Below are 56,643 nucleotides of genomic sequence, written 5' to 3'. Positions count from 1 at the left end.
GGCGACCACCCGGTTCGGTCGCAGGAGCAGGTATCCGAGCGCTGCGCGCTGCTTGGTTCCTCCCAGTGGCACCGCCCTACCCTCGTGCACTACCTCCAGCGGCCCAAGGACACCAAATCGCATACTTCCCCCGAAGAATGATGTTTATCAATCTATCGAGCCCTATGTCTATACCGTTATGCCAAGTCGATACATCCTTTTGTGAGCTGCGCCACACGGCGGCCTTTAGGGCAGGATAATGATCTGCATCGACGGGATTTAGTTTGCTGTCGAGATCATTTCACGAACGTTAAATTTTGCTTCCCACGGCCAGGGTTCCGGCACTGGATCGCCGATCGCGCCACCGCCGTCGCCGGTCCGCACCGCCTCTTCCCGTCCGAGCCCCACCCTCTTACGCACGTGTGCCCAACTGGGACTCTAGTGGGCCCACCCACCCCAAAGTAAGTACGGACTTAAAGGTAAGTACCCACCCGACTCTCCTCCGGAGACCACCGGTGAGTAACCGACCAGGCACCCACCGTCGCATCTGGACGGTTACCGCAGCATGACCGTCCGTCACGGTGTTCGTGGAACGCTTCGGAGGCGGACCCCCTGCCATCCCTGGCGCCGAGCAGACAGGAGCACCGACATGACCATGATCAACGAATCGACCATTCCCGACGACCCAGACCTGCAGAACGAACTGTTCGTACGGATTTTCAATTCCGGCGACGGCGCGTTGTACGACTCGATGTATACGCCGGACGCCATATCGAACATCTCCGGCGCACCGTTGACCGGAGCAGAACGCACGCAGTTCTTCAAGGACTTTCTGGCCACCGGTCCGAAGATCGCGTCGAAAGTATCCCAGACCTACACCACCGGGGACACGTCCCTGCTGATCGTCGACTACCAGTTGGAGCTCCCGCAGCCGGACGGCAGCACCGCGACCGTGCAGGGCACCTGCACCGACGTGCTGATCCGCAACGCCGAGGGCCAGTGGCGACTGGCCATCGACCGCCCCGTCCCCGACGGCGCGCACGCCTGAGCACGCGACGTCCCGGTCCCCGTCCCACGCCGGGGACCGGTCCGGCCGACCCGCTCCCGCGCCAACCTCGCACAAGGAGAATCCATGACGAGCGCCAGGCTCGACACGCGTGCGGACGAGATCCGTACCCTCCCGGACGCCCTGCAGCTGCGTCGCGAGCGCCAGTCGGACGACGTGGCCTACGTGTCCCTACGCGACGGTGAGGTGCCCGACGAGACTCTCACCTACGGCGAACTGGCCGATGCCGCGCACGAGCGCGCCGTCCGCTTCGCCGCCCTCGGACTGGCCGGGCACACCGCGGTGCTGCTCTACCCCTCCGGCCTGGAGTTCGTGCGCACCCTGCTGGGCTGCATGACCGCCCGCACGATCGGCGCGCCCGTGCAGGTGCCGCGCCGCCGCGACGGCCTGGCCCGGATCCGGCGCATCGCGGACGACGCCGGGACCACCGCGATCCTCACCACGGCGGCCGTCAAACGCGACCTGCAGGATCGCTTCGGCGATGCCCCCGAACTGGCCGGGCTGACCCTGCACGCCACCGACGAGCCGGCCATCACTGGGCTCGCCGAGCTGTCTGAGGGGCCACGGCCGGACGACATCGCGCTGTTGCAATACACCTCCGGCTCCACCGGCGAGCCCAAGGGCGTCATGGTGACGCACCGCAACTTCCTGCACAACGCCCGCGAGACCGCCGAGCTGTGGCCGCTCGAACCGGACGCCACCGTGGTCAACTGGCTGCCGCTCTTTCACGACATGGGCATGCTCTTCGGCGTCGTCATGCCACTCTGGGGCGGAATCCCGTCGTACCTGATGGCCCCGGACTCCTTCATCCGGCGCCCGGCCCGCTGGCTGGAGGCGATCGCCCGCTTCGGCGGCACCCACTCCGCCGCGCCGAGCTTCGCCTACGAACTGTGCGTGCGCGCCGCCGCCGACGGGCAGACCGGCGACGTCGGCGACCTGTCCCGCTGGCGCGTCGCGGCCAACGGCGCCGAACCGGTACGCCGCCACGTGATCACCGCCTTCCTCGAAGCGTTTGCTCCGCACGGCTTCACGCCGCGGGCCATGTGCCCCGGCTACGGGCTCGCCGAGAACACCCTGAAGGTCACCGGCACCGAGGAGCACCGGCCACCCCGGATGGCGTGGTTGGCCGCCGGCCCGCTCGGCGACGGCATCGCCGAGTTCGCGGCCGAGCCCGGCCCCGACACCCTGCCCGCGGTCGGCAGCGGCAGCACGGTGCCCGGCACCACCGTACGCATCGTCGACCCGTCCACCCGCCGCGAGTGCCCGCCCGGACACGTCGGCGAGATCTGGGTCAGCGGCCCCTGCGTCGCCGCCGGGTACTGGAATCGGCCGGAGCTGTCCGAGGAGATCTTCCGCGCCCGGATCGAGGGCGGCGACGCCACCGGCTACCTGCGCACCGGTGACCTCGGCTTCGTGCACGACGGCGACCTGTTCGTCACCGGCCGCCAGAAGGACGTGATCATCCGCAAGGGTCGTAACTTCTACCCACAGGACATCGAGGAGTCCGCCCAGCACGCCGTCGACGGACTGCATCCCAACTGCGCGGCCGCGTTCTCGGTCGACGACGGCAGCTCCGAGCGACTGATCGTGCTTGTCGAGGTCGACGGCCGGGTCGCCCGCGTCCCCGGCATCGCCGCCGCCCACGACGCCATCCGCGCGGCGATCTGGGACCGGCACCGGCTGGAGGCCGACGAGATCCTGCTCGTACGCCGGGGCACGCTGTCCAGGACCTCCAGCGGCAAGGTGCAGCGGCGCGCCTGCCGGCAGCGCTACGAGTCCGGCGCGCTGATGCCGTTGACCGCGGAGGCGCAACGATGAGCTCGCACCGGGGCTCGACGATCCTCGGCGTGGGCGCCTACCGCCCCGCCCGGATCGTCGGCAATGACGAGGTCAGTGGACCGATCGACTCCTCCGACGAGTGGATCCGGCGGCGCTCGGGCATCGTCACCCGCCGCTTCGCCGGCCCGGACGAGACCGTCGTCAGCATGGCGGCCGAGGCCGCGCGCAAGGCCGCCGCCCAGGCCGGCACCGATCCCCGCGACCTCGACGTGATCCTGCTGGCCACCATGTCGCTGCTGCACCAGTCGCCGCCGGCCGCGCCGCAGGTCGCCGAGCTGATCGGCGCCCGGGCGGCGGCCGGCATGGATCTCAACGCCGCCTGCTCCGGCTTCAGCTACGCGCTCGCGCTCGCCGACGGCTTGATCCGATCCGGCGCCCGCCGCGTCGTGGTGGTCGGCTCGGAACGGATGAGCGACCTGATCGACCGCACCGACCGCAGCACCGCCTTCCTGTTCGGCGACGGCGCCGGCGCGGTCGTGGTGGGCGCCGCCGACACCCCGGGCATCGGCCCGGTCGTCTGGGGCAGTGACGGCAGCCGGCACCACCTCATCGCGCACGACGCCGCCTGGGGCGAACCCGGTACCCGCCCCTACCTACGGATGATCGGGCCCGAGGTGTTCCGCTGGGCGATCGAGATGGTCCCCGACATCTCCCGACGCGCTCTGGCCGCCGCCGGGACGGACCCGAGCGAACTCGCCGCGTTCATCCCCCACCAGGCGAACCTGCGCATCGTCGAGGCCGCCGCCCGCGTCCTCGCGCTGCCGGCGCACACCGCGGTGGCCCGCGATGTCGTCCACGCCGGCAACACCTCGGCCGCCTCGGTCCCGCTCGCCATGGAGGCTCTGCTGGCCCGCGGCGAGGCCGGCTCCGGCGGCCGGGCACTGCTGGCCGGATTCGGCGCCGGGCTCACCTACGCCGCCCAGGTGGTGACGTTGCCGTGAACATGACCACCGCCGAACAACTGGCCGAGCTGCGGCGCCGCCGCGAGCGGGCCCGGCAGCCGTACGACCCGCGTGCCGTCCAGCGGCAGCGGGAGAAGGGCAAGCTCACCGCCCGGGAACGGGTCGAAGCCCTGCTCGACGCCGACTCGTTCGTGGAGTTGGACGCGCTGGCCCGGCACCGCTGCCACACCTTCGGGATGGAGCAGGAGCGTCCGTACGGCGATGGCGTGATCACCGGTTACGGCACCGTCGACGGCCGGCCGGTCTGCGTCTTCGCCCAGGACTTCACCGTCTTTGGCGGCAGCCTCGGCGAGGTGTACGGCGAGAAGATCATCAAGGTGATGGACCTGGCCCTGCGCACCGGCACCCCGATCATCGGCATCAACGACTCCGGCGGCGCCCGCATCCAGGAGGGCGTGGTCTCCCTGGCCTACTACGCGGAGATCGTCAAACGGCACGTCGAGGCATCCGGCGTCATCCCCCAAATCTCGATCATGGTGGGTCCGTGCGCGGGCGGCGCCGTCTACGCCCCGGCGATCACCGACCTCGTCGTCATGGTCGATCAGATCTCGCACATGTTCGTCACCGGGCCTGAGGTGCTGCGCGCGGTCACCGGCCGGGATGTCGACCACGCGGAGCTCGGCGGCGCGACCAGCCACAACAGCGTCTCCGGCAACGCGCACTACCTGGCCGCCGACGAGAAGGACGCCTTCGACTACGTCCGCGCGGTACTGGCCCACCTGCCCTCGAACAACATGGCCGAACCGCCGGTGCTGACCGTCCTCGGGCCGGAGACCGCTCGCGACCTGACCCTGGACGAGATCATTCCGGATGACCGGAACCGACCGTACGACATGGTCACGGTGATCGAGTCCGTTCTGGACGACGGCGCACTGCTCGAGGTGCAGCCGCTGTTCGCCCGCAACATGATCTGCGGCTTCGGCCGGATCGAGGGCCACAGCGTCGGCGTCGTCGCCAACCAACCCATGCGGCTGGCCGGCGCGCTGGACATCGACGCGGCCGAGAAAGCCGCCCGGTTCATCCGGCTGTGCGATGCTTTCCACCTGCCGGTGCTGACCTTCGTCGACGTGCCCGGCTTCCTGCCCAGCCCGGAACAGGAGCGCGGCGGCATCATCCGGCGCGGGGCCAAGCTCATCTACGCGTACGCCGAGGCCACCGTCCCGATGGTCACCGTGGTCACCCGCAAAGCCTACGGTGGCGGTTACGGGGTGATGGGCTCCAAGCACCTGGGCACCGACGTCACCCTCGCCTGGCCCACCGCGGAGATCGCGGTGATGGGCGGCGACGGTGCGGTCAGCGTGCTGCACCGGCGCGCACTCAAGGACGCCGCAGACCCGGGCGCGGAGCGCGCACGCCTACGCGAGGAGTACGAGCGCACCCTGTGCAACCCGTACCTCGCGGCCGAACGCGGCTACGTGGACGAGGTCATCCTGCCCAGCGAGACCCGCTCCCGGATCGCCGGAGCACTGCGGGCCCTTCGGGACAAGCGGGTGACCCGCGCGCCCCGCAAGCACGGGAACATCCCGCTGTGAATGCCACGTCACCCGATCCTGACGAGGTCGCGGCGGTGCTCGCCGTTCTCTGCCTGCTAACCCCCGCCGCGCCGGCCGCCGCGCCGCCCGCCCGGCGGCGCCGGATCGTCACGTCGCACCGCCCGGCCGTGCTGTCCCGCGGTCCCGGCGTCTGGCGGCACAGTGCCTGGACATGACCAGCACGGGGAGATCGAGATGCGCAAAGTACTGATCGCCAACCGGGGCGAAATCGCCGTCCGCATCGCTCGCGCCTGCCGGGATACGGGCCTGACCAGCGTCGCCGTTTATGCCGAGCCGGACCGGGACGCACCCCACGTGCTGCTCGCCGACGAGGCCCACGCGCTGGGCGGCCAGACCCCGACCGAAAGCTACCTGGACGCCGGCAAGCTGCTCGCCGCGGCGGACGCGACCGGCGCCGACGCGGTGCACCCCGGTTACGGCTTCCTGTCGGAGAACGCGGACTTCGCCCAGGCGGTGATCGACTCCGGGCGGGTCTGGATCGGACCGCCGCCGGCCGCGATCCGGGCGCTCGGCGACAAGGTGCGCGCTCGCGCCATCGCCCGGCGCGTCGGCGCACCCCTGGCGGTCGGCACCGAAGAGCCGGTCACCGGCGCCGATCAGGTGATCGACTTCGCCCGTGACCACGGCCTGCCGCTCGCTATCAAGGCCGTACACGGAGGGGGTGGTCGCGGCCTCAAGGTGGCGCGGACGCTCGGCGACATCCCAGACCTCTACGCCTCCGCCGTACGCGAGGCGAGCGTGGCCTTCGGCCGCGGCGAATGCTTCGTCGAGCGCTACCTGGAACGTCCCCGGCACGTCGAGACGCAGTGTCTGGCCGACGCGCACGGTTCGGTTGCGGTGATCTCCACCCGCGACTGCACGCTACAGCGCCGCCACCAGAAGCTGATTGAGGAGGCACCCGCGCCGTTCCTGACCGCCGAGCAGGACGTCGAACTGCGCCGGGCCTCCAAGGCGATCCTGGCCGAGGCCGGCTACGTCGGCGCCGGCACCTGCGAGTTCCTGATCGCCGCCGACGGCACGATCGCATTCCTGGAGGTCAACACCCGGCTCCAGGTGGAGCATCCCGTCACCGAGGAGGTCACCGGCATCGACCTGGTGCGGGAGATGTTCCGGCTGGCCGCTGGCGAGGCTCTCGGCTACGACGACCCGCCGGTGCGCGGTCACGCCATCGAGTTCCGCGTCAACGCGGAAGACCCCGGACGCCAGTTCCTGCCCGCGCCCGGGACGCTGACCCGCTTCGACCCGCCGTCCGGCCCCGGCGTGCGCCTCGACGCCGGCGTCCGCTCGGGCACGGTGATCGGTCCGGCCTGGGACTCGCTGCTGGCCAAGCTGATCGTGGTAGGTGCGACCCGCCGGGAGGCCCTGCACCGCGCCCGGCGGGCGCTGCGCGAGTTCACGATCGACGGCACGGCGACCGTGCTGCCCTTCCATCGTTTGATCGTCGAGGATCCCGCCTTCACCGCCGAGCCGTTCGCGGTTCACACGTCCTGGGTGGAACAGGAGTTCGCCGGCCAGTTAGCCCCGCAGGAACCGGCGACCGGCGCGGAAGCGCCGCAGCTGCCGCGCCACACCGTGGTGGTCGAGGTCAACGGCCGTCGCATGGAGGTCTCCGTGCCGGCCGGGCTGGCCGCACCGGCGTCCCCGGCGACGCCGCTGCCGGCGGCCCGCACCCGCCGCCCGCACCGCGCCGCCCCCGCCGGCACCAGCCTCACCAACCCCATGCAGGGCACCGTGGTGAAGGTCGCCGTCAGCGAGGGCGAGCACGTCGAGCAGGGTCAGCTGGTCGCGGTCATCGAGGCGATGAAAATGGAACAGCCGCTGACCGCGCACCGCGCCGGCATCATCAAGGACCTGCGGATCATCGCCGGCGACGCCATCCCGGCCGACGCGGTCATCTGTGAGATCAAGGACTGACCGGCCGGCGGTTCGAGGCGCAGGTGGGCGGCGCGTCAGGCGGTGAGGCGGCGGACGAGTTTGCGCATGCCGGCCTGCCAGCCGTCCGGGTCCTCGGCGCGGCGGCGGGCGAAGTCGGCGACCTCCGGGTGCGGCAGGATCAGGAAGCGTTCCTCGGCCAGCCCGGCGATGGCCGCCTCGGCGACCTGGTCGGGCGTGAGCACCGCGCCGGACGCGGCGACCACCCGGGCACCGAGATGCCCGTCGAGGAGCCCGTCGGCGAGCATCGGGGTGTCCACCCCCTGCGGGCACAGTGCGCTGACCCGGATGCCCCGGTCCCGGTAGGTGATCGCGAGCCACTCGGCGAAGCCCACCGAGGCGTGCTTCGTCGCGGTGTACGCGGCGTCGCCCACCGCGGTCAGCAGGCCCGCCGCCGAGCAGGTGTGCAGCAGGTGCCCGCCGCCCCGGGCGAGCATGCCGGGCAGCACCGCGCGGGCCGAGTAGACGTGGGCGAGCACGTTGACCCGCCACGCCCGATCCCAGCCGGCGTCGTCGACCTCCACACCCCCGCCGGTGGTCACTCCCGCGTTGGCGCAGAACAGGTCGATGCGCCCGTACCGTTCCTCGGTGTCGGCGACCAGGTCGCGGACCTGTTCCTCGTCGGTGACGTCAAGGGCGATGGGGTGCGCGACCGGGCCGATCTGCTCGGCCACCGCGTCCGCCGCGGCGGCGTCCAGGTCGGCGACCACGATCGCGGCGGCCCCCTCGGCGGCGAAGCGGCGGCACAGCGCCGCACCGATGCCGCCGGCCCCGCCGGTGACCACCACGATCCGGTCGGTGAGGTTCACGCGGACGCTCCTTGGGGCTCGGCGCCCAACTGGGCGATGAGGCTGAGCAGCGCGGTCGCGCCGCCGGCGGTGACCTCGGGGGTGGGCAGCAGCGCCAGGACCGGCACGTCGACACCGGCGTCGGCGTAGCGGCGTACCTCGGCGCGGCACCGCTGCGGTGAGCCGTGCAGCACCAACGCGTCGATCACGTCGTCCGGCACCGCCGCGCCGGCGCCACGCCGGTCACCGGCGGCCCAGGCCGCCCACATGGGCGCGAGCGCCTCGCCGCGGCCGAGCCAGCGGTGGAACTCGGCGTACGCGCCGACCGTGAGGTAGCTGGTGATGAGCCGCCGGCCCAGCGCCCGGGCGTACCCGGCGTCCTCGGTGGGGCAGACGAAGATCCGGGCGGCGACCTCGAAGCCGGCACGCCGCTCGCCCAACTCGGCGAGGGCACGCGGCACGTCGTCGGCGCTGAGCCAGTTGAGGATGACACCGTCGGCCTCGGCGCCGGCCAGCCGGAGCATCCCCGGGCGCAGCGCGGCGAGCAGGATCGGTGGCGGCACCGCCGGTGGGCGTTCCAGCGTGAACCGGCGTACGGCGAACGTGTCGTAGGCCTCGTCGACGGTCTCGCCGCGCAGCGCGGCGCGCAGGAACCGCAGCATGTCACGGGTGCGGCGGAACGGCTCGTCGAACGGCACCGCGTTCCAGTCCCGTACGAGCACCGGTGAGGACGCGCCGATGCCGAGCGTGAACCGCCCCGGCGCGGCCTCGGCCAACGCCGCCGCGCTCATCGCCAGCAGCCCGGGCCCCCGGGTGAAGACCGGTGTGATCGCGGTGCCCAACCGCAGCTCCGGCTGCCAGGCCGCGGCGAGCGCCAACGGGGTGAACGCGTCGGTCCCGGCGACCTCGGACGACCAGACGTCGGTGAACCCGGCCCGGTCGAGGGCCGCGTAGGCCGCGTCGTGGTGCGCCAGGGCGATCCCGCCCAGCGGCACCGTCATACCCCATCGATTCGTCACCGACCGATCGTGCCCGTTGACGGGGCATCCGAGCAAGATCCCCGGGTTGGGCAGAATCGCCGGTTTCCGGCCGCCCGGGCCGGTGCGGATGCTACGACTTCGGCGTGGACCGGACCAACGGCGCAGGCCGCTGACCATGGCTTTCAGGGCGCCAGGGCACCTGGAGCCGGCCAAGCGCGACCCGGGCCGGGCGACCTTCCTCGAACTCTTCTTCGATCTGGTGTTCGTCTTCGCGCTCACCCGGATCTCGGCGCGCGCGTTCGAGGACCTGACCGAAGGGCCGGCTCGGGAGCACGCCGCGGCGGCGATCACCGGGAGCGGCAAGACGCTGTTGCTGCTGCTCGCGCTCTGGTCGGTCTGGCAGGGCACCGCGTGGACGACCAGCCGCTACGACCCGTACCGGGTGCCGTTGCAGACCGTGGTGCTCACCGCGTTGGTGTGCAGCATGCTGCTCGGGGTGGCGATCCCCCGGGCGTTCAGCGAGACCGGGCTGATGTTCGCGGTGGCGTACGTGGTCGCGCAGCTGACCCGACCGGTGATCCTGTCGATCGCGCTGGGACCCCACCCGTACCGCCGGTTGAAGATCCGCATGGCGGTGGTGTTCGCCGTCAGCGGGGTGTTCTGGATCATCGGGGCGCTGCTGAGCACCAACATGCAGGTCATGCTCTGGACGGGTGCGCTGGCCTTCGAGTACGTGGCCGCCCGCTGTGGCTGGCCGGTGCCGTGGCTGGGCCGCTCGACGGTCTCCAAGTGGGAGATCGCCGGGGAGCACCTGGCGGAGCGGTACCAGCAGTTCTTCCTCGTCGCGCTGGGCGAGACGATCCTGGTGGCGGGTTTCGCGTACAGCGAGGGACCGTACGAGTCGGGGCACGTGTGGGCGTTCGCGCTCGCGCTGGCCACCTCGATCATGTTGTGGCGGATCTACGTGCAGCGGGCCGGGCGGATCCTGGGCGAGGCGGTGGTGAAGGCCCGGCACCCCGCCACCATCGGGCGGTCGGCGGCCGACACCCACCTGGTGATGGTGGTCGGTCTCGCCGCCACCGCGATCGGCTACGAGCTGATCATCCAGCATCCGCTGGAACAGATCCCCGGGCCGTGGCTGACCATGACGCTCGGTGGCCCGGCCCTGTTCCTGGCCGGGCGGGCCCGCCTGGAGTACGAGGTGTTCGCGCGGGTGTCCCCGTCCCGGTGGATCGCCCTGCTGGTGTTGGCGGCGTCGGCGGTGCCGCTGCTGTTCCTGCCCGGTGTGGCCGCGACCGCCGTCGGGGTGCTGGTGTTGGCCGCCGTCGCGGTCATCGACGCCCGGCGGGCGCACGGTGCCCCGCCGGAGTCCGCCGCGCCACCCTTCTGAGCCGACCCGGTACGACGATGTCAGGCGCTAATCTCGGCGCGTGACCTTCTCGCTCGTCGCCCGCTCCGCCGACGGTCGCCGGCACGGCGTCGCCGTCGCCAGCAAGTTCCTCGCCGCCGGGGCGTTGGTGCCGGCCGCCGCCGCCGAGGTCGGCGCACTGGCCACCCAGGCGCACGTCAACCTCGCCTACCGCCCGCAGGGCCTGACCCTGTTGCGCACCGGCGTGGCCGCGGCCGACGTGGTGGCCGGGCTGATCGCCGCCGACCGCGAGCGGGAGCACCGCCAGCTCGGCGTGGTGGGTGTCCAGGGTTCGGGTGCCACCTGGACCGGGCCGGCCTGCCACCCGTGGGCGGGCGGGCGCGCCGGCGACGGGTGGGCCGCGCAGGGCAACGTGCTCACCGGCCCGGAGGTCGTCGACGCGCTTGCCGACGCCTGGCTGGCCGGGTCGGCGCTGCCGTTCGCCGAGCGGCTGGTCGCCGCGTTGCGGGCGGGCGACGGGGCCGGCGGCGACCGGCGGGGCCGGCAGAGCGCCGGCCTGCTGGTGGTCGAGCGCGGCGGGGGGTACGGCGGCACCAGCGACGTGCTCGTCGACCTTCGGGTGGACGATCACCCGGACCCGGTCGCCGAGCTGGGCCGGCTGCTCGCCGTGCACACCATGCTGTTCGGCCGGCCCGACCCGGCCACCCTGCTCGACCTGAGCGGCGCGGTGGCCGACGAGGTGGCGGCGTTGCTCGTCGCGCTGGGTCATCCGGTGGCCGGCGGGGGCACCGAGGCGGCGTTGATCTCCTGGGCCGGGTTGGAGAACCTGGAGGAGCGGCTGGTGCCGGGGCGGATCGACCCGGTGGTGCTGACGCACCTGCGCGGCGTCGCCCCACACGTCCCCGCACCCCGCTCCGCGAGCTGACCTGCACCGACCGAAGCCGACGCGCGAAACGACAAGCAGCGCCCGAAGCCGGCGCGCGGCAACCAGCAGCGGCCCGGGGGACGGCGACGCGCGAACGGCGACCGGAAGCGGCAGCGAGCGGGTCAGCGTCGCGAACGGCGACCGGAGGCGGCAGCGAGCGGGGTCAGCGGCCGAAGGCGAGCCAGCGGAAGCCGGCGGCGTCGATCGCGGCCCGTTCCGGGGCGGTCAGCGCCGCCCGGCCGGTGGTCTTGCGGATCAGGGTGCGTCGGTCCCAGCGCAGCTCGGCCGGGATCGGTCGACCTCCGGTGAGCAGGTCGGCGATCACCTCGGCCGCCGGTGGGGTGAGCCAGGGCCGCCGGTCCAGGGCGGCGGCCAGGTCCAGACCGTGCACGCCCACCTCGACGACCCGGGTCCGCAGGAACTCGGTGAGGCTCATCGCGTCGCCGTGCCGGGTCCGTACGACGCGATCGGGCGGTGTGGCGGCCACCGCGGCGTCGGTGGCCCGCCAGGCCCGGTCCCACTCGGTCGCCAGCGCCGCCCGGTCCACCCGCGACGCGTCGCGCCGGCCCGCGGCGATCCGGTCGGCGTCGACAGTCGGGGTGAACTTCGCCCGGCCGAAGTAACCGGCGGCGTCGACCTCGGCGCGTGGCGGGGCCGGCGCGGCGAGCATGTCGGTGAGTCGGCCGACCCCGGTGCGCACGTGCGCGACCAACTCCCGGACGGTCCACGGCGGGCAGTCGGTGGGCCGGTCGAGGTCGGCGTCGACCAGCCCGGCCAGGATCACGGTGAGCTGCCCACACTCGGCGGAGAACGCCGCGCGGACCGGGTCCATCGGCCGGCTCAGCCCTTGACCCGGGGCACCAGCCGGTGCACGACGGTGAGCACCAACGCCATCACCACCGCCATCGTGCCGGCGATCCCGGCGGCGCTGCCCGCGTACGCGACGAACAGGGGCCGGCGGGCCAACTCGTCCGGGCCGATGTCGCGCAGGTCGACAAGCCAGCCGAGGGCCAGGCCGCAGGCGACCAGGGCGAGCACCCCGCCCACACCGAGCACCAGCGCGGCCGTCCGGTGCGCGTCGCCGGGTGCGACCTCGGCCTGCTCCCGCTGGGTGATCAGCAGGACCAGCCCGGCGACCGCCGCCCAGACGCCCACCACCAGGTACGCGGCGATCGCGTCGCTGGGCCGGTGCCAGCCGGCGGAGAGGGTGGCGACTCCGGCGATGGCGGCATAGGCGGCGGCGAGGAAGGCACCGGCCGCCCGCACCTTGGCCGGCAACACCAGCACCAGCGCGACCGCCACCGCACCGGCCACCGTGGTGTGACCGCTGGGCAGGCTGTTGCCCACCGCGACGCGCTCCGGGTCGACGCCGTAGTCGGGGCGGTTGAGCCCGTACTTCAACAGTTGGGTCGAGACGTTCGCGCCGGCGATCAGGAGGGTCGCGGTGATCGCCAGGGCGATCCGTCCCCGGATCACCGCGATGAATCCGATCATCGCGGTGGCGGCCAGCAGGGACACCACCGACATCGCGTTGAGGATCCGGTCGACCGGGCCCTCGATGGTGTCCTGCCCGATCCGGTTGCCCGTGAGGGCGACGGTGTCCACCCACTGGCCGATCTCGCTGTGCAGGGCCACCCGCCACACGGCGAGGAACGCGGCCGCCTGGACGAGGACCAGAACGACCAACCAGACCGCGGTCCAACCCCGTGCCGTCGCGCGCATCCGCACACCGTAGCGGCAGGTGCCGGCCGGTCGATCGGTGGCCCGCCGCGCGCCGCCGGTTAGGTTGGGTCAGAGGCGAGGAGGCGGCGGTGGGCGGAACACCCGAGCACGACAGTGGCCAGGCCGCACCCGATCCGACCCAGCGGGTGGGCGCCGACCCGGGCCCGGGAGGGCGGGCGCGGGCCGAGTCGCTGGCGGACCTGTTGGGCGGACGGGGCGGTGCCGTCGACGCCACCCTGCCGCCGCTCGCGTTCGCGGCGGGCTGGCTGCTGGGCGGCGAGTCGCTGTGGGGTGGGATCGGCGCGGCGCTGGCCGTGGGCGCGGTGGTGGCCGGCGTACGGCTGCGTCGGGGCGACCGGCCGCGTTCGGTGCTGATCGGTCTGCTGGCCGTGTGCGTCGCGGCGTTGATCGCGGTGCGCACCGGCCGGGCCGAGGACTTCTTCCTCATCCAGGTGCTGTCCAACGCCGCCAGCGCACTCGCCTGGGCGGTCAGCATCGTGGTGCGGTGGCCGCTGCTGGGTGTGTTGGTCGGCGGGGTGCTGGGCCAGCGCACCCGGTGGCGGCGCGACCGGGCGCTGTTGCGCGCCTACGGCCGGGCCAGTTGGGTGTGGACGGCGACCTACCTGGTGCGGCTGGCGGTGTTCGTGCCGCTCTACCTCGGTGGGCAGGTGCTCGCACTCGTGGTGGCCCGGGTGGCGCTGACCTGGCCGCTGGTCGCCGCGGCGCTGGCGCTGAGTTGGGTGGTGCTGCGGCGGTCGTTGCCGGCCGGGCACCCCGGTCTGCGTCATCCGGTGACCGGAGAGCCGGGGGCGAACCGGGGCTGATCCGGGCGGGCGTAGGGCAAAAAGGTGGAGAGGCCGCCACGGGGGGAGCGGCCTCTCCGGTGACGTACGTTACTCCGTTGCGGACCTCGGCGTGATCCCGTGACGGCCCGAATTTCTGGGCTTTTTCGCGGTTGGCTCCAGTCCGGGCGGTGGGGTGGGCCAGCCGATCCGCTGCGTCGGCCAGATGGCCGGCCCACCCCGGCCTGACCGTGGGTGTCAGGCCGTCCCGCTGGCCGGAGTCCGTCGTTCCCCGGACCCCGGCCGGATCCCGGGGTGGGCGGTCCACGCCGCCCACCCCGGGTCGTCGTCAGCCGTTCGGGAACAGGCTGCCGAAGTCGGCGTACGCCATGGCGATGTCCGCCTGTGCCCAGAACCGGTGGTAGTTGAAGCTCGGCTCCGGGCCACCGTCCAGGTACGCCTGCACCTTGGGCCAGTCCGGGTCGTTCTTGTAGAAGGACCGGATGTCGAGGAAGCTCTTGCCGGCGGCGATGGTGTCGCCGTTCGGCATCTTCCCGGTCCAGCCCGGCGGGACGTAGAGGCCCTGACCGGTGGACGCGTTGTAGGTGTCGTCGAAGCGCCGGTAGTCGCCACGCTTCTCGGTGGTGGAGACACCCTTGGCGTCGGCCGCGGCGGAGAGCGCGTCGAGCAGCCCCTTCGCCGTGTTCTTGGCCGCCACGTTGCCCGACTTGGCCGCGTACGCGATCAGGGTCCGGGCGTAGGCGCCGGCGACGCCGACGTCCTGGCCCTTGACCGTGACCTCGACGTGCAGGCCGGTGTTGGGCTGCGGGTTGCTCGGGTTCCAGGTGGTCGGCTGGCCGGTCCACGTCAGGTCCGACGGGATCGACCAGTTGGTGCCGAGGGTGGTGTTGGCGATCGCCCACGGCACCCACTTGTCCAGCAGCGCCTTGGCCTTCGCGTTACCGGTCTGCAGGTACAGCTCGGCGATGCGCTGCATCGACCAGGCCTGCATACCGAACCACTGGTTCGACGGCGGGTCGTTGTAGACCGGGTCGACGTCGTAGAACATGCCGTAGAAGGTGCTGGTGCCGGCCGGCGGCTGGGCGTAGCTGCCGTCCCAGCTGTTGGTGGCGCCACCGGCGATGCCGCCCTCGGCGGACTGGAGCCAGGTGTAGAACTCCAGCTGCCGTTCGAGGCTCTTGGTCCAGTCCGCGGTCGCGGTCGGCGACTGCGGCTTGAGCTCCGGGGTGTTGGTCAGCGCCCAGGCCGCGAACGGGTTCTGGTAGCCGAAGTGGTTGTGGCTGGAACCGATCCGCCAGGACCAGTTCTGGCTGGCGTCGTACGCACCGCCCCAGGCGTAGTACCAGGAGAGCAGGTAGTGCGCCGAGTCCCTGCCGCTGCCGGCGGGGCAGGTGCTGGCCCCGACGCAGTTGCCGATCTTCTTGAAGTACTTGTCGAACATCGCGTACCGCAGGTAGTCACCCATCTTGGCGGCCTTCGCGATGGTGGCCGCCACGTCGGCCTGCTTGTTCTGGGCCTTGGCCCAGGTCAGCGCCCAGTACGCGGCCTGCACGGCGCGGGCGTCGGCGTCCGGGGCGTTCGTGTACTTCCACTGCTTGGCGGGGGCGCCGGTGTCCTTGACGAACAGGTCGAGGTAGCCGTACTGACCGCCGTGCTTGAAGGTGTCGCAGGAGGGCTGCGGGATGGTCTCCCACACCGACTCCTGGGTGCCCCGCTGGAAGGTGTTGATGTAGGCCGGCTTGGTGGTGCCGTCACCGCAGCGGCCGAAGCCGTAGGTGTTGTCGACGTCCATCAGCCAGTGCATGCCGTAGATGTCGCCGGTGCCGTAGGTGGACTGCAACTCCGAGCGGAGCGGGTCCTGCCCGACCGAGACGTTCGGGTTCAGCGCCGAGGGGTACTGGCTGGGCAGGTTGTACTCCGCCGCGTACTGCGGCGTCCCAGCGGACCCTGCGGTGGGCTGGTCGGCGTGGGTCGGGATGATGTACTTCTCCATGACCGTCCAGGCGTTGTTGAACGGGGCCCAGTTCTGGGTGACCCGCCCGTAGTTCGCCTCCAGCCACAGCCAGAAGCTGAACGCCTCCGACGTGGTCTCGTGACCGTGGTCGGGCGCCTCGACGATCAGCGTCTCCACCGAGTGGTACGGCACGCCCTCGGGGCTGAAGTAACCCGAGTTTTTGATCTTGCCGTACTGCTCGAGGAACTTCGCGATGTAGGTGTTGTCGCCGCCGGGGGTGTCGTTGTCGATCTCGGTGGCGGAGACCGCCAGCGAGGCGAGACCGGTGGCGGAGGCGGTGATGGTGGCGGCGCCGCCGACGGTGTCGGCGTCCTCCGCCGCGGCGACCGTGACGGTGACCCCGGTGTTCCAGTTGCTCGGGGTCAGCGTGGCGGTGGTCGGCGTGACCGTGACGTCGGCGTCGCCGCTGGGGGTGAGGGTGACCGGCACGTTGGCCGTCGGCGCGGAGCTGAGCTTGAGGTTGAAGGTGGAGGTGCCACCTTCACTGACGCTCACCGCGGACGGGGTGGCGACAAGCGTCGGGCCGCTGGGGACGCCGACGGTGAACGCCTTCTCGTCGACCCCGATGCCGTTGCCGTTGTCGTACGCCTTCGCCTGCACGGTGTAGTTACCGGCCGGCAGGTCCTCCTGCGTGTAGGCGTACGGCGCCGAGGTGTCGGTGTTGATCAGCAGGCCGTTGCGGTAGAACTCGACCTTGCTGATCGTCCCGTCCGGGTCGCTGGCCGTGGCGGTCAGCGGCACGTCGGCCGGTGCGGTGAACGGCCCGCTCGGCAGGCCGAGGGAGACCGTCGGCGGCAGGTTGGCCGGGGTGCCGTTGCACGGGGTGCCGTTGAGGGTGAACGAGGTGGGCTTCGGGTTGCTGCCCGTGTGGGCGCCGTTGAAGCCGATCGTGGTGGAGGCCCCGGCGGCGAGGTTGCCGTTGTACGACTCGTTGGTCACGGTGACGTCGCTGCCGGTCTGGCTGTATCTGGCCGACCAGCCCTGGACGACCCGCTGGCCGCTGTTCGGGAAGGTCCACTTGAGCGTCCAGTTGCTGATCGGATCGCCCAGGTTCTTGATCGTCACGTTGGCGGTGAAGCCGTTGTTCCAGTCGTTGGTCGCGTAGACCACGTCGCAGGCGGGCGCGGCCTGTGCGGCGCCGGCGGGCAGGGTCACCCCGCCCGCGGCGAGCGCGGCGGCGGCGAAGATCGCCACTCGACGGCGTCGTGCCAGTTGTCTCATGTGCGCGGTGTCTCCTCGGACCAGGCCGGGACGGTCCCCGGCGAGGCGCCTGCCCGCGATGGTGGTGGTCCGCGGGGATGTCGAGGCGCCGGGAAGGTGGTCTCCCCCGGGCCCGGCCGGGGTAGGGCGGTGCGGCCGCACGGGAGGGGTCCCGCCGGCCGCGATGGGGTGACCGTGACCGGAAACGTGCTGCCGGCTGCCCTCGGTGAACCCGCGCTGACGCGATGTGGCTCCTGTCGCGTTGAATCGACAGTGTGCCATGGAAGCGCTCCCACAACAAGCGCAGACGTCGCTCGTTCAGCCCGTTGTTTCGATCTCGTTTTGGGTCTTTCACAAAGCGGTGACGGGCGTTACAGTCGCAACATCGGTCGATGGGAGCGCTTCCATCGACAAGGTTCCAAAAAGAAGATCGCTGGGGTCGTCCTGACGAGCCCGGCGAACCATCCCGAGGGCCGACGACGGGCCAGCCCGGACGCCGTCGTCAGCCATCATCCCGCCTTACGGAGGGAGGTGGAACCAGAGCCACTCGCGTGGCCCGGCTCCCGCGCGACACGCACGGCAGGACCCAAATTCCGCCCGTGTGTGTGCAGTTACGGTGGGGACGGGGGTTGCCCTCCCCCGTCCCCACACTAAACCCCCGTACACGATGGGAAAAGAGGCCGACGGGACAGGCGCGCCGCGCCGCCCGGCGGCCTTGTTCGCTGTCTGGGGCCCCCAACCGCCTCGACCCGCCATCGCCGGCCGCCATGACGGCCAGCTGACCCGGGTTGGCCGCCCCTGGCCTATCCTGGGAGCGCTCCCGAATCCCCGGCGGTGGCCCCGTATCCACGAGGAGAATCCATGTCGATACCTACCGGGCCCGCCGGCCCGCTGCGCTTCCCCGCCAACTTCGGCTGGGGCGCGGCCACCTCGGCGTACCAGATCGAGGGCGCCGCCAAGGAGGACGGGCGTGGTGAGTCCGTCTGGGACACCTTCAGCCGTGTCCCGGGCAGCACCCGCAACGGCGACACCGGCGACGTGGCCGCCGACCACTACCACCGCTACACCGAGGACCTCGACCTCATGCGCGACCTCGGATTGCGCAGCTACCGCTTCTCCATCTCCTGGCCCCGCATCCAGCCCGACGGCACCGGTGCCCCCAACCAGCGCGGGCTCGACTTCTACCGCCGACTCATCGACGGCCTGCACGACCGTGGGATCACCCCGATGGCCACCCTGTTCCACTGGGACCTCCCCCAGGCCCTACAGGACTCCGGCGGCTGGGAGTCGCGCGACACCGCCCACCGCTTCGCCGACTACGCCGACGTGGTCTTCCGCGCCCTCGGTGACCGGGTGCCGGCGTGGCTCACCATCAACGAACCCAAGACCGTGGTGCAGAACGGCTACCTCACCGGCCACCACGCCCCCGGCCGGCAGGATCCGGACGCCGCCTACCTGGTCGCCCACCACCTGCAACTCGCGCACGGGCTCGCCGTCGGCGCGCTGCGGGCCACCGGCAGCGGCAGCCGGATCGGCCCCGCGCTCAACCTGCACCCCTGCTACCCCGCCGACGACTCCCCGCAGGCCGCCGCTGCCGCCCGCCTCTACGACGGCTACGAGAACCGCCTCTACCTCGACTCCCTGCTCCGGGGCGACTACCCGGAGGACCTGCTGGCCGACCTGGGCCCGCAGAGCCGGATGGTCCAGGGCATCCGCGACGGCGACCTGGCGACCATCTCGGCGCCGATCGACCTGTTGGCCGTTCAGTACTACACACCCATCTACGTCACCGCCGACGGCGGCACCGTGCGACGCTGGGCGACCACCGAGGCCGAGTGGCAGCAGATCTACCCCGAGGGGATGTACGACCTGCTGACCCGGGTCACCCGCGACTACGGCCCGATCCCCCTGACCATCACCGAGAACGGCCTGCCCACGGCGGACACGCTGGCCCCGGACGACACCGTCCACGACACCGGTCGGATCAACTTCCTGCGCGACCACCTCACCGCCGTGCACCGGGCCATCGCCGACGGGGTGCCGCTGGAGAGCTTCCACGTCTGGTCGCTGCTGGACAACTTCGAGTGGGACGCGGGTTACGACCAGCGCTGGGGCCTCGTCTACGTGGACTACCCCACCCAGCGGCGGGTGCTCAAGAGCAGCGCCACCTGGTACCGCTCCGTCATCACCGACGGCGGCTTCTGAGCGGGCCGCCACCCGGGGATTGCCGGGCCCGGACGGCTCGGCTCGGGTGAGCCGGTGACCGTCCGGGTCCCGGCCGGGGCCGGTCAGCGGGGCAGGGCCTGCTGCAACTCCGCTCGCAGCGCCGGAGTGAGCATCTCCCCCGCCTGCTTGGCCAGCCGGGCCATCTCGTATCCCACCACGCCGATGTCGGCGTCTCCGGCGGCCAGCGTGGCCAGGATCGAACCGTCGCGGATCTGCATCACCAGGAAGTAGCCGCGACCCATCTCGACCACCGTCTGCTTGACGATATCGCCGTCGAACATCGAGGCCGCGCCCGCCGTGATGCTCATCAGGCCGGAGGTGACCGCCGCGAGTTTGTCCGCGTTGTCGCGGGGCAGGTGATCGGAGATCGCCACCAGCAGCCCGTCCGAGGAGACCACCACCGCGTGCGCCACGCCCGGCACCCGCTCCGCGAACGCGCTCACCAGCCAGCTCAGGTCACGCGCCTCCTGGCTCAACGTCGTCACTGTCGTCGTCCTCCTTCGTCGTACCCCCCGGACGGTGGCACGGGTATCTCGGTGGTGTCCTCGGCCTCGGCACGCCGCACCCCGCTGTAGAGCCGAGAGAGCATGCCGCCGACCGCTTCCGGGTCCGGGTCGACGCGTTTCGGCGCCGAGGTGGGTTGTGCCGTACGGGTGACCGCGCTCAACTGCGCCATCGGCACCCGCACCGGCAGCCCGCGTTCGTTCGTGCCGCCGGTCACCGGGACGGCCGGCGGCACCGCCACCGTGGGTACCGCCGGCGCGGACGGACCCTGCCGCGACCACCAGCCCCCACCGTCGCCGGAGGTGGCGGCCGGGGCCAGCACATCCTCCGCGCGCACCGGCACCGGACGGGCCTGACGCGGCACGGCGACCCCCGGCGGACGACCGGCCACCGGCAGGTCCCTGGTGTCGAAGCCCGCCGCCGGGGCACCGGTCTCCCAGGCACCCGCGGGCTGCGCGGCCCCGCCCCGAGCGGCGTTCGCCGCCAGCATCCGGGCCGACGCGGGTGGATCCAACTCCACCGCGCCCGCCGGAGCCAGCAGCCCCGCGGGCAGCACCAGCCGGGCGACCAGACCGTCCTGACCACCGTCGAGGCGCACGGTCACGCCCAGCCGGGCGGCCAGGTGGCTGACCACGAACAGGCCCATCCGCTCCACCGCCGCGACATCCGCGGCCGGAGGGCTGGAAAGCACCGCGTTCGCCTCGGCCAGCGCGGTCGGGCTCATGCCCAGACCGTGGTCGACTATCTCGATCAGCGCGGTCGTGGCCTCGACCCGGGCGGTCACCACCACGGGGGTGTCCGGGCGGGAGAAGGCCGTCGCGTTCTCCAGCAGCTCGGCCGCCAGGTGCACCAGCTCGCCGACGGCGTGCCCGACCACGTACACGTCGGCCACCGACTCGATGCGGACCCGCTGGTACTGCTCGATCTCCGCGGCGGCGGCCAGCAGCATCGCACCGAGGCCGACCGGCCGGTTCCACCGCCGGGTGGAATCGGTGCCGGCGAGCACCAGCAGACTCTCGTCGTTACGGCGCATCCGGGCGGCCAGGTGATCGAGCTTGAACAGGTTCTCCAACTGGTCCGGGTCGCCCTCCTCACGCTCCAGGTCGTCCAGCAGCTCCAGTTGGCGCTCCACGAGCACCTGGCTGCGGCGGGCCAGGTTGACGAACATCGCGTTGACGTTGCGGCGCATGAGCGCCTGCTCGACGGCGACGGTGACCGCGCTGCGGTGCACCGCCACGAACGCCTCGGCCAGCTCACCGATCTCGTCGAGCGAGCGGACCACCGCCGGCGCGACCTCGATGGTGGGCACCCCCCCGCCGACGGTCTTCAGGCGGCCCAGGGCGTCCGGCAGCTCGACCTGCGCGATCCGCAGCGCCTGACTGCGCAGCAACCGCATCGAACGCGCCACCGACCGCCCGACGAGCAGCGAGATCAGCAGGGCTGCCAGCAGGACCGCGACGACTCCACCGACGACCAGCAGGGTGGTCCGGAGCTGACCGTTACTGGCGTCGTCGGCCTGCCGCACGGCGTCGTCCAGCACCCCCGCCTCAAGCTGGCGCAGCAGGTCCTGGCGCTGCTGGCTGGCCGACCACCACTGCTCCGACGGCAGCACCTCGGGCGCCGCGTCGCCGGCTGGCAGACTGCGTTCCTCCAGCTGCGTGGCGACCAGGAACCCCGGGGTCACCGTGGTCTCGTCGTAGCGGCGGATCTGGTCGTTGGTCGCGGCCACCCGGAACGCGCTGAGCGCGGTGAGCTGTTGGGCGCGCAGGTCCGCGAGGAGCACCCGGTCCTCGGTGCCGTACCCACCGGTGCGGCCGGCGGCGTAGAGCCGGGCCCGGACCTGGGAGGAGAGCTCCTTGACCCGGGCGAGCTGCACGTAGCGCAGGACCGCGTCGTTCAGCTCGGGCTGGCCCTGGCCGGGGGTCGGCTCGGCGAGCAGGTCGAGCATCGCGCCGATCGCCCGGAAGTAGTTGCTCAGGATCGTGTCGCTGCTGAGCACCGCGGGCGGGATCGCCGGCCGGATGTCGTCGACCTGGTCGTACGCCTCCAACGCCTCGGAGTAGGCGACCCGCCAGGACGCGTCGGCGTCCGCGAGGGGCGCGGCGGCCCGCCGCAGGTTGTCGATGGCCCGGTCGGCCGCCGCCTGCAACGGCCGCAGGTTGTTCACCGCGGTTTCCCGGTCGCCGCCCCGGCGCAGCTCACCCAGCTCCCCCGCCGAGCGGTCGCGCTCCTGCTGAAGCTGGTGCACCACGGCGGTGATCTGCCGGCCGATGCCGACCTGGCGGGAGAAGTCGTTCAACGCCGTCGTCCGCCCGACCAACGCGCTGGTCTGCACACCGGCGAGCACCAGGAACGCCAGCGACGGCACGATCAGCACCGTCGCGAGCTTCGTGCTCATCCGCCAGTCCCGCAGCCGGAACGGTGACCGGCGTCGATGCGGGACAACTCGGACGTCGAAGCGACGCCGGCGATGGCTCGACACCGCGCCGTTCGCCGGGTCGGGACCTGCCGCCACCCTGCCTCCTCGGTCCTACCGCGTCCACCGCGGTCCGGGGAGCGCGGTCCATCCAACCAGGCTCGCGACCAGTGTCAACGGCCCGGGCGACGCGAGGTTCAGGAAGGATACTGCGGGTGCGAACCTCCTGCCGTGGTCGGTAAGACCAGCTCGTCCGTCCGGCCGATGTCGGCGAGCTCGATCGCGTCACCGAACCGACCCAACGCCACGAGTGCCGCGCCGGTGGCACCGATCTCCGGGTTGCGTTGGTGCGACACCGGTCGCGGTGCCAGCGCGGTCGCGAACGCCTGCCGCCACCACACCGAGGCCGCCACCGCACCCCCGCCCAGCACCACACCCACCGGTTTGTCGACTGTGGACTCCAGCACCGCGAGATCCTCGGCGACCAGCTCACAGAGCCCCTGCATCAGCCCGGCCAGGATGTCCACCGAGGTGGTGCTGAAGCTGAGGCCGCGGAGCTGCCCGCTGCCGGCGGGCGCCAGGCCGGGCGGCCGGTCGCCACCGAAGCGGGGGTCGGTGGGTCGGCCACCACCCGCCGGCACCAGCGCCAGTGCCGCGTCCAGCTCGGCGCCCTGGGGCAACCGCAGCTCCCGGTTCGCCCAGGCGAACAGGTTGCCCCCACTGGAGTACGCCGCGCCGGTGACCACATGGTCGTGGTCGACCCGGTAACGCCAGAGTCGTTCGGGGAGCCGGGGCATCGGTTCGCCGGCCGGGATCCGCTGCATCAGCCGTACGGCCGCCGAGGTGCCCACGGTGACCGCGGCCCGGCTCGGGTCGACGCAGCCCGAGCCGACGTTCGAGGCCCCACCGTCGCCCACCGGCGGCGCCCACCGCGCCTGCGCCAACTGCGGCCACCGGTGGGCCAGCTCGGCCCGGAGCCGGCCGTGCCAGTCCAGCTCGCCGAGGGCCGGCAGGTCGGCTGGTCGCGCCCCGGCCAGCGTCAACGCCTCCTCGTCCCAGCGCAGGGTACGCAGGTCGAGCAGACCGGTCCCGGAGGCCTGGGACACCGACATGGGCGCGTCGCCGAGCAGCTCGCCCAGCACGTACTCGGGTAGGCCGACGAACCGGGCGATCGTCGTGCCGGACTGCTCGCGCAGCCAGGGCAACCGCATCGACCAGTACGAGCGGTGCCACCAGCAGCCGGTGCGCTGGTGGAAGCCGTCCGGGTCGGACGGTCCGGCCGTACCGCCGACCGGCGCGGGCCGGGTGTCCAGCCAGGTGACCACCGGGCCGATCGGGGTGCCGTCGCGGTCGAGCGGGAGCACCGAGTGCCACTGGGCGGACACCGCCACCAGGTCGACGTCGTGCAGGTGCCCCGCGTCGGCCAACTCGTCGAGGCATTCGATCAGGCAGGCGAGGTAGCCGGGACCGGACAGCGTGCCGGTGCCGTCGTCGCCGATGGCGAGGTCGACCTTGCGCCGGGCCAGGGCGCCGGGCAGCGGACGGCTGTCGCCGTCCAGCACCAGCCCGCGTACCGAGGAGGTGCCCAGATCGAGCGCGAGAATGTTCATCGACGGTCAAGTTACCCGGTGTCAGCCGGGCGTCGGGCGCGTAGGGTGGATCACATGCTCGCGCATCTGACCTGCTGGTGGCCCGCCAACCCGGCGGCCACCTTCCGCGCGTAGCTTCATCCACGCGGCCGCCATCGAGGCGGCCGCCGGTTCTCCCGGCCCGGATGGCCGCCCCGAACGGCGGCGCCCGGCCCCACGGAGACTCTGATGACCCACCTGACCGACCTGATCGCCGCCGTGACCAGCGGCGCCGACCCGGGCCCCTTCGCGCTGGCGCGCCGCGACGACGCCGACGAGCTGGAGTTGTTCACCGGCACCGTCGGCACCGTCGACCGTCTCGCCGACATCCCGCTGCCGCCGGGCATGCCGGGAGTGCGGACGTTGGCCCTGGTGCCGTACCGCCAGATCACCGAGCGCGGCTTCGCCTGCGTCGACGACGGTGCCCCGCTGGAGTGCCTCCAGATCCGCGAGCATCGGCGGATCGCGCTGGCCGACGCCCTCGCCGCGCTGCCCGACGAGCCGGTCCGCACCACCGACGCCGCCTTCGACGTCACCGACGAGGAGTACGCCGAGACCGTGCGGCGGGTGCTCGCCGAGGAGATCGGCCGCGGTGCGGGCGCGAACTTCGTCATCCACCGCACCCTGCACGCCACCGTGCAGGGCCGACCGCTGGTGGCCGCGCTGGCCGCGCTGCGCCGGCTGCTGGTCGCCGAGCGCGGCGCGTACTGGACGTTCGTCGTGCACACCGGCACCCGGACGCTCGTCGGTGCCAGCCCGGAGCGGCACGTGAGCGTCGACGACGGGCTGGTCATGATGAACCCGATCAGCGGCACCTTCCGACGCTCCGGTGACACCCCGGACCGGGCGGCGCTGCTGCGCTTCCTCGCCGATCCGAAAGAGGTCGAGGAGTTGTACATGGTGCTCGACGAGGAACTGAAGATGATGGCCACCGTCGCCGAGCACGGCGGCCAGGTGATCGGCCCGCACCTGAAGGAGATGTCGCACCTGGCGCACACCGAGTACCTGCTCGCCGGGCGGGGCACCCGCGACGTGCGGGAGGTGCTGCGCGAGACGATGTTCGCCCCGACCGTGACCGGCAGCCCGATGGAGAACGCCTGCCGGGTGATCGCCCGACACGAGGGCCGCGGCCGCAGCTACTACGCCGGTGTGCTCGCCCTGCTCGGCCACGACGAGGCCGGGCGGCAGACGCTGGACGCGCCGATCCTGATCCGTACCGCCGAGATCTCCCCCACCGGCCACCTGCGGGTGCCGGTGGGCGCCACCCTGGTCCGGCACTCCACGGCGGACGGCGAGGTGGCGGAGACCCACGCCAAGGCCGCCGGTGTGCTGGCCGCGCTGGGCCTCGGGCCGGCGGCGCCCGCCGGCGACGGCGGCCCGGTCGCGCGGCTGGCCGACGACCCGGAGGTACGCGACGCGCTGGCCGCGCGCAACGCGCCGCTGGCGCGGTTCTGGCTGGACCAGCGGGCACCGGACGCACCCGGGTTGCCCGGTCTGGTCGGCCGCCGCGTGTTGATCGTGGACGCCGAGGACACCTTCACCGGGATGCTGGCCCACCAACTGGGCGCGCTGGGCCTCGCGGTGAACCTGCGGCCGTGGCACGCGAGCGGCCCCGTCGACGGGTACGACCTGGTGGTGGTCGGCCCTGGGCCGGGCGACCCGGGCAGCCCGGCCGAGCCGAAGATGGCGGCGCTGCGGGGGTTGCTGGCCGAGCTGCTGGCGACCGGCCGTCCCACCCTCGCGGTCTGCCTGGGCCATCAGGTGCTGGCCGGGATGCTGGGGCTGGCGCTGCATCGTCGGGAGGCGCCCTACCAGGGGTTGCAGCGGGAGGTGTCGCTGTTCGGGCGGACCCGCCGGGTCGGGTTCTACTCCACCTTCACCGCCCGTGCGGAGGCCGACCGGCTGGTCACCGCGTACGGGCCGGTGGAGCTGGCCCGGGACCCGGGCGACGGCGCCGTGCACGCCCTGCGCGGGCGGGGCTTCGCCGGGGTGCAGTTCCACCCGGAGTCGGTGCTCAGCCCGGACGGGCTCGCGGTGCTCACCGAATTGCTGGGTGACCTGCTGCCGGCACCGCGCGCTGACGAGCTGTCCACCACGGGCGGGCGCGCATAGGGTCTGTGTCAAAGTCCTCGGTCGAGCTGGGCCCGCCGCAGGCCGGCCAGGGGCTTTGACACAGACCCTGGCCGTCCCGCCGCTGGGTAGGGCTGAATGGCGACCGGTGGCGTGGACGGGCCGAGAGCCCCCGCCCGTGCCACCGGTCGCTTCCGCCGTCAGCCGGCCATGCCCGCCTTCAGCGCGGCTCCCAGCAGCACGGCGCGTCGTGCGGTGAGCGCGCAGGCCCCCAGCGCCACGGCGTCCGGGGCGATCTCCCCGTTGTTGCTCGTGTGCGAGGCGCCGTACGGGTTGCCGGCGATGAACTGGCTGGTGTCGGTGTAACCGGGAGCGACCACCACCCCGCCCCAGTGGTAGAAGACGTTGAACAGCGAGGTCAGGGTGGTCTCCTGCCCGCCGTGCGCGGTCGCCGTCGAGGTGAAGGCGGCGTAGACCTTGTTGGCCAGCGCGCCCTGCGCCCAGAGCGGGCCGGTGGTGTCGATGAACTGCTTCAGCTGGGCCGCGATCATGCCGTACCGGGTCGGCGCACCCATGATCACCACGTCGGCCCAGGCCAGGTCGTCGACCATCGCCTCGGGCACGTCCTGGGTCTCCAGGTGGTGCGCCTGCCAGCCGGAGTTGGAGCGGATCGCCTCGTCCGGCGCCAGCTCGCGCACCTTGCGCAGCCGCACGTCCGCGCCGGCATCTCCGGCGGCCTCGCAGACGGCCTGCGCCATCTGGTACGTGATGCTGGTGGCGCTGTAGTAGATCACCGCTACCTTGGTCTGGGCAGCCATCAGATGTTCCCCTTCTCGTCTCGGGTCAGCTCCCGCGACTACCCGGTGGGGACGACCTCTAACGGCAGGGCGCACGGGCCCGTTTCGGTCCGTCCGGCTCAAGTTTTCCGCAACTTCCCGACTGTTTCGGTCCCCCGACGCGTACGGACCGCGATCCTGATGTCACCGGTGCCGGTGGTAACCAGCCGCCGCCCCGCACCGAGCACCTGAACGGGGGATCGCGCTCCGCCACCAACGGCGCTGGCGTAGCGCGATCAGGGGACCGGCCCGGCTGAGCACCGCCGCCGGCCGGCTCCGCTCAGCGAACCAGGGCCGCCATCAACCGGTCCAGCTCGGCCGCCGGATCGGCGGTGAGCCCGGTGTGCACCGGACCGGTCTGGATCATCGTGCTGCGCGGAGCGGCCAGCCAGTGGAACCGCTCACCGAGCCGCATCCGGGTCGCCGGCCCGTCGCCGGAGCAGGTCCGGTCCCAGGAGGAGAGCACCGCGGCCACCGCCGGCAGATCGACGTCGGGCGCCAGGGCGCGGACCCGGTCGGCGTCCAGATGTGTACGCGCGGCCAGGAAGTCACGCTGTTGGCAGTAGAGCAACACCCCGACGTTGATCTGTTCGCCGCGCTCGATGCGGGGCACCAGCCGGATCAGCGCGTACTCGAAGGGTTGCCTCATGCCGCGCTCCCCTGCGGCAGCCAGTCGGCGGTGCGGGCGACCCGGCGGGACAGGTGTTCCAGGTACGCGGCGCGGGCGGCGTCGGCCGTCTCGAAGTCGGCGGCGGTCAGCCACTCCGCCGGCACCAGGGCCAACACCTCGGTGAGCAACTCCGGGGTGACCCGGGGCGCCAGCTCGGCGTCGGCGTCGGCCAGCCGGGAGGCGAACGGCGCCAGCACGTGGTCCTCGGCTCGGTAGGCGCGGTGCACGGCCCTCTCGGCGCGCGGCCAGTTGTGGTGGAAGTACAGCGACGCGCCGTGGTCGATCAGCCACAACTCCCGGTGCCAGACCAGCAGGTTGGGGTTGCGCCAACTCCGGTCGACGTTCTCCACGTACGCGTCGAACCACAGCACCCGGGACGCCAGCACCGGGTCGACGGGGTGCGCCAACGGGTCGAAGCCCAGCGCCCCGGGCAGGAAGTCCATCCCCAGGTTGGCGCCGCCGCTGTTGCGCAGCAGCTCCTGCACCTCCTGGTCGGGCTCGGCCCGCCCGATGACCGGGTCGATGTCGAGCACGACCAGCGGGGGCACCCGCAGCTCCAACCGGCGGGCCAACTCGCCGCAGATCACCTCGGCGATCAGCGCCTTGGGCCCCTGGCCGGCGCCCCGGAACTTCGCCACGTACGTGCCCAGGTCGTCGGCCTCCACCACGCCCGGCAGCGACCCACCCTCGCGCAGCGGGGTGACGTAACGGATCGCGGTGACCTGGCGGAGCACGCCGCCCACCCTACTGGGGTCCGGGGCCGGGGCTGGCAGGTGTGCCGCCGACTCCCCGCCCGCGTCAGTCGAGCTTGTCGCGCAGCTTGTCGACCTGGGTCTGGAGCCGGTCCACCGCGTTCTCGTTGTTGACGAACGTGGAGATGCCCGCGGCCAGTCCGAGGCCGATCAGCACGGCCAGGATGCTCAGCACCAGGCCGCCGATCGACACGCCACGCCCGGTGACCCCGGGTCGGCGTGCCATCTTGAGGCCGACGATGCCGAGGATGATCCCGATGATGCCGAGCACCAGCCCCAACCAGGCGAGGATCGCCGTCAACACGCTGAAGAACCCGGCCACTCCGAACACCAGGGCGAAGGTGGCGGCGGCGCTCGTCTTGGCGCGGACGTCCCCTCGATGGCTCCGGGATCCGGCTGGTGCGCCGGCGCCCCGCACCGGCTCGCTTGCGGCAGTCATGAGAGTCCCTTCCGTACGCGCGGTGCGCGCACTTGCGCGAGCCGCTTTCCCCCGACGACAGCCCTTACGCCTCCCGTCGCGGACGTGTCGGTGGTCGGTTCTAGGCTGGCTGTCCAGCCAGGGGCTCTAGGCTGTCCGTCCAGCCTGGGAAGGGACCCCCCCGATGCCTGCCGACCTCAGCGCGGCCGACGCGCTGGCCCTGCGGATGACAAGCCTCCTGCTGCGCCCGCACCCGAGCACCCGACCCGCCGGCGTCGCCGAGGTGGTCGAGTGGTTCGGCGCGATGCAGGCACAGGACCTGGCCAGCGGCCTGTGGTCACTGGGCGCGCGGCTGCCCGGGCGGACCATCGGAGACGTGCAGGCGGCGTTGGAACGGCGCGAGGCCCTGCGCACCTGGCCGATGCGGGGCACCGTGCACCTCGTCCCACCCGCCGACGCCCGCTGGATGCTGGAGCTGACCGGCGTTCGCTCACTTGCCGGCGCGGCGACGCGTCGGGTGCAGCTCGGGCTGACGGACGCCGACGCCGACCGGGCGGTCGACGTCCTCGGCGCCGCGTTGGCCGGTGGCGGCCGGCTCACCCGGGCCCAGTGCCTGGCGACGCTGCGCGCGGCCGGGCTGGCCACCGACGGGCAACGCGGTTACCACCTGCTCTGGTATGCGAGTGTGCGCGGGGTGACCTGTGTGGCACCGAACGTCGGCACCGACCAGACCTTCGCCCTGCTCGACGAGTGGGCGCCCGACGCCCGCAAGCTGGAGCGGGACGAGGCGCTGACCCTGCTCGCCCACCGCTACGTACGCGGGCACGGGCCGGTCACCGCCCGCGAGTTCGCCGGCTGGAGCGGCCTCACCCTGACCGACGCCCGACGCGGGCTGGCCGCCGCCGACGACGTGCTGAGCACGGTCCGGGTCGACGGCGAGCCGATGCACATCGACGCGGCGCTGGCCGACGCACCGCGCACCTCGCTGGACGACGTGGTGGCGCTGCCCGGCTTCGACGAGTATCTGCTGGGCTACCGCGACCGCGCACTCATGCTCGACCCGGCGCACCAGGCGGCCGTGGTGCCGGGCAACAACGGCATCTTCCAGGCCACCGTGGTCCGTGCCGGCCGGGTGGTGGGCGTGTGGAAGCGCAAGGTTGGCCGGGCCGCGGTCACCATCACGATCCAACCGCTGACACCGACGGCGACCGTCGAGCGGGCCCGTGTCGAGCAGGCGCTTGAGCGCTACGCCGACTTTCTCGGGCTGCCTCCTCGCTTCGACTGGCTGACCTGAGCGCGCTCGTCAGTGATGGGCTGGCCTTGGTCCGGCCCGGGCTGGCCTGGTCGAGCGTCAGTCCTCGGGTGGGCGCGCCGCTTGTGCGTCACCCGATGGTGGGCGCGCCGGTCGCCCGTCACCCGATCGGGGGCGTGCCGTGGTGAGCAGGTCGACGACCCGGGCCACCCGCGGGTCGGTGCGGATCTGCGCCACGGTGGCCGGCAACGGCAACCGCCAGTTCGGGTATTCGTCGACAGTGCCCGGCAGGTTGGGCTGGCGCACCTCGCCCAGCACGTCGTAGAGGGAGACGCCGAGCAGCCGGGCCGGGCTTGCCCCGAGCGCGGCGTGCATCGCCACCACCACCTCGCCGTCGTCCGCCGTCGCGGCCAGCTTGCTCCGCGCCGGATCGGAGGGCGCGGCCGGCGCGGCCCGGTTGGTTGGCGCGGACAGCGTGGCGGGGTCGGGCGCCGCGGCCGGGTCGGTTGACGCAGCCAGGTCGAGCGGCGCGGCCGGGTCGGGCGGCGCGGACAACGCCGGTGCGGCCGGGCTGGTCGGCGCGGCCGGGTCGGGCAGCAGGCGCTCGGCCCGCAACATCGTGAGTAGGCGCTCCCGGTCCGCGACGGCGCGGGCCCGCTCCACCGCCGCGTCGGTGTCGAGCAGCTTCAAGTCGTCGCGGACCCGCACGTGCTCGCCGATCAGGAAGCCCGGTGCGGTCGGCAGGTCGTGGGTGGAGATCGTGGCGAGGGCGTTGCGCGGCCACCGGGCCGGCGGGACGAAGTCACCCTCGCCGTCGCGCGCGAACCACAGCACCGTCGAGCCGAGCATGTTGCGCCCGCGCAGCCCCCGGGTCACCGCCGGTTGGACCGTACCCAGATCCTCGCCGACCACCACGGCGCCGGCACGGTGCGCCTCCAGGGCGAGGATGCCGAGCATCGCCTCGGCGTCGTAGCGGACGTAGGTGCCCTCGGCGGCCCCGGCGCCCGGCGGCACCCACCACAGCCGCCACAGGCCGGCGACGTGGTCGACCCGTAGGCCGCCCGCGTGCCGCAGGGTTCGGCGCAACATGTCCCGGTACGCCGCGTACCCGGTGGCGGCGAGCCGATCCGGGCGCCACGTGGCGAGCCCCCAGTCCTGGCCGAGCTGGTTGAAGTCGTCGGGTGGGGCACCGACCCGCACGCCCTGGGCCAGCACGTCGGCGAGCTGCCACCCGTCCGCGCCGCCCGGGTCGATGCCGACGGCCAGGTCGTGCACGACGCCGACCGGCATCCCGGCCGCGCGGGCCGCCGCCGTGACGGCGTCGAGTTGTTCGTCGCACAGGTGTTGCAGCCAGGCGTGGAAGGCCACCCGGTCGGCGAGCTGGCGGCGTTGGTCGGCGACCGCCGGGGCGTCGGGGTGGTGCAGCTCCGCCGGCCAGGCCCGCCAGTCGTTGCCGTACCGCTCGGCCAGGGCGCACCAGGTGGCGAAGCTCGCCAGCGCCGGGTCCGCGGCGAGGTCGACCGGCTGGGCGTACGGGTGCAGCAACTCCAGGGCGTGCCGTTTGGTGGTCCACACCTCGTCGTAGTCGATCAGGTCACCACGGTCGGGGCGCAGGGCGTCGACCACTGTGCGGGTCGCCGGATCCGCCGCCCGGTACGCCGCGGTGTCGCTGACCCGCAGGTAGAGCGGGTTGACGAAGCGTCGGCTGGCGGGCGAATACGGTGATGCGGCCACCGGGTGCGCGGGCCCGACCGCGTGCAGCGGGTTGAGCAGCACCAGCCCGGCACCGGTGGCACCGGCCCACTCGGTGAACTCGGCGAGGTCGCCAAGGTCGCCCATGCCCCAGGAGCGGTCCGAGGTGAGCGCGTAGAGCTGGAGCATCCAGCCCCAGGTGCGCGGCGGCACGGGCAGCCGGCGGGGCACCACCACCACTGTCACGTCTCGGCCGGCACAGGCCAGCCGGTGCCAGCCCAGCGGCAGGTCCACCGGCAGCTCGCCGTCGACCGCGCGGCGGCCACCGTCTTCCAGGGTCACCACCCCGGGGCCGGGCAGTGCCCGGGTTGCGCCGTGGGTGAGCACGACAGTCTCCGGCAGCGTGCCGCGGTCGACCGCACGGGCGGCGGCGAGCGCGTCGGCGATGGCCGCCGGGCTGGTGGCGTCCACGCCGAGCAGGCCGAGCACGCCCACCACGGTCTCCGGTGCGACCTCGACGCGGCGGTGCCGCCAGTCCTCATACCAGGTGGACACCCCGTGCGCCTTGGCCAGCGCAGTCAGTCGTCGGTCCATCCCGCCCCCCGCCTCACGATGCGACCTCCGACCACCTTGCCACGACCGGCGGCGCGGCGCAGGACACGGACGGGGCCGGCGGGTCAACCCGGGACAGGGAGTGCCCGATCGGGGAGCGGGTTGGGCCCGGCTTGGCGATCATGGAGTTGTGGTGCCGACTTTGGGGGTTTTACGGGCGTTCTGTTACCCACCACAACTCCATGATCGGCGAGGCAAGTGCTGGTTGGCGAACAGCCGTTCCGCCTAACGCAACGGCGTTGTCCTTTTTGTAGCGGCATCCCGCGCGACCGACACCACTACCACAACGATCGAGCACGATCTTCACGCCGGATGCGGTCGCACGCGGGGACGCGCTGACGCGCCGGGCGCGTCAAGGCCACTGTCAGTCGGCCAGCGCGCCGGCCGCCCGCCCCTCGCGCAGGGTCAGGTTGCGGCCGGTGGCCGGGTCGAACAGGTGGATCTTCTCCAGGTTGAACCAGACCCGGCGCGACTGCCCCTCGGCGACCGGCGACTCCGCGGACAGGCGGGTCACCAGGTTGCCGCCGCCACCGGCGAAGTCGGCGGCACCGGCGTCGGCGGCCAACTCCTCCAGCTCGGCGGCGGTGGCCTTCTCGCCCTCCACGGTGAAGTAGACGTACTTGTCCGAGCCCATCGACTCGACGATGTCGACAGGCGCCTCGAACTCCATGCCCCGGCGGCGGGTGTCGTCGTCGACAAGTTCGGCGTCCTCGAAGTGCTCGGGGCGGATGCCGAGGATCAGCTCGCGGGGCGCGTCGGCCGCCTCCAACTCGCGGCGGATCCGGTCGCCGAGCGGCACGTCACCCAACGCGGTGTGCAGCCCGCCCTCCTGCACGGCGGCGTGCAGGAAGTTCATCGACGGCGAGCCGATGAAGCCGGCCACGAAGAGGTTGCGCGGGTGGTCGTACAGCTCCTGCGGAGGACCGACCTGCTGCACCGCACCCCCGCGCATGATCACCACCCGGTCGCCGAGGGTCATCGCCTCGGTCTGGTCGTGGGTGACGTAGACGGTGGTCGTGCCGAGCTGCTTCTGCAACCGCGACACCACCGTCCGCATCTGCACCCGCAGCTTGGCGTCGAGGTTGGACAGCGGCTCGTCCATCAGGAACGCCTTGGGCTGGCGGACGATCGCCCGGCCCATCGCCACCCGCTGGCGCTGCCCGCCGGACAGGTTGGCCGGCTTACGGTCCAGCAGTGCGGTCAACTCCAGCACCTTGGCCGCCTCGTCGACCTTCTGGTTGATGGTCTCCTTGTCCAGCTTCGCCAGGCGCAGCGGGAACGCCATGTTCTCCCGCACGGTCATGTTCGGGTAGAGGGCGTACGACTGGAACACCATCGCGATGTCCCGGTCCCGGGGGGCCTTGTCGTTGACCCGCTGGCCACCGATGCGCAGCTCGCCGGAGCTGATGTCCTCCAGGCCGGCGATCATGTTGAGGGTGGTGGACTTGCCGCAGCCCGAGGGGCCGACCAGGATCACGAACTCGCCGTCGGCGATCTCCAGGTCGACGTCCTGCACGGCGACGGTCCCGTCCGGGAAACTCTTGCTCACCTTGTCGAGCACGATGTCAGCCATGACTACCCACCTATCCCTTGACTGCGCCGGAGGTCAGGCCGGACACGATGCGGCGCTGGAAGAAGAGGACGAACAGGATGATCGGTACGGTGATCACCACGGCGGCTGCGCAGATCGCCCCGGTGGGGTCCTCGAACTGCGACGCGCCGGTGAAGAACGACAGCGCGGCCGGCACCGTGCGGGACCGCTCGGTGGAGGTCAGCGAGATGGCGAACAGGAAGTCGTTCCAGCAGAAGATGAACACCAGGATCGCCGTGGTGAACAACCCGGGCGCGGCCAGTGGCGCGATCACCCGGCGGAACGCCTGGGCCTGGGTCGCGCCGTCCATCTTGGCGGCCTTCTCCAGGTCCCACGGGATCTGCTTGAAGAACGCCGACAACGTGTAGATCGCCAGCGGCAGAGCGAAGGTGATGTACGGAACGATCAGCCCGAGCCAGGTGTCGAAGATGCCGATCGTCCGCTCGATCTCGAACAGCGGCGACACCAGTGACACCTGTGGAAACATCGCGATCAGCAGGGAGACGCCGACCAGCACCTTCTTGCCGGGGAAGTCCAGCCGGCTGATCGCGTACGCGGCCATCGCGCCGAGCACCACGGCGATCAGCGTGGCGATCAGGGCGATGCCGATGGAGTTGGCGAGTGCCCGGACGAACTGGTCGGTGTCGAAGATCGTCTTGTAGTTGTCGAGGGTCCACTCCCGAGGGATGAACTTCCCGTCGGTGAGGGTGGCCGGCGTCTTGAACGACAGCGACGCGATCCACAGCACCGGGACGAGCGCGAAGACGACCACGACGACGTCCAGCAGACCCCAGCGCAGCTTGGCCCGGGTGGTGGTTTCGACAGCCATGTCAGCGCCTCTCCCCGTCGTCGCTGCCGGGGGCAGCGGTGCCGAACAGCTTCACGAAGATGAACGCGATGATCGCCACCGTGATGAAGATCAGCACCGACATCGTCGAGCCGATGCCGAGGTTGAGGCCCCGGATCAGGTTGTTGTAGGCGAGCATCGACACCGACGACGTCTCGTTGCCACCGGCGGTCAGCACGAAGATGTTGTCGAAGACGCGGAACGCGTCCAGGGTGCGGAACAGCAGGGCGACCAGGATCGCCGGCTTCATCACCGGCAGCATCACCTTGGTGAACTTCTGCCAGGCGGTGGCACCGTCGGTGGAGGCCGCCTTGAGCAGGTCCTCCGGCACCAGCGCCAGCCCGGCCATCAGCAGCAGCGCCATGAACGGCGTGGTCTTCCAGATCTCCGCGAGCATGATGATCGCCAGTGAGCTGGCCCGCTCGGTGAGGGGCGCGCCGTCACTGAACAGATCGGCCAGGTAGCCGGTGCCGGGCGTCCAGGCGTACCGCCAGGAGAACGCCGCGACCACGGTGACGATCCCGTACGGGATGAGCGCCGAGGTGCGCACGATGCCCCGCCCGACAAGCGTGCGGTGCATGATGATCGCCAGGCCCATGCCGAGCACCAACTCGACGGCCACGGTGACCACCGTGATCAGCGCGGTGACCCCGAACGCGGTCCACCAGAACTCGTTGCTGAGCACGGTGACGTAGTTGTCCAGCCCGATGAACTCGCGCTGGTCGGGAAAGCGCAGGTCGTAGCGCTGCAACGACAACCAGACCGAATAGATGATCGGGTACGCGGTCACCAGGATCATGACCAGCGCGGCGGGTGCGCAGAGCAGCCAGCCCAACCTGCGTTCGGATTTCTTGTTCGCGCTCAGTGGCGGCTTACGGCGACCACCACGTTGGGTGGGCACGGCGGCGCGCTGGTCGTCGGTCTTCTCCGGGGTCTCGGTGGTGGCGGGCCGAGTCACGGTGTCACCTCTTCTCGCGACTGCGGGGCTCGCAAAACCGGCTCACTCCTCGCGCTCACGGCAGCACCCCCTTCGACTGGAGGGCGTCGGCGATGGCGCCGCGCAGCTCGTCGGCGGTCTGCTGGGGACGGATCGCCGACGGCGGCGACAGGATCGCCGACATCACGGTGGAGATGCTCTGGTACGCCGGCGTCAGGGGACGGGTCGCCGGCTCCTTCAGCTCTTCCAGGATGGTGTCCTTCATCGGGTACGCCTCGGTCATCTCCGGGTCCTCGAAGACCGCCTCGATGGTGGGTGGCACGCCGTCGTTGATGGCGGAGAACTTCTGGTGCTCGGGGTTGCGGATGCACCGGGCCGCCTCGAAGGACAGCTCCGGGTGCTTGGAGTAGGAGCTGATCGCGAGGTTGACCCCGCCGATGGTGACCTTGCTCGGGGTGCCCTCGTCGATGCCGGGAATCCGGGCCCAGCCGACCTGCTTGGCCAGCTCCGGGTTGGCTTCCTGCAGGGCCGGGTAGACGAACGGCCAGTTCACCTGGAACGCGCCCGAGCCGGACTGGAACTCCAGCCGGACCGGGTCCTCGGTGGCGTTGCTGAACGACGGCGAGGTCACGCCCGACGTGGCGAACTTCTTCAGTTGCTCCAGCGCCCGGACCGTGCCGTCGTCCATCACGGCCTTCGTGCCGTCGTCGTTGAGGATCTTTCCGCCGGCGCTCTCGGCCAGGGTGTTGTAGAGGACGACCAGACCCTCGTACTGGGCGCCCATGGTGAGCACCTGGTACGGCTTGCCCTGGTCCTTGAGTTGCTGGGCCGCGCTGATCATCTGGTCCCAGGTGGTCGGCGGCTGCGGCACCAGATCCTTGCGGTACCAGAGCAGTTGGACGTTCGTGTTCTTCGGTGCGGCGTACAACTTGCCCTGATAGCGGGCGGTGTCCAGCGGCCCGGCGAGGGTGCCCTGCTCGACCTCGGCCTTGTCCTGGCCGGTCCACTCGCGGATCCAGTCGGCGCTGGCGAACTCCTGGGTCCAGGTCACGTCCAGCCCCAGCAGGTCCATTCCGCTGTCCTCGGCGGCCAGCCGGCGCACCATCTGCACCCGCTGGTCGTCGGCCTGCCGGGGCAGCACCTGGTAGGCGATCTCGTACCGCCCCTGGGCCTGCGCGTTGCAGTCGTCGACGACCTTCTTGAGGTTCTGCTCGGGCGGGTAGTACAGGTTGATCGTCGGTGGGCCGCCATCGTCGCCCGCGCCGCACGCGGCGAGCGGTGCGACAAGCGCCAACGCGGCGGCCGCCGCGCCCAGCCGCACAATCGGTCGGCGTCGGTGTCGTGCCGTTTCGGGGTCCGTCATCGCCCTCCCCCTCTCTTCGGCGGAAAACCGGGGAGGGCATCCGTGCCCCGGCGCACGGCGAGTCATCTCCGAGCCGACGAGCTGCGAAAACGCCACGGTCCGGATGCTCTGTGCGGCTACTCTGCCCCACCCGCGAAGTCGCGAAACCTGGCTGTCACAACCGAGGTCTGCGCCGCGCGCCGCCGCCGTCACCCCACGCCGGCAGGCCGAGGCGCAGGACGTGCGACGCCGCACGTCGATGCCCCGATCGTGATCGACTCGGCTTCCTGAAAGTCGCGCTGTCACCGCGCCAGGGAAACCGCGCCTTTCAGAAAGCCGAGTCGATCAAGCGCCGGGATACGTCCTCGTGCCGGCGGCCGGCATCGTCGTCACGCCGATCACCGTCGGCTTCGCCTGGGCCACCGACTACAGCACGGCACCGGCAGTGGTGGTCGCGGAGATCGCCATGGTCCTGGCCGCGCTCGCGGGTGCCACGATGTTGGCGCGTCGCCTGTCACTGCGCGAGGGCCGGCCCGCCTCCGACACCTCGCACGCCACCACGGTCAAACCCGCCTGACGGTACGAGCAACACCCGCCCTGGAGTATGACAGGTGTAAGCTCTGCGTATGACAGAGCCTCAGCGCCGCTTCACGATCTCCGTTCCTCCGGACGTGAGTCAGATCCTGGAGAGCCAGGGCAACCGCATGGCCAGTGCCTACGTCACCGAGTCGGTGCGCCGTCGCCGACGGGTGGAGCAGCACAGGGAGTTGTTGCTCACCGCCGGCATCCACGTCACCGAGCAGGGTGTGGCAGAGGCGCGGGCTCGCCGCCTGGGCGTGGACGCCGAGTGGTCCCCGGAGCGGTTCGAGGCCGAGCGCGCCAAGATCCGCGCCGCGATGGCGGCCGAGATGAACGGCGACGACGACGCTCCCGCCGCCGACGCCGCATGACCTCGGAGATGACGCCATCTGTCCGGCTGATCCTGGACCGGTCGGCTCTGCTCGGCTACGCCGTCCTCCGGACGGTGCACGTGGGCGAGCCCGTCCACGAGGTGATCGAGGACGGGGTGCGGTTCGGGGTGCCGGTGGTGGCAGCGACCGAAGCGTTGACCATCGCGACCGGCAAGGATCTGGCGCTGCTGCACAAGTTGCTGGCCCTGACCTCCTGCGCGCTGCTGCCCGAGCGGGCGGAAGATCTGCCGGAGCTGACCTTCTGGCAGCGCAGGACCCACCGCTTCGACCTGGCCGCCGCCGCTGTGGCGGGCCTGACCCATGACTCCGCGGTACTGACAAGTGAGGGCCCCGGCTACACCGACGGGGTGCCGCTGATCCACTTCCCGGGATGACCGACGGCGGGCCGAGCATCAGCCCCGGGCTCTCGGCCGGGAGAGAACCCGCTCGGCCATCCTGGGCAGCGGGTGGAGCTGGGTGAGCAGTGCCGACCAAAGACGATCAACCTCGAAAACGGAGATCTTGGACATTTTCCGTTCGGGCAAAACGGAAAATGTCCAAGATCTACCCGAAGAGGTCCTGCGCCCGCCGGCAGCCGACCGAGCTGATCAAGGAAGTGGCGACGTCATGGACATGCTGACCTCTCAATGGCGGAAGTCGACCAGGTCCGGCGGCAACTTCCCGGGATGACCCACGGCCAGCCCAGAGCGACGTCAGCCCCGGGCTCTCGCCCAGGAGAGGAAGCGCTCGGTCATCCGGGCCGGCGGGTGGTCCGGGTGGAGTTGGGTGAGCTGGGCCGTCGCCTCGGTCATGAGAGTGCCGAGGTAGATGAGCAGCGCGGTCCTGTTGGTCCGGTACTCCGACAGCAGGGTGAGCTTCGCCGGCTGACAGGGCCATTCGCTGCCGCAGCTACGGCACCGCCACAGCGGACGCATGGCGACGTGCGGGACGGGCGGCCGGACCACCATCACCGCCACCCCGCGATGTGGTGGTGATCTGTCGGGCTCAGCACATCGACCTCCTCGGCGGCGGGAAGGGGCCGCTCCCGCAAGGGGGTGACGGGAGCGGCCCGGGCAGAGCCCGCCGCCGCCATCCCCGGCCACCAGCGAGCCCGCCACTGGTGACAGTTTGCGATGACCCGACTACGGTCGATACGTGCTCGCGACATCCGTGCAGGTCAAGGGCCCGGTCGAGCAGCCACGAAGGACACGCCGGTTCAGCTTGGGCAGGGATTGGGGATTCGATGGGCAACGTCACCGATTACGTGTTGGAGGAGCTGCGTCTGTTCCGCGCGGGGCTCGGGCTCAGTCAGGACGACTTCGGCAGGGGCATCGGCTATTCCGGCTCGCACGTCAGCTCGGTGGAGACCGGCGGACGAGCCCCCACGAAGGAGTACACGCGGGCCATCGACACCCACCACCCGACCGAGGGACGCTTCCAACGCATGGTGGAGAAGCTGGCCCGGCTCGACGCCGAGCCGGCCTGGCTGCGCGAGTGGATCGAGTTCGAGCGGGAGGCGACCACGCTGCGCTGGTTCGAGTTGGCGTACGTGCCGGGTCTGCTCCAGACCGAGCGGTACGCGCGGGCCACGCTGGCCGGTGGTCGGTTCGACGCCGAGGACGTGGACCGGATCGTCGCCTCCCGGCTGGAGCGGCAGGCGATCCTGCAACGGTCACGCCCGCCGCAGCTCATCGCCGTCCTGGACGAGGCGGTGCTGCGCCGGCCGGTGCTCGACCAGCCGGGGCTTATGGTCGAGCAGTGCGAGCACCTGGCGCAGTTGGCGACGGCGGAGCACATCCAGGTGCACATCGTGCCGGTGGATGCGGGAATGTATCTGGGGATGGCCGGGCAGTTCATCATTGCCGAGATGCCCGACGGTGAGCGGGTGGCTCACGCCGACAACCAACTCAACGCGCAGTTCGTCGATGCGCCGACCGAGGTCGCTAAGCTGGCGAAGACGTGGGAGATCGTGCGGAACGAGGCGCTCCCCCGCCGGCAGTCAACCGAGCTGATCAAGGAAGTGGCGAAGTCATGGACATGCTGACCCCACAGTGGCGCAAGTCGACCAGGTCCGGCGGCAACGGCGGGTCCTGCGTGGAGGTCGCCGACAACCTGCCGAGCGTGGTGCTGGTGCGTGACACGAAGGACCGCGACGGCGGCACCCTGCACGTCGACCCGACGGCCTGGAAGGCCTTCGTCGCGTACGCCAAGCAGCACTGAACGCAGGCTCGGTCACCCGGGCCTGGGAAATTGGACAGTTTCCGTCCTGCCCGGACGGGAGCTGTCCAAAATCCACCTGACCCAGCGGCGATGCGGGCCAACAATGCTGGAATGACGATCGCGCGCTTCAAGGATCTCTGTCTGGACGCCACCGACGCAGTCGCCCTGGGCGGGTTCTGGGCCCGGGTGCTCGACGGTGACGTGGCCGACGCCGGCGAGGACGACACCCGGGTGGACCCCCGCTCGGCACGCTCGGACGCCGAGTCGATCTGGGTGAACAAGGTTCCCGAACCACGGCTGGGCAAGACCCGCGTACACCTGGATCTGCGGTTGGCCGACGCGGACCCGGCGGCGTTGCTCGCGGCCGGCGCACGGCTGGTTCGCGAGCCGGCCGGCGAGGCCACCTGGTGGGTGCTCGTCGACCCGGAGGGCAACGAGTTCTGCGCCTTCCCGGCTCGCGAGGGCACCGCGCCGGGCCCGTTCGAGCTGGTCGTCGACTCGGCCGACCCGGTCGCCCAGGCGACCTGGTGGGCCGGTGTGGTCGGCGGCACCGTCGAGGACGAGCCGAACCACGCCTGGGTCACCGGCGCGACCGGGTTCCCCTGGGCCTACTGGGTCTTCGTCGGGGTGCCCGAGCCCAAGACGGTCAAGAACCGGCTGCACTGGGACGTCGACCTGGCCGACCCGGAGCCCACGGCGCTTGTCGACGCGGGCGCGACACTGCTGCGCGAGCCCCACGCACAGGCCCGCTGGTGGGTGCTGGCCGACCCGGAGGGCAACGAGTTCTGCGCCTTTCCGCCGCGCCCCATCGGATGACCGGCCGACTACCGGGCGCGGGCGGCATCGACTAGCGTTTTCGTAACGCCGCAGCCAGCGCGCTCGCCGCCGCCGTCGACACGCCTCCGGCCGACCCCATGCCTGCCCGATCGGTTGGTAATCGCGGGAACGTCCCACCGCCGCTCCCCCGGTTCGGCAGGATCGTCCCAACGAGGAGGTGCCGTCGTGCAGGACACCCGCGCTCTCGCCCTGACGTTCGAGGTGAGCGGCCTGCCACCGGTCAAGACCGAAGCGTTGTCCATCTTCGCGGCCGGGCACCGGCAGGCGACGAGGGTCCGCGCCCTGCTCCAGTCCGCTCTCACGGCGGCTCAGCACACCGGCTGGACGCCGTTGCGCGGGCCGATCGAGGTGGATCTGGTCCTGCGGTGCCCGCCCGGGCACCGGACGGCCGACGCCAGCACCCTGCTCGGCGGCGTCTGCGCCGTGTTGCAGGACAAGAGGCGGGTGACGTCGATCGGCCTCAGCCACCTCGGGGTGCTGGTGGACGTCGCCCTCTACGACGACGACCGGCAGATCCGCCGCCTGTCGTACCACGAGGAGCCGGCGGAGGAATTTTCTTACCAGGTACGGGTCGCCGCCGTACCGGACGGGGTTTGACCGACGGCCGCGGTGGGGTATCGCGGACGCCGACGAAGGGAGCACCGATGTCGGAGCCACATGTCACGCTCGACCCACGCGGGCTCGACCCTGTGCAGCAGAAGCTGCGCGGCCCGCTGGAGGAGCAACTGACCTCGGCGCTTCAGGCTGCCACCGACCGGGTCCGCGCCCACTACGGTGGCGAACCGGTCGAGCAGGTCTGCCAGCGGCTGTTGGAGGAGACCCGCTCCGGGTTGCATCCCGACATCGCGGCCGGGTTCAACCCGGACATGGACGAGTTCTGCCGGGTGGCGGTGTCGATCGTCCGCGGCGGGGCCTCCTGAGGGCAGACCCCTGATCAGTACCGGTCGAGCTGGGCGTACGGGCTGAGCACGATGCGCGGCGAGAGGGCCGGGTCCAGCCAGTTGAGCACGCCGACCAGGTGGTCGTGGGCGAGCGAGACGCAGCCGGCCGTGGCGTTGCCGGCGCTGAGCCGGAACTCGTGCAGGAAGATGCCGCTGCCCGCGTTGGGGATCGGGGTCGGCACGTTCGGTGGCATGTTGTAGGTGATCACCGCGAAGTGCGTGTACGACGGGATCTCCTGCCACAGCGCCTCGCTGGCCCCACCCGGGTCGGTCGCGCTCTGCTGGAAGGTGTTGTAGCGCGGGGACGACGGGTTCTCGTTCCACCAGTCACCGCTGACCAACCGGTGGTAGGGGTATCGCACACCCGGGTTGGCGGCGATGCCGTACATGGTGGGGCCGATCGAGTAGACACCGGTGGGGGTCGTCGGCACGCCCTCCACGTGGTTGTCGGTGAACCCCTTGGAGCCGATGCGGGCGGGCAACGCCGCCGAGGCCGGCCGCCAGCGACCCCGGATCCACGCGTACGCCTCAAGGGTGGCGTAGTTGGTGGTGTAGCTGGTCGCGCCGACCACGATCACCTGTTGGGTCTGCGGCGGCAGGGTGGTCAACCGGGCGGCCAGGTTGGGGCGCGGCGTGGTCGGCCGGGGGCTGCGGCGCACCGGTGGGGTGGTGCCCCCGGGCGGCGGCGGCCGGGTCGCGCCGAGCGCGGGAGCCGTCGACGCGAGCAGGGTCGGCGCCGCCAGACCAGCGGCGGTGCCGAGCAGGAGGGATCTGCGCTTCATCCGGTCATCCTGACAGTCGAACCGACGTACGGTCTGCCCCGCTCACCGGGTCCGGTCGATCCGTGGCCGGGTCAGGGCCGGATCCGCAACTACCCTGCCCTGACCCTCGGCCGTCCGGATGATGGGAGCGGACAGCTCCGGCACTCAGCTCCACGGTGCCAACCGCCGAACGCCGGCGCTTACGGCACGTACCCCGCCGAGCCGCGAGCGCCGGCCCAGGCTAGGCCGGTCCGAACCGGGCGGACAAGCCGCGCGGGGCGAGCGACGGCGCGACTGACCTCAGGGTAAAAATCAGGCAAGTCGGCGTAACGCGACCATGATCGCGGACGCTGTTCGCTGTCGGTACGCTCAGAAGTGCCGCAGCAGGTCGCGGAACGCGGCGAGGCGCAACACACCGCCGTCGGTGGGGTCCAGTTCGTCGTTCTCCAGGACCCACGTGTTCTCGTTCGGGATGAAGACCGCGTTCAGCCCGGCCGCGCGTGCCGGCAGGATGTCCGACTTCGGGGAGTTGCCGATCATCCAGGCGCGCGACGGTTCGAGGCGGTGTTCCCGGATCAACCACCGGTACGTCTCGACGTCCTTCTCGGCGACGATGTGCGCGGCCCGGAAGTGGTGCAGCAGCCCGCAGGCGTCCAGTTTGCGCTGCTGGTCCGCCTGGTCGCCCTTGGTGAGCAGCAGCAACTCGTGCCGGCCGGCCAGCTCGTCGAGCGCGTCGGCCACCCCGGGCATCAGCTCCACCTGGTGCTCGACCAGGGCGACCGCCAGGCGTTCGATCTCCTGCCGCTCGGAGTCGGTGGCCGGTCGTTCGCGCAGCCGTTCCAGGCACTCCGCCAGGCTGCGCAGGAAGACCTTGCTGCCGTAGCCGTGGGCCACCGTGTTGGCCCGCTCGATGTCGTCGAGGATCAGCCGGATCTCCGTGCGGTCCAGTGTGGGGTGGTCGAGCCACTCCAGAAAATCGTTGATCACCTGCTCGAAGACGACGTTGTTCTCCCACAACGTGTCGTCCGCATCGAAGATCAACGCCTGCGCCTGCCGTCGCGCCGCCTCGCCGTCGGTCATACCGTCCCCTCCCCGTGCTGTCGCCGCCCAGTCGAAGGGACAGGATAGGCGGGAGATCGACGCTGGGTTCCGGACTTTTCCGTGAACCGTCTCGGCCCGGCGTTCGTCTGGAGTGCGGAATGGATTCCTGGCGGCCGCGAGGTTCGGGACAGCTCATGAGGAGCACGACGTGATCACGATTAAGTGGGTTGCCGGCGCGGCGCTGCTGGCGTGCACCGGTGCGCTGGTGGCCTGCGGGGCCGACGCCGACAAGGCGCCGACCACCGGGGCGGGCACGCCGACACCGTCGGGCGCCGTGGCGGGCACGCCGACGCCCCCGGCGGGGAAGCCGTCACCGACGATCGCGACAGACCCCCTGCTGTCCGGCAAGCGCGAGATCACGATGCTGCGGGTGCAGGGGTCCGGCGACGCACTGGAGCTCAGCGGTCGACTCGAGGAGGGCGGCGACACCGGCGGACGCGTCCTGTTCGTTCCGGTGCCGATCGGCGACGACAGGTACGTGATCAAGGCTTTCGGCACGAAGGACGACCACCCGGCCAACGACGACCCGTCCTGCTGGGCGGTGAACGCGCTGGACATCGAGCCCGAGCTGACCATCGACGCCGCCATCTGCGACGTGGACGACCCGATCCAGCGGTTCACCATCCTCGCCCAGGGCAACGGCACGTACGCGATCCGCAGTGAGAACCGGTTTCTTCAGCACCTCGCCGGCAACGGTCTGATCCTCAAGGAGTTGGGTAACAGGCCGCTGGGCACCACGTTCCGGTTCGTCGACAAGGGGCCCCACGACCGCGAGCCCCTCAACTGACCACGCCGCTCGTCACGGCCAGCGCAGCAGCCGTTGGGCGATCAACGCCTCCCGCTCCTCCTGCCCCTCGGGTCGGAGCCGACCGCCCCGGGTGAGCATCACCACGCCGTGCAGCAGGCTCCAACCCACCTCGGCGAGGGTGTCCGGGTCGCGGCCCTCGGCCAACGGGGTCAGGGCCGCGCGCAACTCGGCGAAGACCGCCCGCGGCGCGGCCGGCACACCATCGACGCCGAGGGCCAGGTCGGGGGTCAGCGCGAGCATCGCGTCATAGACCTCCGGATTGGTGTACGCGAAGTCGAGGTACGCACTCGCGACCGCCGGCCAGGCCCCTTCGGGGCTGCCGGCGGCCTCCGCGTGCGCCTCCGCCAGATCGGCGGCCAGGTCGGCGAAGGCGCAGACGGCGACGGCGGCGAGGAGGGCCTCAAGATCTGCGAAGTGCCGGTAGAGGTCACCGACGTCGATCTCGGCCCGCTCGGCGAGCCGGCGGGTGCTCACCCCCGCCCAGCCCTCCGCCTCGGCCAGCTCTCGCGCGACCGTGACGATGAGGTCACGCCGGTCCTGTTCGGTGGCCTTCTCGGCAGGTCCGGGCACGCAGTCGAGCGTAAGGGCGGACACCTGTCGTAGTCGCCTGGTGACGGATTGGCGACTGTGCGGGCCGACTCAGGCCAGCAACGCCAACCGGTCGACGAGGGAATCCCACAGGTGCGGCGGCCAGGGGAACAGCGGCGTCGCCACCTGGAGCTGCGCGTACCCGTGCAGACCGACCCAGAGGGCCGTCGCATCGGCGAAGGGATCCGCACTCGTCGAGAGTCCCTTCGCGACGCACTCGGTGAGCGTGCGGTGGAAGACGTCGAAGGCTCCCATGCCGAGCACGGCAAGGTCGTCCGCCAGCGCCGGGGCACGATCGCGGGCCTGGCTGGCGTCCCAGACCGCCCCGAACATCAGGGCGTACCGGTGGGGCTGCCGCTCGGCGAAGGTCAGGTAGGCCGCGCTGATCGCCCGTAGACGCGCGGCGGGATCCGCGTCGTCCGGCCGGGTCAGCTCCTGCTCCAGGGCGGCGAACGCGCGCTGGGAGACCACGAGCAGGATCGAGTCCAGGTCGGGGAAGTGCGCGTAGATCGACGGTGCCGAGATGCCGGCCTCCCGGGCCACCGCCCGCAGCGTCACGCTCTGCGGATCACCACCGTCGAGCAGCTTGCCGGCGGCGCTGACGATCTCCTCGCGCAGCTGCGCGCCTTCGCCGCGCTTGTTGCGAGCCCGCGTTCTCGGTGTGGTCACCGCGTAAGCTTACACCCGTAAGGCCAGCGGACCAGGTCCCTCGCCCCCAGGTGCCAGAGCGGACCGTCGCTCGTTGGGTGAGGGGATCACCACGACGGGAGGGCACGTGGTCGCTCGACGGCACCGACCCGTGGCGCACGGATGAGCGAGCCGCGCGGCGTACGGCTGGTGCGTGGCGAGACCAGTCGGCAGCGGGCGACGTTTCTGGAACTCTTCCTCGACCTGGTCTTCGTCTTCGCCCTCACCCGGATCTCGGCGCGGGTGATCAGCGACTTCACCGACGGTCAGCGGGGCGTGTACGCGGGCCTCGGTCAGGCCCTGCTGCTGTTCCTGGCACTGTGGGCGGTCTGGTCGTTGACGGTCTGGTCGACAAGTTGGCTGGACCCGGAGGCGTCGATCGTCCAGACCGTCATCGTGCTGACGGCGGTCGGCGCCATGACGATGGCGGTCGCGGTGCCCGACGGCTTCGGCGCGCGTGCCTCCCTGTTCGCCATCACCTATGTGAGCCTCCAGATCGGCCGGGTGGTCTACTTCCACCTCGCCGGGCACGGCCGGCCCGATCCCCGGCAGACCTTCCGGGTCCTGTTCTGGTTCGGTCTGAGCGCACCGCTCTGGGTCATCGGTGGCCTGGCCGCCGAGGGTACGATCCGTGGGCCACTGTGGACCGCCGCCGTGCTGATCGACTACACCGGGCTCTTCCTCGGCTGGCCGACCCCCCGCGTCGGCGCGCAACGGATCGGCGGCCAGGCAATCGCGGCCGGGCACCTGGCCGAGCGATACCAGCAGTTCCTCCTCATCGCGATCGGTGAGGCGATCTTCGTCATCGGGCTGGCGTTCAGCGGCAGCGAATTCCACGCCGACCAGACGGCCGGCTTCGTCCTGGCACTGGCGACCACCGTCCTGCTCTGGCGGATCTACTTCCACGTCGCGGGAGGGCTGCTCGACGCCGCCATCGGCCGCTCCCGCAACGCCGCGCGGCTCGCCACCGACATGGCATCCGCCCACCTCATCATGATCGCGGGAATCGTCCTGACCGGCGTCGGCCTCGAACTGTTCATCACCGAACCCCGCGGGCATCTCCCGGCGGCGTGGCTGATCGCCATCCTCGGCGGCCCGGTGCTCTTCCTCGTCGGCCGGGCGACGCTCGAATACCAGGTGTTCGCCCGGGTGTCCCGATCCCGGATCGCTGGCCTGCTGGCCCTCGGCCTGCTGGTGCCGGTGACGCTGCGACTCGATCCGCTGAGCGCGGGGGCCGTCACCGCCGTGGTGCTGCTCGGCGTGGCGGTCGCGGACTCGCGCCGCTCACGGCAGCGCCCACCGGAGACACCCACTCCTCCGCTGTAGTGCCCCGCGGGGCAGCGATGCCGCTGTAGTGCCACCGCGGGGCAGCGATGCCGCTGTAGTGCCCCTGCGGGGCAGCGATGCCCGCCGGCCAGGCATGTTGCCCCCTTCGACGCTGCCGGCTCAACGACGCAGGCCGGCCTCGCGCCGCATGTGCGACAACTTCTCGGGGTTACGCACGGCGTAGATCGCGGTGATCAGGCCCTCGTCGAAGCGCAGCGCGATGACCGTGTCGATCCCGCCGTCGAGATGGAAGAGCAGCGCCGGGTGCCCGTTGACCTGGGCCGGTCGCAGCGACATGGCCGCGGCCCTGGCCGGTGTGCTGGCCAGCAGGCGGGCCACCCGGTCGGCCCCCGCGACGGGCCGCAGCACCGCCTGTCTGATTCCGCCGCCATCGCCGAGGAACACCACGTCCGGTGCGAGGACGTCGAGCAACCCCTGCACGTCGCCCGTCTCGACGGCCCGCCGGAACGCGTCGAGCGCACGTCGGGAGTCGGCCGGGGAAATCGCCCCGCGGGGTCGGCGCGCGGCGACATGCGCTCGTGCCCGGTGCGCGATCTGCCGGACCGCCGCCGGACTCTTGTCCACGGCTCCGGCGATCTCGTCGTAGTCCAGCGCGAAGACCTCGCGCAGCACGAACACCGCCCGCTCGGTCGGCGCGAGCGTCTCCAGCACCAGCAGCATCGCCATCGAGACGCTCTCGGCGAACTCCACGTCGTCGGCGACGTCCGGTGCGGTCAGCAGCGGCTCGGGCAACCAGGAGCCCACGTAGGACTCCCTGCGCCGGCCGACCGCGCGCAGCCGGTTGAGCGCCTGGCGGGTGGTGATCCGGACCAGGTACGCACGCGGATCCCGCACCGTCGCGAGATCCGCGTCCGCCCACCGCAGCCAGGTCTCCTGGAGTACGTCCTCGGCGTCAGCGGCCGAGCCGAGCAACTCGTAGGCGACGGTGAAGAGCAGGTTTCGGTGGGTGACGAACGCGTCGACGGCGGTGCCATCCCCACTCACCACTGTGCTCAGCTCCAGTCTTCTCGTTCTCGATCGCGTCGCCCACCAGACACCGGTCCCCCGCCCCGTGTGACACCTGGCGTCTGTGTGCCGCGTCACCCGCCGACCTGTCACAGCGCGTCGGCCGGTGGTGTCTCCTGTTCGACCCGCAACGGACGGAGGAACCTCATGAACCTGGCTCTGTGGATCGCGGCCGGACTGCTTGCCGCAGTCGCCCTGGCCGCCGGCAGCACCAAGACATTCGTACCCAAGGAGAAGTTGGCCGCCGCCAACGGCGGTGGGTGGACCGACGATGCCAGCGTAGGCTTCGTCAAGACCCTCGGGGTCCTCGAACTCCTGGCCGCGGTCGGCCTGATCCTGCCCGCCGTGCTCGACATCGCACCGGTGCTGGTGGCGGTGACCGCCGTCTGCTGGGTCCTGCTGATGGTCGGCGCGATCATCACCCACCTGCGGCACGACGAGGCGAGGTTCGTCGTGCTGAACCTTGCCTATCTCGCCCTGGCCGCCTTCGTGGCCTGGGGCCGGCTCGGCCCCGAGCCCTTCACCGGCTGACCCGGGCGAGACCAGAGCCTCAGTCGTCGGACAGCGTCTTGATGCCATGGGTCTCGAGCAGCGCGGGCATCGGGTCGGCGAGGTGCCGGTGCGCCGGTCGCCAGATGCCTCCCACGTTGACCGACGAGTTGGGCCCCGGCACGTCGTACGGACCGCCTCGGGGATAGACCGTCAGCGTGCTCCCCCACATGCCCCTCCACATCCCCGCGTCCACCCAGCCCATGCGCTCGATGTCAGCCCAGGCGTACGAGCGCCGCAGGCCGGCGCGCCCGCGCACCAGCAGCCCGATGTCGTCCGCGAGGACGGCGTTCCGCCAACGGGTGAACGCGAGGACGATCGAGGCGGTGCCGAGCAACAACCCGGCCCAACTGACCCGATCGAACAGCACCCCGACCAGGACCAGGGTGCCCACGAAAGCACCCGGAATCGCGATGGTGGGCCAGGCCCGGGACTGCCCGAGGACACGCACCTCACCTACTGGTTCGACCGACTCCCCCATGGACGTCCACGATAGTGAACGAGACACACATTCGCGTCGATCCACACGCTCTCGCGCCGCCGGCACACCTGGTGGTCGGCCTCTTCGCGCTGCGCGTCCCGGTCGGGGCCCGAACTGGGCCCCGACCGGGACCGCCGGTCAGCCGATCCGGTCGGCGGGCCGCCCGCGCCGGGTCACCAGCACGAGGACCATGCCGGCAAGAGCCAACAGCGCGCCGACCGCCAACGGTACGGCGATCGCGTCACCGGTCACCGGCAGGCTCCGCGGCAGGTAGCGGAAGACGAGCCCACTGGAGACCCCACCATCGGTGCGTACCGTGACCGTGGTGTTCCCGGCCGCGCAGGCCGGCGTACGGAAGGTCAACGAACGCCCGCCCGACGCCACGGTGACCCCGCTCGCCGGGATGGTCTGACCGCAGACGGTGACCACGGTCCGACCGGGAACGAAGCCGGAACCACGGACCGTCACGGTGCTACCGCCGGCTGCCGGCCCCTCGGCCGGGCTCAGCGCGTCGACGACCGGTGGGGCGATCCGGTACGTGAAGCCGTCCGCCCTGACGACGTCGTCACCGGGCACCTGCACTGTCACGTCCACCGGGCCGGGCAGGCCGGGCGGGGTGACCACGGTGATCGTGGTGCCGGCCGGGTTGACGGTGAACCCGGTGCCGGGCACCCCGTCGAAGGTCACGCCCGTTGCGCCGGTGAGGCCGGTCCCGGTGATCGTCACCGTGGTGCCACCCGCGGTCGGCCCGGTCGTCGGGGTCAGCCCCGTCACGGTGTGGTTACCGCCGGCGGCCAGGTACGAGTAGTCCAGCGGCGCGGACGCACCACCGCCGGTGCTCACCACCACGACCGCCGGGCCGACGGCGCCGGGCGGCGTGACCGCCGTCAACGACGTGCCCTGCGGGTCGACAGTGACGTCGGTGGCCGGAGCACCGTCGAACGTGACAGTCGTGCTCCCCGAGACGAAGCCCGTACCGGTGATCGTCACGGTCTGGCCGCCCGCCTGCGGCCCCTGGTTCGGCGCTATCGCCCCGGCGGTCGGCGCGACGGCCACGTAGGTGAAGCCGTCCGGCGCGTCCGCGTTCCCACCCGGGAGGAGCACTGTGACGTCCACCGGGCCGGCCGGCCCCGGCGGTGTGACCACGGTCAGCGACGTGCCGCCCAGGCCGACGACGAGGTTGGTGCCCGGTGTGCCACCGAAGGTCACGGCGGTCGCGCCGGTGAGGCCGGTCCCGGTGATCGTCACCGTCGTGCCACCGATGGTCGGCCCGGAGGTGGGCGAGAGACCGGTGACCACACCCCCACCGGCCAGGTACGTGTAGCCCAGCGGCGGTGCCGTGCCGTTCACCGTGCTGATCACCACCGATGCCGGGCCGATCGCGCCGGCCGGGGTGACCGCCGTGAGGGAGGTGCCGTTCGGCGCGACCGTGACGCCGGTCGCCGGCACGCCGTCGATGGTGACGGTGGTGCCACCCTGGACGAAGCCCGTACCGGTGATCGTCACGGTCTGGCCGCCCGCCTGCGGGCCCTCGTCCGGAGTGATCGTCGCGGCGGTGGGCGCCGCCGGCGGACGCGCGCAGGTAGCCTCGGCCACGATCACGGTCCCGATCGGGATGGTCGTCTGTTCGCCGAGAAGCAGGCCCGACAGGGTGAGGGCGGCCCGCACGGCGACCGCGGCGGCACCGTCGGCGGTCGTCGTCTCGACCCGGGTCAACGAGGCGCTCAGGATCGCACCCACCAGCCCCGGCACCACCACGGGCACGCTTGCCACGACCGGAGGGCCGTTCGGCTCCGGCGTCACCGCCGAGCCGAAGAGCTCCAGCCCGACAAGCGTGGTGCCGGCGCCTGTCGCACCGACCTGCGGGCAGGTCGCGGTAGCGGTGGCCTCGGTCAGGCCCAGCACCTCGACGCCGAGCGCGGCCAGGTTGAAGTCGGTGACGCGGGCGGACGCCGACGAGGAGGCCACCGCCCGGGTGGCGGTCACCTCGACGTTGCCGCTGGCGGTCACGCCGATCGACCCGGGCAGCGAGATGGCCTGGTTGTCGGTGTCGGTGCCACCGGCGGGCGGGGCGGCGGCCGTGCCTACTGTCGCGTCGGCGCTGATCACCGGCGTGCCGAGCACCACCGCGGACAGGTCGACGACCACGCCTCGCGCGCTCGCGTCACCCGGCGCCGCCCAGGCCGGCGTCCCCAGCCCCAGGGTCGCCAGGCCGACGACAAGCATCGCTGTGGATGCGGTAGTGATTCTTCGCAGGACAGAGCTCACCAATTTCCCCCGTTCAGATCGACTGACGGGCGTGCTCGGCGGTCGATACCCGTCAACGACTGAACGATGAAAAACAGGACAAGTTATGGCATTAGGTACATTTCTCCCCCGATCACGCCCCAAGGGAGTGCGCGGCGCGAGCAGATCTTGCGGGCCGGGCGGACGTGGGGATGGTGGTCAGCGGCGGAGGGTGAGGATCAGGTCGGCTACCAGGGCTGTCCAGCCGGTCTGGTGCCAGGCTCCCAGGCCGGCCCCGTTGTCACCGTGGAAGTACTCGGGGAAGGAGATCAGGTCCCGCCAGTCCGGGTGGGTCTGGAACATTTGGGCGGCACCGTAGATCGGCCGTCGACCCCAGTCGTCCTGGGTGAAGAGCGAGATCAGCCGGGCGGAGAGGTCGTCGGCGATCTCGTCGAGCGAGCGCTTCACCCCGGAGCGGGTCGGGTACTCCACCTGGAGGTCGTCGCCGAAGAACGCCGCGTAGTCGCGCAGCGCGCTGACCAGCAGGAAGTTCGTCGGCATCCAGATTGGACCACGCCAGTTGGAGTTGCCGCCGAACAGGCCGCTCGTCGACTCGGCCGGCTCGTAGCCGACGGAGAACTCCTGGCCGCCGAGGGTGACCGAGAACGGCTTGTCCAGGTGCGCACGAGACAGCGTACGCAGGCCGAAGTCGGACAGAAACTCGTCGGGGTCGAGCATCCGGGCGAGCAGTCGGACCACCTGCTCCTGACCGACCATGGACAGCAGTCGCTGCTGCCGGCCGTCCGGGCCCAGCCGGCGGGTGCCGATCACCTGCGCGTACTCCGGGCGGTTGGTGAGGAACCAGCGCAACCGCGCGCCCAACTCCGGTAGGCGGTGCAGGGTCTTCGCGGTGAGCCGGGTGGTCGCGGCCAACGGCAGCAGGCCGACGACGGAACGGACCTTCAACGGCACCTTCGTGCCGTCGACGAGGCGCAGCACGTCGTAGAAGAACGCGTCCTCGTCGTCCCACAACCCCTGTTCGTACGCGGCGGCGGCGATGTAGAGGAAGTGCTCGAAGAACTTGGTGGCGGTGTCCACCCAGGTCCGGTCATGCTCGGCGAGCACGATGGCCATGTCCAGCAGGTTGAGCGCGTACATGGCCATCCAGCCGGTGCCGTCGGACTGCTCCAGCACACCGGCCACCGGCAGCGCCGCCGACCTGTCGAACGGCCCGACGTTGTCCAGCCCGAGGAAACCGCCCTCGAAGACGTTGTTGCCGCCGGTGTCCTTGCGGTTGACCCACCAGGTGAAGTTGAGCAGCAGCTTGTGCATCACCCGGCCCAGGAACTCGTAGTCCCGACCCCCGTCGATCTCGAACACCTTCAGCGCCGCCCACGCGTGCACCGGCGGGTTCACGTCGCCGAACGCCCACTCGTACGCCGGAATCTGTCCGTTGGGATGCAGGTACCACTCGCGCAGCAGGAGCAGCAGTTGTTCCTTGGCGAAGCCCGGGTCGACCCGGGCGATGCTGACGCAGTGGAAGGCCAGGTCCCAGGCCGCGTACCAGGGATATTCCCACGGGTCGGGCATGGAGATGACGTCGAAACTGGTCATGTGCCACCAGGCGCTGTTGCGCCCGTGTCGACGACCGGCCGGCGGTGTCGAACCCGGGTCGCCCTCGAGCCAGCGTTTGACGTCGAAGTGGTAGAACTGCTTGCCCCACATCAGCCCGGCGATGGCCTGCCGGGCCACCAGCGCCTCGTCGGCGGTGGCGGCCGATGGGATGACACCGGCGAAGAAGCGGTTCGCCTCGGCCCGCCGCGCCCACACCACGGCCTCGAAGCCCTCGCTGAGGTCGGCCGGGGGTGGCGGCGCGGCGGCCGGCGGCGACGCGGTGCGGGTCAGCCGCAGCCGGATCTGGCGTTGCCCACCGGCCGGCACGTCCAGCACGTAGTGCAGCGCGCCCTTGGTGCCCTCCCGCGCGGGGTTGACGGTGGCCGCGCCGTTGACGACGTGGTCGTTGATGCCGTCCTTGGGGTACGGCGAGCGGCCGGGCAGACCCCAGAGCCGTTCGGCGTTGGTGTCGTTGTCGCAGAGCAGCGGCACCGGGCCGCCGTCACCCTCCAGCAGCAGTTGGCCGAGCACCCGGTGCTCGCCGACGAGCCGGGTGCCCTGGCCGGTCAGTTTCGGGATGCGGTCACCACCGGGCAGGCCCCACGCCCACGTGTTGCGGAACCACAGGGTGGGCAGCACGTGCAGGGTCGCCGCCCGGTCGCCCCGGTTGGCCACGGTGACGACCATGCACAGGTCGGTCGGGGACGCCTTGGCGTAGTCGACGGTCACCGCCCAGTACCTGTCGTCGTCGAAGATGCCGGTGTCGACAAGCTCGTACTCGGTGTCGTCGCGGCCGCGCAACGCGTTCACCGCGACGAGTTCGTCGTACGGGAAGGCGGCCTGCGGGTAGTGGTAGCGCCAGCGCATCCAGGAGTGCGTTGGAGTCGAGTCGAGATACCACCAGTACTCTTTCGCGTCCTCGCCGTGGTTGCCGGTGTCGCCGCCGAGGCCGAACATCCGTTCCTTGAGGATCGGGTCCTTGCCGTTCCACAGTGCGAGGGCGAACGCGAAGGTCTGTCGTTCGTCGCAGACGCCCGCCATCCCGTCTTCGTTCCACCGGTAAGCTCTGGACCGCGCGTGGTCATGTGGGAAGTAGTCCCAGGCCGTACCGTGCTCGCTGTAGTCCTCCCGTACCGTCCCCCACGCCCGTTCGGACAGATAGGGACCCCATGCGCGCCAGTCCTGCTCCCCCGAGTCCGCCTGGGCGAGCCGGAGCCGCTCGGCGTCGGGTGGCGAGGCGTCGGAGGACGATCGGTCAGTGATCACGTGCATATCTTTGACGTCGCCGCGGTACTTGACCACAGCGGCCATTCTCGTCGTGGCGTGTTACACCCCGCCGCCGGTGGAGGAAAGTTGATTGACATTCACTTCGGCCCGCAGGTCTGCGGCGATCTGACCAGCGCGGCCAGCCGGGAGTGGCTGGTTCCGGACGGTCTCGGCGGCTACGCGATGGGCACCGTCGCCGGGCTGCGGACCCGCCGCTACCACGGTCTGCTGGTGGTTCCCGGCGAAACCCCGGCGTCTCGCCAGGTGGGACTGGTGAGTCTCGATCCGGCGGTCACCCTGCCGTCCGGTGCGCGGGTCCGGCTCGGCGCGCACGAGTGGTCCTCCGGCGACGTGGATCCGCGCGGCTTCGAGCTGTTGGAACGCTTCGACCTGGTCGACGGCCTGCCCCGGTGGCGGTGGCGGATCGGGTCGGTGGTGATCGAACGGGAGGTGGCCATGCTGCCCGGCCGCTCCTGTGTGGCGGTGGTGCACCGGCTGGTCGCCGGCGGGCCCGTCCGGCTGGAGCTGTCCGCCGCCTGCACGTGGCGCGACGCGCACGGCGAGCGGCGAGCCGACGGCCCGACCCCGCAGGTCGAGTCGGTGGCCGGCGGCGCGGTGGTCGAGGGCGCGTACCGACTGGCCGGGCCGGGCTGGACGCCGGAGGGGCAGTGGTGGCTGGGCGTGCACCACCGCGAGGAGGCCAACCGGGGCCTGCACCCGGACGAGGATCTCTGGTACGCGGGGCGTTTCGTCGGCGAGTTGGACCGCCCCGGCGACACGGTGTCGGTGCGGGCCTGGGCCGATCCGCTCGACCTGGAGCCACCGTCGGCGGAGGAGATCGTGGCGACGGCCCGGCGGCGCAACCGGCAGGTGGTGGCGACGGCGAAGCCGGCCGACGACGTGGAGGCCACCCTGGCGCTGGCCGCCGACGCGTTCGTGGTGCGCTCAGGCGACGCGGCGGTGGACGTGGTCGCCGGTTACCCCTGGTTCGGGGCCTGGTCCCGGGACACGATGATCTCGTACGAGGGGTTGTTCCTCTGCACCGGTCGGGCCGACCTGGGCCGGGCGCTGCTGCGGTCGTACGCGGCGACGCTGTCCGAGGGGATGCTGGCCAACACGGCCGACACCGGCCGGGTGGAGTACAACACCGTCGACGGCACCTTGTGGTTCCTGCACGCGGTGAGCCGGCACGTCACGGTCACCGGTGACACCGATCTCGGCGACGAGTTGCTGCCCGCGCTGCGTGCGGTGATCGACGCCCACGTGGCCGGCACCCGCTACGGGATCGCCGTCGACCCGGCCGACGGGCTGCTCGGCCAGGGTGCCGCCGGCACCGCGCTGACCTGGATGGATGCCCGCGTGTACGGGGTGCCGGTCACCCCGCGTACCGGCAAGCCGGTCGAGGTCAACGCGTTGTGGATCAACGGGCTGGCCGGGCTCGCGGAGTTGACCGAGCTGGCCGGGCAGGACGCGGACGAGCTGTGGCGACGGCACGGGCAGGCGACCGCCTCGTTCCGGGAGCGGTTCCCGGCACCGACCGGCTGGCTGCACGACGTGCTGGACGCGCCCGCTCCGGCGTACCCCCTGGGTGGGGCCGCCCTGCACGACGACGACGCGCTGCGTCCCAACCAGTTGCTGGCCTGGTCTCTGCCGTTCGCGCCGCTGGAGCCGGAGGAGGCGACGCTGCGCCGCGTCGCGGACGGGTTGCTCACCCCGCTCGGGCCGCGCAGCCTCGCGGAGGATTCGACCGAGTTCGTGGGCCGGCACCGGGGTGGCCCGGCCGAGCGGGACGGGGGCTACCACCAGGGCACGGTGTGGCCGTGGCTGCTCGGCCCGTACATCGACGCCGCCCGCCGGGGGAAGATGTCAGTCGATGACACATTCGTTGGGATTGAGTCTCATCTGACCGAATATGGATTAGGCTCGGTAAGCGAGACGGCCGACGGCCTCGCGCCGCACGCCGCGACCGGCTGCCCATTCCAGGCGTGGTCGGTGGCCGAGCTGCTGCGGGTGCGCCGGAAGGGCCAGTAGCGCTTTACACGACCGCAACGGTGGTGTCGCCGCCGGTTATCTCGGTCCCGGCAGGATTGGCCCCGATCCAGACGCGACGGCGACATCAATCCGGTGTCGGTCGGCGCGCGCCCGGGGACAACTCAAAGGGGGCCGCATGTCACCCGACGCCCACGTGATCGACATCCACCCCGCCCGGCAGCTGCGGGTGCTGATGCTGTCCTGGGAATATCCGCCGGTGCTCGTCGGCGGCCTCGGCCGCCACGTGCACGCCCTCTCCGTCGCCCTCGCCGCCGCCGGCCACGAGGTCACCGTCGTCACCCGCCA

General features: G+C 71.6%; 52 protein-coding genes (1 of these 52 only partly in view). 25 read left to right on the top strand and 27 right to left on the bottom strand.

Features of this window, described 5'->3' with window-relative positions; translation table 11 throughout:
* A protein-coding gene (locus tag AB0B57_RS25215; RefSeq protein WP_357074531.1) for a BTAD domain-containing putative transcriptional regulator crosses the window boundary here: on the bottom strand, positions 1-72 show its start. Its footprint begins 2,163 nt before the window's first position; the window shows 72 of its 2,235 coding nt (coding positions 1-72); the start codon lies at positions 70-72; its stop codon lies beyond the left edge, outside the window.
* 556 nt (positions 73-628) lie between these two features.
* On the opposite strand from AB0B57_RS25215, the gene AB0B57_RS25210 reads away from it, so the two are divergent.
* The 6 genes from AB0B57_RS25210 to AB0B57_RS25185 all read left to right on the top strand — a co-directional run bounded on the left by AB0B57_RS25210 (position 629) and on the right by AB0B57_RS25185 (position 7,313).
* Positions 629-1,027 (top strand): nuclear transport factor 2 family protein, encoded by a 399-nt coding sequence (locus AB0B57_RS25210; RefSeq protein ID WP_357074528.1) that lies wholly within the window; start codon positions 629-631, stop codon positions 1,025-1,027.
* A gap of 84 nt (positions 1,028-1,111) precedes the next feature.
* On the top strand, positions 1,112-2,863 hold the full coding sequence (locus tag AB0B57_RS25205) for a fatty acyl-AMP ligase (protein ID WP_357074525.1): 1,752 nt from the start codon (positions 1,112-1,114) through the stop codon (positions 2,861-2,863).
* Entirely contained in the window at positions 2,860-3,825 is a 966-nt protein-coding gene (locus AB0B57_RS25200) for a beta-ketoacyl-ACP synthase 3 (RefSeq protein WP_357074522.1), read from the top strand. The genes AB0B57_RS25205 and AB0B57_RS25200 overlap by 4 nt, the downstream gene beginning before the upstream one ends.
* A gap of 2 nt (positions 3,826-3,827) precedes the next feature.
* Positions 3,828-5,378: an acyl-CoA carboxylase subunit beta gene (locus tag AB0B57_RS25195; RefSeq protein WP_357074713.1), complete on the top strand. Its 1,551-nt coding sequence runs from the start codon at positions 3,828-3,830 to the stop codon at positions 5,376-5,378.
* Positions 5,375-5,554 (top strand): acyl-CoA carboxylase epsilon subunit, encoded by a 180-nt coding sequence (locus AB0B57_RS25190; RefSeq protein WP_357074519.1) that lies wholly within the window; start codon positions 5,375-5,377, stop codon positions 5,552-5,554. Before AB0B57_RS25195 ends, AB0B57_RS25190 begins: the two co-directional genes overlap by 4 nt.
* Positions 5,555-5,573: 19 nt before the next feature.
* A complete protein-coding gene (locus AB0B57_RS25185; protein WP_357074516.1) occupies positions 5,574-7,313 on the top strand; it encodes a biotin carboxylase N-terminal domain-containing protein in 1,740 nt (579 codons plus the stop codon).
* Between the two features lie 35 nt (positions 7,314-7,348).
* On the opposite strand, the gene AB0B57_RS25180 is transcribed toward AB0B57_RS25185, so the two are convergent.
* Positions 7,349-8,140, bottom strand: a complete 792-nt coding sequence (locus AB0B57_RS25180) for an SDR family oxidoreductase (RefSeq protein ID WP_357074513.1) — start codon at positions 8,138-8,140, stop codon at positions 7,349-7,351.
* Entirely contained in the window at positions 8,137-9,120 is a 984-nt protein-coding gene (locus AB0B57_RS25175; RefSeq protein ID WP_357074711.1) for an LLM class F420-dependent oxidoreductase, read from the bottom strand. The genes AB0B57_RS25180 and AB0B57_RS25175 overlap by 4 nt, the downstream gene beginning before the upstream one ends.
* Positions 9,121-9,274: 154 nt before the next feature.
* Between AB0B57_RS25175 and AB0B57_RS25170 the strand changes: the two genes are divergently transcribed.
* Positions 9,275-10,489 carry a low temperature requirement protein A gene (locus AB0B57_RS25170; protein WP_357074510.1) on the top strand — a complete coding sequence of 405 codons (1,215 nt, stop codon included), beginning with the start codon at positions 9,275-9,277 and terminating at the stop codon, positions 10,487-10,489.
* A 40-nt stretch (positions 10,490-10,529) separates the two neighbouring features.
* The gene (locus tag AB0B57_RS25165; RefSeq protein ID WP_357074507.1) at positions 10,530-11,393 is read left to right on the top strand and encodes a DUF1028 domain-containing protein; all 864 of its coding nucleotides are present in this window, start codon (positions 10,530-10,532) and stop codon (positions 11,391-11,393) included.
* Positions 11,394-11,556: 163 nt separating this feature from the next.
* On the opposite strand, the gene AB0B57_RS25160 is transcribed toward AB0B57_RS25165, so the two are convergent.
* Positions 11,557-12,225 (bottom strand): maleylpyruvate isomerase N-terminal domain-containing protein, encoded by a 669-nt coding sequence (locus AB0B57_RS25160; protein ID WP_357074505.1) that lies wholly within the window; start codon positions 12,223-12,225, stop codon positions 11,557-11,559.
* An 8-nt stretch (positions 12,226-12,233) separates the two neighbouring features.
* Positions 12,234-13,121, bottom strand: coding sequence for a phosphatase PAP2 family protein (locus AB0B57_RS25155; protein WP_357074502.1), 888 nt, complete (start codon positions 13,119-13,121; stop codon positions 12,234-12,236).
* A gap of 140 nt (positions 13,122-13,261) precedes the next feature.
* Between AB0B57_RS25155 and AB0B57_RS25150 the strand changes: the two genes are divergently transcribed.
* Positions 13,262-13,939: a DUF3159 domain-containing protein gene (locus tag AB0B57_RS25150; RefSeq protein WP_357074708.1), complete on the top strand. Its 678-nt coding sequence runs from the start codon at positions 13,262-13,264 to the stop codon at positions 13,937-13,939.
* Between the two features lie 307 nt (positions 13,940-14,246).
* Here AB0B57_RS25150 and AB0B57_RS25145 read toward each other — a convergent pair whose 3' ends face one another.
* Entirely contained in the window at positions 14,247-17,153 is a 2,907-nt protein-coding gene (locus AB0B57_RS25145; protein WP_357074499.1) for a glycoside hydrolase family 48 protein, read from the bottom strand.
* Positions 17,154-17,993: 840 nt separating this feature from the next.
* On the opposite strand from AB0B57_RS25145, the gene AB0B57_RS25140 reads away from it, so the two are divergent.
* The gene (locus AB0B57_RS25140; RefSeq protein ID WP_357074496.1) at positions 17,994-19,337 is read left to right on the top strand and encodes a GH1 family beta-glucosidase; all 1,344 of its coding nucleotides are present in this window, start codon (positions 17,994-17,996) and stop codon (positions 19,335-19,337) included.
* An 83-nt stretch (positions 19,338-19,420) separates the two neighbouring features.
* On the opposite strand, the gene AB0B57_RS25135 is transcribed toward AB0B57_RS25140, so the two are convergent.
* The 3 genes from AB0B57_RS25135 to AB0B57_RS25125 form a co-directional block, all read right to left on the bottom strand.
* Positions 19,421-19,834, bottom strand: a complete 414-nt coding sequence (locus AB0B57_RS25135) for a roadblock/LC7 domain-containing protein (protein ID WP_355008432.1) — start codon at positions 19,832-19,834, stop codon at positions 19,421-19,423.
* 5 nt (positions 19,835-19,839) lie between these two features.
* The gene (locus AB0B57_RS25130; RefSeq protein WP_357074494.1) at positions 19,840-22,260 is read right to left on the bottom strand and encodes a nitrate- and nitrite sensing domain-containing protein; all 2,421 of its coding nucleotides are present in this window, start codon (positions 22,258-22,260) and stop codon (positions 19,840-19,842) included.
* A 215-nt stretch (positions 22,261-22,475) separates the two neighbouring features.
* Positions 22,476-23,888, bottom strand: a complete 1,413-nt coding sequence (locus AB0B57_RS25125; RefSeq protein WP_357074491.1) for an FGGY family carbohydrate kinase — start codon at positions 23,886-23,888, stop codon at positions 22,476-22,478.
* A gap of 207 nt (positions 23,889-24,095) precedes the next feature.
* On the opposite strand from AB0B57_RS25125, the gene AB0B57_RS25120 reads away from it, so the two are divergent.
* Complete coding sequence (locus AB0B57_RS25120) at positions 24,096-26,018, top strand: anthranilate synthase family protein (RefSeq protein ID WP_357074488.1); 1,923 nt, start codon at positions 24,096-24,098, stop codon at positions 26,016-26,018.
* A gap of 158 nt (positions 26,019-26,176) precedes the next feature.
* Here AB0B57_RS25120 and wrbA read toward each other — a convergent pair whose 3' ends face one another.
* From wrbA to AB0B57_RS25100, 4 genes are all read right to left on the bottom strand, one after another.
* A complete protein-coding gene (gene wrbA, locus AB0B57_RS25115) occupies positions 26,177-26,794 on the bottom strand; it encodes an NAD(P)H:quinone oxidoreductase (RefSeq protein WP_357074485.1) in 618 nt (205 codons plus the stop codon).
* A gap of 298 nt (positions 26,795-27,092) precedes the next feature.
* Positions 27,093-27,461, bottom strand: coding sequence for a DUF3037 domain-containing protein (locus AB0B57_RS25110; protein ID WP_357074482.1), 369 nt, complete (start codon positions 27,459-27,461; stop codon positions 27,093-27,095).
* Positions 27,458-28,216, bottom strand: coding sequence for a HipA family kinase (locus tag AB0B57_RS25105; protein ID WP_357074479.1), 759 nt, complete (start codon positions 28,214-28,216; stop codon positions 27,458-27,460). The genes AB0B57_RS25110 and AB0B57_RS25105 overlap by 4 nt, the downstream gene beginning before the upstream one ends.
* Positions 28,217-28,280: 64 nt before the next feature.
* Positions 28,281-28,673, bottom strand: a complete 393-nt coding sequence (locus AB0B57_RS25100; RefSeq protein WP_357074476.1) for a hypothetical protein — start codon at positions 28,671-28,673, stop codon at positions 28,281-28,283.
* 163 nt (positions 28,674-28,836) lie between these two features.
* On the opposite strand from AB0B57_RS25100, the gene AB0B57_RS25095 reads away from it, so the two are divergent.
* The gene (locus AB0B57_RS25095; protein ID WP_357074473.1) at positions 28,837-29,946 is read left to right on the top strand and encodes a winged helix DNA-binding domain-containing protein; all 1,110 of its coding nucleotides are present in this window, start codon (positions 28,837-28,839) and stop codon (positions 29,944-29,946) included.
* Between the two features lie 57 nt (positions 29,947-30,003).
* Here the strand turns inward: AB0B57_RS25095 and malQ are convergent, their stop codons facing one another.
* The 5 genes from malQ to AB0B57_RS25070 all read right to left on the bottom strand — a co-directional run bounded on the left by malQ (position 30,004) and on the right by AB0B57_RS25070 (position 36,946).
* Positions 30,004-32,190, bottom strand: coding sequence for a 4-alpha-glucanotransferase (gene malQ / locus AB0B57_RS25090; RefSeq protein ID WP_357074470.1), 2,187 nt, complete (start codon positions 32,188-32,190; stop codon positions 30,004-30,006).
* A 382-nt stretch (positions 32,191-32,572) separates the two neighbouring features.
* Positions 32,573-33,781 carry a sn-glycerol-3-phosphate ABC transporter ATP-binding protein UgpC gene (ugpC, locus tag AB0B57_RS25085; RefSeq protein WP_357074467.1) on the bottom strand — a complete coding sequence of 403 codons (1,209 nt, stop codon included), beginning with the start codon at positions 33,779-33,781 and terminating at the stop codon, positions 32,573-32,575.
* Positions 33,782-33,791: 10 nt separating this feature from the next.
* Positions 33,792-34,628, bottom strand: a complete 837-nt coding sequence (locus AB0B57_RS25080) for a carbohydrate ABC transporter permease (protein ID WP_357074464.1) — start codon at positions 34,626-34,628, stop codon at positions 33,792-33,794.
* A gap of 1 nt (position 34,629) precedes the next feature.
* Positions 34,630-35,547, bottom strand: coding sequence for a sugar ABC transporter permease (locus AB0B57_RS25075; RefSeq protein ID WP_357074705.1), 918 nt, complete (start codon positions 35,545-35,547; stop codon positions 34,630-34,632).
* Between the two features lie 112 nt (positions 35,548-35,659).
* Positions 35,660-36,946: an ABC transporter substrate-binding protein gene (locus AB0B57_RS25070; protein WP_357074461.1), complete on the bottom strand. Its 1,287-nt coding sequence runs from the start codon at positions 36,944-36,946 to the stop codon at positions 35,660-35,662.
* Positions 36,947-37,292: 346 nt separating this feature from the next.
* Here AB0B57_RS25070 and AB0B57_RS25065 point away from each other — a divergent pair, with 346 nt between their 5' ends.
* From AB0B57_RS25065 to AB0B57_RS25055, 3 genes are read left to right on the top strand one after another with little or no spacing between them, the layout of a single operon-like run.
* Complete coding sequence (locus tag AB0B57_RS25065) at positions 37,293-37,502, top strand: hypothetical protein (protein WP_357074458.1); 210 nt, start codon at positions 37,293-37,295, stop codon at positions 37,500-37,502.
* A gap of 49 nt (positions 37,503-37,551) precedes the next feature.
* Entirely contained in the window at positions 37,552-37,875 is a 324-nt protein-coding gene (locus tag AB0B57_RS25060) for a hypothetical protein (protein WP_357074454.1), read from the top strand.
* 8 nt (positions 37,876-37,883) lie between these two features.
* Entirely contained in the window at positions 37,884-38,270 is a 387-nt protein-coding gene (locus tag AB0B57_RS25055) for a hypothetical protein (protein ID WP_357074451.1), read from the top strand.
* A gap of 318 nt (positions 38,271-38,588) precedes the next feature.
* Here the strand turns inward: AB0B57_RS25055 and AB0B57_RS25050 are convergent, their stop codons facing one another.
* On the bottom strand, positions 38,589-38,843 hold the full coding sequence (locus AB0B57_RS25050; RefSeq protein ID WP_357074448.1) for a flavin reductase: 255 nt from the start codon (positions 38,841-38,843) through the stop codon (positions 38,589-38,591).
* A 275-nt stretch (positions 38,844-39,118) separates the two neighbouring features.
* On the opposite strand from AB0B57_RS25050, the gene AB0B57_RS25045 reads away from it, so the two are divergent.
* The 5 genes from AB0B57_RS25045 (at position 39,119) to AB0B57_RS25025 (ending at position 41,852) form a co-directional block, all read left to right on the top strand.
* Positions 39,119-39,919: a helix-turn-helix transcriptional regulator gene (locus AB0B57_RS25045; RefSeq protein ID WP_357074445.1), complete on the top strand. Its 801-nt coding sequence runs from the start codon at positions 39,119-39,121 to the stop codon at positions 39,917-39,919.
* Positions 39,913-40,095: a DUF397 domain-containing protein gene (locus AB0B57_RS25040; protein ID WP_112583309.1), complete on the top strand. Its 183-nt coding sequence runs from the start codon at positions 39,913-39,915 to the stop codon at positions 40,093-40,095. The genes AB0B57_RS25045 and AB0B57_RS25040 overlap by 7 nt, the downstream gene beginning before the upstream one ends.
* A 111-nt stretch (positions 40,096-40,206) precedes the next feature.
* Entirely contained in the window at positions 40,207-40,911 is a 705-nt protein-coding gene (locus tag AB0B57_RS25035) for a VOC family protein (protein WP_357074442.1), read from the top strand.
* Between the two features lie 186 nt (positions 40,912-41,097).
* Positions 41,098-41,529: a hypothetical protein gene (locus AB0B57_RS25030; RefSeq protein ID WP_357074439.1), complete on the top strand. Its 432-nt coding sequence runs from the start codon at positions 41,098-41,100 to the stop codon at positions 41,527-41,529.
* A gap of 47 nt (positions 41,530-41,576) precedes the next feature.
* On the top strand, positions 41,577-41,852 hold the full coding sequence (locus AB0B57_RS25025) for a hypothetical protein (protein WP_357074436.1): 276 nt from the start codon (positions 41,577-41,579) through the stop codon (positions 41,850-41,852).
* A gap of 14 nt (positions 41,853-41,866) precedes the next feature.
* Here the strand turns inward: AB0B57_RS25025 and AB0B57_RS25020 are convergent, their stop codons facing one another.
* Positions 41,867-42,655 carry a L,D-transpeptidase family protein gene (locus AB0B57_RS25020; RefSeq protein ID WP_357074433.1) on the bottom strand — a complete coding sequence of 263 codons (789 nt, stop codon included), beginning with the start codon at positions 42,653-42,655 and terminating at the stop codon, positions 41,867-41,869.
* A gap of 348 nt (positions 42,656-43,003) precedes the next feature.
* A complete protein-coding gene (locus AB0B57_RS25015) occupies positions 43,004-43,714 on the bottom strand; it encodes an HAD family hydrolase (RefSeq protein WP_357074430.1) in 711 nt (236 codons plus the stop codon).
* A 169-nt stretch (positions 43,715-43,883) separates the two neighbouring features.
* Here AB0B57_RS25015 and AB0B57_RS25010 point away from each other — a divergent pair, with 169 nt between their 5' ends.
* A complete protein-coding gene (locus AB0B57_RS25010) occupies positions 43,884-44,522 on the top strand; it encodes a hypothetical protein (RefSeq protein WP_357074427.1) in 639 nt (212 codons plus the stop codon).
* Between the two features lie 12 nt (positions 44,523-44,534).
* On the opposite strand, the gene AB0B57_RS25005 is transcribed toward AB0B57_RS25010, so the two are convergent.
* Both AB0B57_RS25005 and AB0B57_RS25000 read right to left on the bottom strand, forming a co-directional pair.
* Positions 44,535-45,113 carry a TetR/AcrR family transcriptional regulator gene (locus AB0B57_RS25005; RefSeq protein WP_357074424.1) on the bottom strand — a complete coding sequence of 193 codons (579 nt, stop codon included), beginning with the start codon at positions 45,111-45,113 and terminating at the stop codon, positions 44,535-44,537.
* Positions 45,114-45,182: 69 nt separating this feature from the next.
* Positions 45,183-45,800, bottom strand: a complete 618-nt coding sequence (locus tag AB0B57_RS25000) for a TetR/AcrR family transcriptional regulator (protein ID WP_357074421.1) — start codon at positions 45,798-45,800, stop codon at positions 45,183-45,185.
* 141 nt (positions 45,801-45,941) lie between these two features.
* On the opposite strand from AB0B57_RS25000, the gene AB0B57_RS24995 reads away from it, so the two are divergent.
* Positions 45,942-47,144 (top strand): low temperature requirement protein A, encoded by a 1,203-nt coding sequence (locus tag AB0B57_RS24995; protein WP_357074418.1) that lies wholly within the window; start codon positions 45,942-45,944, stop codon positions 47,142-47,144.
* 120 nt (positions 47,145-47,264) lie between these two features.
* Here the strand turns inward: AB0B57_RS24995 and AB0B57_RS24990 are convergent, their stop codons facing one another.
* The gene (locus AB0B57_RS24990; protein ID WP_357074415.1) at positions 47,265-48,152 is read right to left on the bottom strand and encodes an RNA polymerase sigma-70 factor; all 888 of its coding nucleotides are present in this window, start codon (positions 48,150-48,152) and stop codon (positions 47,265-47,267) included.
* A 165-nt stretch (positions 48,153-48,317) separates the two neighbouring features.
* Between AB0B57_RS24990 and AB0B57_RS24985 the strand changes: the two genes are divergently transcribed.
* Complete coding sequence (locus AB0B57_RS24985) at positions 48,318-48,701, top strand: DoxX family protein (RefSeq protein ID WP_357074412.1); 384 nt, start codon at positions 48,318-48,320, stop codon at positions 48,699-48,701.
* A gap of 19 nt (positions 48,702-48,720) precedes the next feature.
* Here AB0B57_RS24985 and AB0B57_RS24980 read toward each other — a convergent pair whose 3' ends face one another.
* The 3 genes from AB0B57_RS24980 to AB0B57_RS24970 all read right to left on the bottom strand — a co-directional run bounded on the left by AB0B57_RS24980 (position 48,721) and on the right by AB0B57_RS24970 (position 54,312).
* Complete coding sequence (locus tag AB0B57_RS24980) at positions 48,721-49,200, bottom strand: hypothetical protein (protein ID WP_357074409.1); 480 nt, start codon at positions 49,198-49,200, stop codon at positions 48,721-48,723.
* A gap of 138 nt (positions 49,201-49,338) precedes the next feature.
* Complete coding sequence (locus tag AB0B57_RS24975) at positions 49,339-51,426, bottom strand: IPT/TIG domain-containing protein (RefSeq protein WP_357074406.1); 2,088 nt, start codon at positions 51,424-51,426, stop codon at positions 49,339-49,341.
* Positions 51,427-51,645: 219 nt separating this feature from the next.
* On the bottom strand, positions 51,646-54,312 hold the full coding sequence (locus tag AB0B57_RS24970; protein ID WP_357074701.1) for a glucosidase: 2,667 nt from the start codon (positions 54,310-54,312) through the stop codon (positions 51,646-51,648).
* A gap of 81 nt (positions 54,313-54,393) precedes the next feature.
* Between AB0B57_RS24970 and AB0B57_RS24965 the strand changes: the two genes are divergently transcribed.
* Both AB0B57_RS24965 and AB0B57_RS24960 read left to right on the top strand, forming a co-directional pair.
* Positions 54,394-56,337: an amylo-alpha-1,6-glucosidase gene (locus AB0B57_RS24965; protein WP_357074404.1), complete on the top strand. Its 1,944-nt coding sequence runs from the start codon at positions 54,394-54,396 to the stop codon at positions 56,335-56,337.
* A 136-nt stretch (positions 56,338-56,473) separates the two neighbouring features.
* The coding region (locus AB0B57_RS24960) for a glycogen/starch synthase (RefSeq protein WP_357074698.1) at positions 56,474-56,643 on the top strand (170 nt) is incomplete at its 3' end.

The organism is Micromonospora sp. NPDC049101 (assembly GCF_040648675.1).
Taxonomy (GTDB): domain Bacteria; phylum Actinomycetota; class Actinomycetes; order Mycobacteriales; family Micromonosporaceae; genus Micromonospora.
The sequence above is the reverse complement of the archived record's forward strand: the minus strand, read 5'-3'. Positions and strand labels throughout refer to the sequence as shown.

Excerpts from the sequence above, each read along its gene's own strand:
- AB0B57_RS25205 (WP_357074525.1), top strand. The coding sequence starts at position 1,112 with ATGACGAGCGCCAGGCTCGACACGCGTGCGGACGAGATCCGTACCCTC.
- AB0B57_RS25045 (WP_357074445.1), top strand. The coding sequence starts at position 39,119 with ATGGGCAACGTCACCGATTACGTGTTGGAGGAGCTGCGTCTGTTCCGC.
- AB0B57_RS25140 (WP_357074496.1), top strand. The coding sequence starts at position 17,994 with ATGTCGATACCTACCGGGCCCGCCGGCCCGCTGCGCTTCCCCGCCAAC.
- AB0B57_RS25050 (WP_357074448.1), bottom strand. The coding sequence starts at position 38,843 with ATGGTGGTCCGGCCGCCCGTCCCGCACGTCGCCATGCGTCCGCTGTGG.
- AB0B57_RS24980 (WP_357074409.1), bottom strand. The coding sequence starts at position 49,200 with ATGGGGGAGTCGGTCGAACCAGTAGGTGAGGTGCGTGTCCTCGGGCAG.
- AB0B57_RS25185 (WP_357074516.1), top strand. The coding sequence starts at position 5,574 with ATGCGCAAAGTACTGATCGCCAACCGGGGCGAAATCGCCGTCCGCATC.
- wrbA (WP_357074485.1), bottom strand. The coding sequence starts at position 26,794 with ATGGCTGCCCAGACCAAGGTAGCGGTGATCTACTACAGCGCCACCAGC.
- AB0B57_RS24975 (WP_357074406.1), bottom strand. The coding sequence starts at position 51,426 with ATGCTTGTCGTCGGCCTGGCGACCCTGGGGCTGGGGACGCCGGCCTGG.
- AB0B57_RS25120 (WP_357074488.1), top strand. The coding sequence starts at position 24,096 with ATGACCCACCTGACCGACCTGATCGCCGCCGTGACCAGCGGCGCCGAC.
- AB0B57_RS25175 (WP_357074711.1), bottom strand. The coding sequence starts at position 9,120 with ATGACGGTGCCGCTGGGCGGGATCGCCCTGGCGCACCACGACGCGGCC.
- AB0B57_RS25160 (WP_357074505.1), bottom strand. The coding sequence starts at position 12,225 with ATGGACCCGGTCCGCGCGGCGTTCTCCGCCGAGTGTGGGCAGCTCACC.
- AB0B57_RS25125 (WP_357074491.1), bottom strand. The coding sequence starts at position 23,888 with ATGAACATTCTCGCGCTCGATCTGGGCACCTCCTCGGTACGCGGGCTG.
- AB0B57_RS25170 (WP_357074510.1), top strand. The coding sequence starts at position 9,275 with ATGGCTTTCAGGGCGCCAGGGCACCTGGAGCCGGCCAAGCGCGACCCG.
- AB0B57_RS25035 (WP_357074442.1), top strand. The coding sequence starts at position 40,207 with ATGACGATCGCGCGCTTCAAGGATCTCTGTCTGGACGCCACCGACGCA.
- AB0B57_RS24985 (WP_357074412.1), top strand. The coding sequence starts at position 48,318 with ATGAACCTGGCTCTGTGGATCGCGGCCGGACTGCTTGCCGCAGTCGCC.
- AB0B57_RS24995 (WP_357074418.1), top strand. The coding sequence starts at position 45,942 with ATGAGCGAGCCGCGCGGCGTACGGCTGGTGCGTGGCGAGACCAGTCGG.
- ugpC (WP_357074467.1), bottom strand. The coding sequence starts at position 33,781 with ATGGCTGACATCGTGCTCGACAAGGTGAGCAAGAGTTTCCCGGACGGG.
- AB0B57_RS25095 (WP_357074473.1), top strand. The coding sequence starts at position 28,837 with ATGCCTGCCGACCTCAGCGCGGCCGACGCGCTGGCCCTGCGGATGACA.
- AB0B57_RS25040 (WP_112583309.1), top strand. The coding sequence starts at position 39,913 with ATGCTGACCCCACAGTGGCGCAAGTCGACCAGGTCCGGCGGCAACGGC.
- AB0B57_RS25025 (WP_357074436.1), top strand. The coding sequence starts at position 41,577 with ATGTCGGAGCCACATGTCACGCTCGACCCACGCGGGCTCGACCCTGTG.
- AB0B57_RS25110 (WP_357074482.1), bottom strand. The coding sequence starts at position 27,461 with ATGAGGCAACCCTTCGAGTACGCGCTGATCCGGCTGGTGCCCCGCATC.
- AB0B57_RS25070 (WP_357074461.1), bottom strand. The coding sequence starts at position 36,946 with ATGACGGACCCCGAAACGGCACGACACCGACGCCGACCGATTGTGCGG.
- AB0B57_RS24970 (WP_357074701.1), bottom strand. The coding sequence starts at position 54,312 with ATGCACGTGATCACTGACCGATCGTCCTCCGACGCCTCGCCACCCGAC.
- AB0B57_RS25100 (WP_357074476.1), bottom strand. The coding sequence starts at position 28,673 with ATGACTGCCGCAAGCGAGCCGGTGCGGGGCGCCGGCGCACCAGCCGGA.
- AB0B57_RS25130 (WP_357074494.1), bottom strand. The coding sequence starts at position 22,260 with ATGAGCACGAAGCTCGCGACGGTGCTGATCGTGCCGTCGCTGGCGTTC.
- AB0B57_RS25060 (WP_357074454.1), top strand. The coding sequence starts at position 37,552 with ATGACAGAGCCTCAGCGCCGCTTCACGATCTCCGTTCCTCCGGACGTG.
- AB0B57_RS25015 (WP_357074430.1), bottom strand. The coding sequence starts at position 43,714 with ATGACCGACGGCGAGGCGGCGCGACGGCAGGCGCAGGCGTTGATCTTC.
- AB0B57_RS25195 (WP_357074713.1), top strand. The coding sequence starts at position 3,828 with ATGACCACCGCCGAACAACTGGCCGAGCTGCGGCGCCGCCGCGAGCGG.
- AB0B57_RS25210 (WP_357074528.1), top strand. The coding sequence starts at position 629 with ATGACCATGATCAACGAATCGACCATTCCCGACGACCCAGACCTGCAG.
- AB0B57_RS25020 (WP_357074433.1), bottom strand. The coding sequence starts at position 42,655 with ATGAAGCGCAGATCCCTCCTGCTCGGCACCGCCGCTGGTCTGGCGGCG.
- AB0B57_RS25200 (WP_357074522.1), top strand. The coding sequence starts at position 2,860 with ATGAGCTCGCACCGGGGCTCGACGATCCTCGGCGTGGGCGCCTACCGC.
- AB0B57_RS25080 (WP_357074464.1), bottom strand. The coding sequence starts at position 34,628 with ATGGCTGTCGAAACCACCACCCGGGCCAAGCTGCGCTGGGGTCTGCTG.
- AB0B57_RS25055 (WP_357074451.1), top strand. The coding sequence starts at position 37,884 with ATGACGCCATCTGTCCGGCTGATCCTGGACCGGTCGGCTCTGCTCGGC.
- malQ (WP_357074470.1), bottom strand. The coding sequence starts at position 32,190 with ATGGACCGACGACTGACTGCGCTGGCCAAGGCGCACGGGGTGTCCACC.
- AB0B57_RS25145 (WP_357074499.1), bottom strand. The coding sequence starts at position 17,153 with ATGAGACAACTGGCACGACGCCGTCGAGTGGCGATCTTCGCCGCCGCC.